The 57,297-nt window shown below is 73.6% G+C and carries 48 protein-coding genes (1 of these 48 only partly in view); 35 read left to right on the forward strand and 13 right to left on the reverse strand.

The genetic code is table 11. The features are described from left to right. Positions 1-525: 525 nt before the first annotated feature. Both rsgA and ABZ945_RS12470 read left to right on the forward strand, forming a co-directional pair. Positions 526-1,605: a ribosome small subunit-dependent GTPase A gene (gene rsgA, locus ABZ945_RS12465; protein WP_361267485.1), complete on the forward strand. Its 1,080-nt coding sequence runs from the start codon at positions 526-528 to the stop codon at positions 1,603-1,605. 231 nt (positions 1,606-1,836) lie between these two features. After that, positions 1,837-3,291 (forward strand): AlkA N-terminal domain-containing protein, encoded by a 1,455-nt coding sequence (locus tag ABZ945_RS12470; RefSeq protein WP_361267762.1) that lies wholly within the window; start codon positions 1,837-1,839, stop codon positions 3,289-3,291. A gap of 44 nt (positions 3,292-3,335) precedes the next feature. Here ABZ945_RS12470 and ABZ945_RS12475 read toward each other — a convergent pair whose 3' ends face one another. Beyond that, the gene (locus ABZ945_RS12475; RefSeq protein WP_361267487.1) at positions 3,336-3,818 is read right to left on the reverse strand and encodes a DUF456 domain-containing protein; all 483 of its coding nucleotides are present in this window, start codon (positions 3,816-3,818) and stop codon (positions 3,336-3,338) included. Positions 3,819-3,889: 71 nt separating this feature from the next. Beyond that, positions 3,890-4,942, reverse strand: coding sequence for a helix-turn-helix domain-containing protein (locus ABZ945_RS12480; RefSeq protein WP_361267489.1), 1,053 nt, complete (start codon positions 4,940-4,942; stop codon positions 3,890-3,892). 605 nt (positions 4,943-5,547) lie between these two features. Between ABZ945_RS12480 and ABZ945_RS12485 the strand changes: the two genes are divergently transcribed. The 3 genes from ABZ945_RS12485 to ABZ945_RS12495 all read left to right on the forward strand — a co-directional run bounded on the left by ABZ945_RS12485 (position 5,548) and on the right by ABZ945_RS12495 (position 9,447). Then, positions 5,548-6,816 (forward strand): protein phosphatase 2C domain-containing protein, encoded by a 1,269-nt coding sequence (locus ABZ945_RS12485; protein WP_361267491.1) that lies wholly within the window; start codon positions 5,548-5,550, stop codon positions 6,814-6,816. 55 nt (positions 6,817-6,871) lie between these two features. After that, on the forward strand, positions 6,872-8,617 hold the full coding sequence (locus tag ABZ945_RS12490) for a pyruvate dehydrogenase (protein WP_361267493.1): 1,746 nt from the start codon (positions 6,872-6,874) through the stop codon (positions 8,615-8,617). 275 nt (positions 8,618-8,892) lie between these two features. Then, positions 8,893-9,447 carry an ATP-binding protein gene (locus ABZ945_RS12495; RefSeq protein WP_361267495.1) on the forward strand — a complete coding sequence of 185 codons (555 nt, stop codon included), beginning with the start codon at positions 8,893-8,895 and terminating at the stop codon, positions 9,445-9,447. Positions 9,448-9,502: 55 nt separating this feature from the next. Here ABZ945_RS12495 and ABZ945_RS12500 read toward each other — a convergent pair whose 3' ends face one another. Further along, positions 9,503-10,627 (reverse strand): DUF2637 domain-containing protein, encoded by a 1,125-nt coding sequence (locus ABZ945_RS12500; protein ID WP_361267497.1) that lies wholly within the window; start codon positions 10,625-10,627, stop codon positions 9,503-9,505. A 266-nt stretch (positions 10,628-10,893) separates the two neighbouring features. Beyond that, positions 10,894-11,748, reverse strand: coding sequence for a (2Fe-2S)-binding protein (locus ABZ945_RS12505; protein WP_361267499.1), 855 nt, complete (start codon positions 11,746-11,748; stop codon positions 10,894-10,896). A gap of 149 nt (positions 11,749-11,897) precedes the next feature. On the opposite strand from ABZ945_RS12505, the gene ABZ945_RS12510 reads away from it, so the two are divergent. The 3 genes from ABZ945_RS12510 to ABZ945_RS12520 all read left to right on the forward strand — a co-directional run bounded on the left by ABZ945_RS12510 (position 11,898) and on the right by ABZ945_RS12520 (position 14,807). Beyond that, positions 11,898-12,596: a GntR family transcriptional regulator gene (locus tag ABZ945_RS12510; RefSeq protein ID WP_361267501.1), complete on the forward strand. Its 699-nt coding sequence runs from the start codon at positions 11,898-11,900 to the stop codon at positions 12,594-12,596. 70 nt (positions 12,597-12,666) lie between these two features. Continuing rightward, on the forward strand, positions 12,667-14,106 hold the full coding sequence (locus ABZ945_RS12515) for a hypothetical protein (protein WP_361267503.1): 1,440 nt from the start codon (positions 12,667-12,669) through the stop codon (positions 14,104-14,106). Between the two features lie 80 nt (positions 14,107-14,186). Beyond that, positions 14,187-14,807 (forward strand): hypothetical protein, encoded by a 621-nt coding sequence (locus ABZ945_RS12520; RefSeq protein ID WP_361267504.1) that lies wholly within the window; start codon positions 14,187-14,189, stop codon positions 14,805-14,807. A gap of 19 nt (positions 14,808-14,826) precedes the next feature. Here ABZ945_RS12520 and ABZ945_RS12525 read toward each other — a convergent pair whose 3' ends face one another. From ABZ945_RS12525 to ABZ945_RS12535, 3 genes are all read right to left on the reverse strand, one after another. After that, a complete protein-coding gene (locus ABZ945_RS12525) occupies positions 14,827-15,621 on the reverse strand; it encodes a hypothetical protein (protein WP_361267506.1) in 795 nt (264 codons plus the stop codon). A 259-nt stretch (positions 15,622-15,880) separates the two neighbouring features. After that, entirely contained in the window at positions 15,881-16,762 is an 882-nt protein-coding gene (locus ABZ945_RS12530) for a pentapeptide repeat-containing protein (RefSeq protein ID WP_361267764.1), read from the reverse strand. Between the two features lie 142 nt (positions 16,763-16,904). Beyond that, entirely contained in the window at positions 16,905-18,635 is a 1,731-nt protein-coding gene (locus ABZ945_RS12535; protein WP_361267508.1) for a PucR family transcriptional regulator ligand-binding domain-containing protein, read from the reverse strand. 471 nt (positions 18,636-19,106) lie between these two features. Here ABZ945_RS12535 and ABZ945_RS12540 point away from each other — a divergent pair, with 471 nt between their 5' ends. The 13 genes from ABZ945_RS12540 (at position 19,107) to ABZ945_RS12600 (ending at position 35,458) form a co-directional block, all read left to right on the forward strand. Then, entirely contained in the window at positions 19,107-19,997 is an 891-nt protein-coding gene (locus ABZ945_RS12540; RefSeq protein WP_361267510.1) for a xanthine dehydrogenase family protein subunit M, read from the forward strand. A gap of 2 nt (positions 19,998-19,999) precedes the next feature. Continuing rightward, entirely contained in the window at positions 20,000-20,611 is a 612-nt protein-coding gene (locus ABZ945_RS12545) for a (2Fe-2S)-binding protein (protein WP_361267512.1), read from the forward strand. A 5-nt stretch (positions 20,612-20,616) separates the two neighbouring features. Continuing rightward, complete coding sequence (locus ABZ945_RS12550) at positions 20,617-23,034, forward strand: molybdopterin cofactor-binding domain-containing protein (protein WP_361267514.1); 2,418 nt, start codon at positions 20,617-20,619, stop codon at positions 23,032-23,034. 359 nt (positions 23,035-23,393) lie between these two features. Further along, a complete protein-coding gene (locus ABZ945_RS12555; RefSeq protein ID WP_361267516.1) occupies positions 23,394-24,836 on the forward strand; it encodes an NCS2 family permease in 1,443 nt (480 codons plus the stop codon). 42 nt (positions 24,837-24,878) lie between these two features. Continuing rightward, positions 24,879-25,997 carry an XdhC/CoxI family protein gene (locus ABZ945_RS12560; RefSeq protein ID WP_361267518.1) on the forward strand — a complete coding sequence of 373 codons (1,119 nt, stop codon included), beginning with the start codon at positions 24,879-24,881 and terminating at the stop codon, positions 25,995-25,997. Between the two features lie 109 nt (positions 25,998-26,106). Beyond that, positions 26,107-26,244, forward strand: coding sequence for a hypothetical protein (locus ABZ945_RS12565; RefSeq protein WP_361267519.1), 138 nt, complete (start codon positions 26,107-26,109; stop codon positions 26,242-26,244). A gap of 182 nt (positions 26,245-26,426) precedes the next feature. After that, positions 26,427-26,912 carry a DUF5709 domain-containing protein gene (locus ABZ945_RS12570; protein WP_361267521.1) on the forward strand — a complete coding sequence of 162 codons (486 nt, stop codon included), beginning with the start codon at positions 26,427-26,429 and terminating at the stop codon, positions 26,910-26,912. Next, positions 26,909-27,448, forward strand: a complete 540-nt coding sequence (locus ABZ945_RS12575) for a 2Fe-2S iron-sulfur cluster-binding protein (protein ID WP_361267523.1) — start codon at positions 26,909-26,911, stop codon at positions 27,446-27,448. Before ABZ945_RS12570 ends, ABZ945_RS12575 begins: the two co-directional genes overlap by 4 nt. Beyond that, the gene (locus ABZ945_RS12580) at positions 27,445-28,449 is read left to right on the forward strand and encodes a xanthine dehydrogenase family protein subunit M (protein ID WP_361267525.1); all 1,005 of its coding nucleotides are present in this window, start codon (positions 27,445-27,447) and stop codon (positions 28,447-28,449) included. Before ABZ945_RS12575 ends, ABZ945_RS12580 begins: the two co-directional genes overlap by 4 nt. Before the next feature lie 32 nt (positions 28,450-28,481). After that, positions 28,482-30,614: a xanthine dehydrogenase family protein molybdopterin-binding subunit gene (locus ABZ945_RS12585; RefSeq protein ID WP_361267527.1), complete on the forward strand. Its 2,133-nt coding sequence runs from the start codon at positions 28,482-28,484 to the stop codon at positions 30,612-30,614. Positions 30,615-30,704: 90 nt separating this feature from the next. Next, positions 30,705-32,447, forward strand: coding sequence for a cytochrome c oxidase subunit I (gene ctaD, locus ABZ945_RS12590; RefSeq protein WP_361267529.1), 1,743 nt, complete (start codon positions 30,705-30,707; stop codon positions 32,445-32,447). Between the two features lie 75 nt (positions 32,448-32,522). After that, positions 32,523-33,641 (forward strand): winged helix DNA-binding domain-containing protein, encoded by a 1,119-nt coding sequence (locus ABZ945_RS12595; protein ID WP_361267531.1) that lies wholly within the window; start codon positions 32,523-32,525, stop codon positions 33,639-33,641. Positions 33,642-33,724: 83 nt separating this feature from the next. Further along, complete coding sequence (locus ABZ945_RS12600; RefSeq protein ID WP_361267533.1) at positions 33,725-35,458, forward strand: AMP-binding protein; 1,734 nt, start codon at positions 33,725-33,727, stop codon at positions 35,456-35,458. A 21-nt stretch (positions 35,459-35,479) separates the two neighbouring features. Here the strand turns inward: ABZ945_RS12600 and ABZ945_RS12605 are convergent, their stop codons facing one another. Next, the gene (locus tag ABZ945_RS12605) at positions 35,480-36,247 is read right to left on the reverse strand and encodes a hypothetical protein (protein WP_361267535.1); all 768 of its coding nucleotides are present in this window, start codon (positions 36,245-36,247) and stop codon (positions 35,480-35,482) included. A gap of 347 nt (positions 36,248-36,594) precedes the next feature. Between ABZ945_RS12605 and gcl the strand changes: the two genes are divergently transcribed. The 3 genes from gcl (at position 36,595) to ABZ945_RS12620 (ending at position 40,956) form a co-directional block, all read left to right on the forward strand. Continuing rightward, a complete protein-coding gene (gene gcl / locus ABZ945_RS12610; RefSeq protein ID WP_361267537.1) occupies positions 36,595-38,379 on the forward strand; it encodes a glyoxylate carboligase in 1,785 nt (594 codons plus the stop codon). Between the two features lie 107 nt (positions 38,380-38,486). Then, a complete protein-coding gene (locus ABZ945_RS12615) occupies positions 38,487-38,645 on the forward strand; it encodes a hypothetical protein (RefSeq protein WP_361267539.1) in 159 nt (52 codons plus the stop codon). A gap of 121 nt (positions 38,646-38,766) precedes the next feature. Further along, positions 38,767-40,956: a hypothetical protein gene (locus tag ABZ945_RS12620; RefSeq protein WP_361267541.1), complete on the forward strand. Its 2,190-nt coding sequence runs from the start codon at positions 38,767-38,769 to the stop codon at positions 40,954-40,956. A gap of 604 nt (positions 40,957-41,560) precedes the next feature. Here ABZ945_RS12620 and ABZ945_RS12625 read toward each other — a convergent pair. The 3 genes from ABZ945_RS12625 to ABZ945_RS12635 form a co-directional block, all read right to left on the reverse strand. Next, the gene (locus ABZ945_RS12625) at positions 41,561-43,018 is read right to left on the reverse strand and encodes a catalase (protein WP_361267543.1); all 1,458 of its coding nucleotides are present in this window, start codon (positions 43,016-43,018) and stop codon (positions 41,561-41,563) included. 280 nt (positions 43,019-43,298) lie between these two features. Beyond that, positions 43,299-44,189, reverse strand: coding sequence for a 2-hydroxy-3-oxopropionate reductase (locus tag ABZ945_RS12630; RefSeq protein WP_361267545.1), 891 nt, complete (start codon positions 44,187-44,189; stop codon positions 43,299-43,301). Between the two features lie 64 nt (positions 44,190-44,253). Continuing rightward, a complete protein-coding gene (locus ABZ945_RS12635; RefSeq protein ID WP_361267547.1) occupies positions 44,254-45,093 on the reverse strand; it encodes a TIM barrel protein in 840 nt (279 codons plus the stop codon). Positions 45,094-45,320: 227 nt separating this feature from the next. Here ABZ945_RS12635 and ABZ945_RS12640 point away from each other — a divergent pair, with 227 nt between their 5' ends. The 9 genes from ABZ945_RS12640 (at position 45,321) to ABZ945_RS12680 (ending at position 54,141) form a co-directional block, all read left to right on the forward strand. Next, entirely contained in the window at positions 45,321-45,575 is a 255-nt protein-coding gene (locus ABZ945_RS12640; RefSeq protein WP_248634335.1) for a thiamine-binding protein, read from the forward strand. After that, the gene (locus ABZ945_RS12645) at positions 45,572-45,949 is read left to right on the forward strand and encodes a helix-turn-helix domain-containing protein (RefSeq protein WP_361267549.1); all 378 of its coding nucleotides are present in this window, start codon (positions 45,572-45,574) and stop codon (positions 45,947-45,949) included. Before ABZ945_RS12640 ends, ABZ945_RS12645 begins: the two co-directional genes overlap by 4 nt. Positions 45,950-46,216: 267 nt before the next feature. Next, on the forward strand, positions 46,217-46,729 hold the full coding sequence (uraD, locus tag ABZ945_RS12650) for a 2-oxo-4-hydroxy-4-carboxy-5-ureidoimidazoline decarboxylase (RefSeq protein ID WP_361267551.1): 513 nt from the start codon (positions 46,217-46,219) through the stop codon (positions 46,727-46,729). Next, positions 46,726-47,115, forward strand: a complete 390-nt coding sequence (uraH, locus tag ABZ945_RS12655; RefSeq protein WP_248634338.1) for a hydroxyisourate hydrolase — start codon at positions 46,726-46,728, stop codon at positions 47,113-47,115. The genes uraD and uraH overlap by 4 nt, the downstream gene beginning before the upstream one ends. An 8-nt stretch (positions 47,116-47,123) precedes the next feature. Continuing rightward, entirely contained in the window at positions 47,124-48,047 is a 924-nt protein-coding gene (gene pucL, locus ABZ945_RS12660) for a factor-independent urate hydroxylase (RefSeq protein ID WP_248634339.1), read from the forward strand. 388 nt (positions 48,048-48,435) lie between these two features. Then, positions 48,436-49,734, forward strand: coding sequence for a nucleobase:cation symporter-2 family protein (locus ABZ945_RS12665; protein WP_361267766.1), 1,299 nt, complete (start codon positions 48,436-48,438; stop codon positions 49,732-49,734). A 48-nt stretch (positions 49,735-49,782) separates the two neighbouring features. After that, on the forward strand, positions 49,783-51,180 hold the full coding sequence (locus ABZ945_RS12670) for an 8-oxoguanine deaminase (protein ID WP_361267554.1): 1,398 nt from the start codon (positions 49,783-49,785) through the stop codon (positions 51,178-51,180). Between the two features lie 426 nt (positions 51,181-51,606). Further along, complete coding sequence (locus ABZ945_RS12675) at positions 51,607-52,956, forward strand: nucleobase:cation symporter-2 family protein (protein ID WP_361267768.1); 1,350 nt, start codon at positions 51,607-51,609, stop codon at positions 52,954-52,956. 288 nt (positions 52,957-53,244) lie between these two features. Then, a complete protein-coding gene (locus tag ABZ945_RS12680; protein ID WP_361267556.1) occupies positions 53,245-54,141 on the forward strand; it encodes a GNAT family N-acetyltransferase in 897 nt (298 codons plus the stop codon). A gap of 44 nt (positions 54,142-54,185) precedes the next feature. Here the strand turns inward: ABZ945_RS12680 and ABZ945_RS12685 are convergent, their stop codons facing one another. Together ABZ945_RS12685 and ABZ945_RS12690 are read right to left on the reverse strand one after the other, a co-directional pair. Next, positions 54,186-54,836, reverse strand: coding sequence for a TIGR03086 family metal-binding protein (locus ABZ945_RS12685; protein WP_361267558.1), 651 nt, complete (start codon positions 54,834-54,836; stop codon positions 54,186-54,188). 96 nt (positions 54,837-54,932) lie between these two features. Continuing rightward, on the reverse strand, positions 54,933-55,562 hold the full coding sequence (locus tag ABZ945_RS12690) for a hypothetical protein (protein WP_361267560.1): 630 nt from the start codon (positions 55,560-55,562) through the stop codon (positions 54,933-54,935). A 239-nt stretch (positions 55,563-55,801) separates the two neighbouring features. Between ABZ945_RS12690 and ABZ945_RS12695 the strand changes: the two genes are divergently transcribed. Together ABZ945_RS12695 and ABZ945_RS12700 are read left to right on the forward strand one after the other, a co-directional pair. Further along, complete coding sequence (locus tag ABZ945_RS12695; protein ID WP_361267770.1) at positions 55,802-56,734, forward strand: fibronectin type III domain-containing protein; 933 nt, start codon at positions 55,802-55,804, stop codon at positions 56,732-56,734. A 263-nt stretch (positions 56,735-56,997) separates the two neighbouring features. Beyond that, positions 56,998-57,297, forward strand: the start of a protein-coding gene (locus tag ABZ945_RS12700) for an ATP-binding protein (RefSeq protein WP_361267562.1). It continues 1,683 nt past the right edge of the window; only the first 300 of its 1,983 coding nucleotides appear in the window; its start codon is at positions 56,998-57,000; the stop codon falls past the right edge of the window.

A 57,297-nucleotide genomic window follows, 5' to 3' on the forward strand; every position in this document is an offset into this window, starting at 1 on the left:
GCATCTGCCGAGTGGCAGTGCCGCTATCCGGTCACCCCGGCCGGCGGCGGCTTCTCATGCTTCTTCCTCTCCCGCACGCCCCATGGGTGTCGCGGAGCGCATCCGTCCCAGACATCCCGTGCTGAGCGATTTCCCGGGCGGTAAACGAGGCGGAATGCGCCTCGCTCGAAATGACCGGGAGGCAGCCTGCAACGATCGTCCGCCTCCGGCACCCCCTGCCTCGACGTCCGATCAGGAGGGCCCGCGATTAATTCGGTGGCGCGGTGCTCCGGGAGGGGGCTACGGTTCTGCTCAGCCGCTCCCGAGTACGGGATGTCGGTACGTCGATGTGTCGAGAAGCAGCAGGAGGAGGGGACGTTGATGACTGTCACGGTGGCGGGCGCTGCCCGCGTTCAGAGGTCCGACTTCCCCACCCCCGTGGTCCCCGGCTGACACCCACTCGACTCGCGCGCCCGGAGCGCGCCGCCGGGGCCACCCTGTGAAGGGTTCCCCTTGAATCTCTCTTCTCCGTCGCGTCTCTCCGCCATGTCGTCGCACCCGCTCGCCCGTTACGGCTGGGACGACCGCTGGGAGGCCGAGTTCGCCCCCTACGCCGAGACCGGGCTGCTGCCCGGGCGGGTCGTTCGGGTGGACCGCGGCCGCTGCGACCTCATCACCGCCGACGGCACCGTGCACGCCGACACCGCCTTCGTCACCCCGCACGACCCGCTGCGGGTCATCTGCACCGGTGACTGGGCAGCCGTCGACCCGCACGGCAACCCCCGGTACGTACAGGCGTATCTGCCGCGCCGCACCTCCCTCGTACGCTCCACCGCCTCCACCCGCTCCGAGGGCCAGATCCTCGCGGCCAACGTGGACCACGCGATCATCGCGGTGCCGCTCTCGGCCGAACTGGACCTCGGCCGGCTGGAGCGCTTCCTCGCCCTGGTCTGGGAGTCGGGCGCGCAGCCGGTCGTGGTGCTCACCAAGGCGGACCTCGTCCCCGACCCGGTAGGACTGTCGTACCTGGTGCAGGACGTGGAGGCGGCCGCCCCCGGGGCGCGGGTGCTGGCGGTCAGCGCCACCGAGGACGACGGCGTGGAACCGCTCGCCGCACTGGTCAGCGGTGGCACCAGCGTGCTGCTCGGCACCTCGGGCGCCGGCAAGTCCACCCTCGCCAACGCCCTGCTCGGCGAGGAGGTGATGGACGTCCAGGCCATCCGCGATGTCGACGGCAAGGGCCGGCACACCACCACCACCCGCAACCTGCTGGTGCTGCCCGGCGGCGGGGTGCTGATCGACACCCCGGGCCTGCGGGGCGTCGGGATGTACGACGCGGGTAGCGGTGTCGACCAGACCTTCGCCGAGATCGCGGCGCTGGCCGGCGACTGCCGCTTCCACGACTGCGCCCATGAGACCGAGCCCGGCTGCGCGGTCCGGGCGGCCATCGAGGACGGCAGCCTGCCGCACCGGCGGCTGGAGAGCTACCGCAAGCTCCAGCGCGAGAACCAGTGGATCGTCGCCAAGACCGACGCGCGGCTGCGCGCCGAGATCCGCGACGACTACAAGCGCAAGCACGCCGCGGGCCGCGCCGCGCTGCGGGCCAAGCGCGGCCGGCAGGGCTGACCTGCCGGACGGGTCGGAGCAGGGGTCACGGCCGGACCGGGGCGCGGGTGCCATCCGCGCCCCGGCCCGGCCGTGTCCCGCACCGCGTAGCCCGCCCCGAGCGCCGTGTCCGAAAGCCGCCAGCCGGGCCCCGGGGGAGGGCGGACACTGGAGGGCGTGACGACGGAAGCGATGACGGACAGGGCGGCGGACGCGGCGGCGAATGTGCCGATGGGCGCCGCACCGGACGTGATGACCGAGGAGAGCAGGTACCAGGCGGTCAGCAGCCGGGACGCGCGCTTCGACGGGGAGTTCTTCTTCGCCGTGGCGACCACCGGTATCTACTGCCGCCCCAGCTGCCCGGCCGTCACCCCCAAGCGGGAGAACGTGGCCTTCTACCCCACCGCGGCCGCCGCCCAGGGCCACGGCTTCCGGGCCTGCCGGCGCTGCCGCCCCGACGCCGTGCCCGGCTCGGCCGCCTGGAACGTACGCGCCGATGTCGTCGGCCGGGCCATGCGCATGATCGGGGACGGCGTCGTGGACCGCGAGGGCGTCCCCGGCCTGGCCGGACGGCTCGGCTACAGCGCCCGGCAGATCCAGCGGCAGCTCAACGCGGAACTGGGCGCCGGCCCGCTGGCCCTGGCCCGCGCCCAGCGCGCCCACACCGCCCGCGTACTCCTCCAGACCACCGAACTGCCCGTCACCGACATCGCCTTCGCGGCCGGCTTCGCCAGCGTGCGGCAGTTCAACGACACCATCCGCCGGATCTACGCCCGCACCCCCAGCGGGCTGCGCGCCGAGTCCGCCACCCGCCGCCGGTCCCGCCCGACGGCCGCCACGGCCGGGGTGCCGCTGCGGCTCGCCCACCGCGGCCCCTACGCGGCCCGCGAGGTCTTCGACCTGCTGGCCGACGAGGCCGTCCCCGGCATCGAGGAGGTCACCGGGCCCCCCGGCGTCCGTGTCTACCGGCGCACCCTGCGCCTCCCGCACGGCCAGGGCATCGCCGCCGTGGCGGAGGCCGGCGAGGCCACCTGGGACGGGACCCGGGAGGGGAAAGGGGACGGAGGCAGGATCGGGAGCGGGAGGAGCGGCCGGTCGGGGCGCGGCTGGCTGGAGGCCCGTATCCACCTCACCGACCTGCGCGACCTCACCACCGCCGTACAGCGGCTGCGCCGGCTGTTCGACCTGGACGCCGACCCCTACGCGGTGGCCGAGCACCTGGGCGCCGACCCGCTGCTCGGCCCGCTGGTCGCCGCTCGCCCCGGGGTACGCGCGCCCGGCGCCGCCGACCCCGAGGAGTACGCCCTGCGGACGGTGCTCGGCCCCGAGGAGTCCCGGCGCGCGGTCGACGAGCACGGCACCCCGCTGGAGGTGCCCTGCTCCGGGATGACCCGGCTGTTCCCGGAGCCCGAGGCGCTGACCGGCCATCCCGTCGCCGGGCCGCTCGCCGAGGCGCTGGCCTCCGGGCGGCTTCGGCTGGACCCGGGGGCCGACCGGGAGGAGGCGGAACGGGCGCTGCGCGCGCTGCCCGGCGTCACCGCCGAGGCGGCCGCGCTCATCCGCACCCGGGCGCTCGGCGACCCGGACACCGCCCCGCACCCCTCGGCCGACCGCCCCGAGTGGCGGCCCTGGCGCAGCTACGCCACGCGCTATCTGGCCCTGATGCCGGGCGCCGACGGCATGGCCGCCCTCCGCCCCGCCGCCTGAGCCTCCGCCGCACCCCTCCCAGCCCCCCGTCGGCGACGGACGTCTCACCCGGCGAAGACGGCTCCCACCCAGGCGGCGACCACCAGCAGGCAGGCGGAGAGCTGCACCAGCACGCTCGTCCCGGCCGACCGCATCACCGCCCGGGTGGCCGCGGCCGCCTGCCCGTGCCCACCGAGCCGCAACCGCTCGCTCAGATAGATCCCGCCGACGAACCCCGGCACCACCCCGACCACCGGCAGCAGGACGAACCCGAGCAGCGCCCCAGTCCCCGCGTACGCCACCATCCGGCCGTTCACCCCGAGCGGCCGCACCCGGCGGGCCGGCAGCTGCCACACCACCACCTGGGTGACCAGCATCAACCCGGTCGCCCCCACCAGCAGCCACCAGGCGGGCCCGGTCCGGACATGGAGCGCCCACCACATCACCGCGGCCCACACCAGCCACGGGCCCGGCACCCCCGGCACCAGCACCCCGCACAGGCCGAGCAGCAGCACCAAACCGACCAGGAGGAGCTGCCACGCGCCCATGGGGACAGGGTGCAGGACCCTCCCGCCCCGCGCAGGTCGGCCACCCCAGCCACCCGGCCCGCCCCGGCCACTCACCTCGGCAGCGGTCCGCCCCCGACGTCACCGCCCCCGCCGCCCTCGCCCCCGGTACCGTCCACCGCCCCGTCCCGGGACATCCAGCCGCGCTCCCGGGCGTGCCAGCCCAGTTGCAGCCGGGTCGTCACCCCGGCCAGCTCCATCAGGTTCCGCACCCGGCGCTGCACCGTCCGCAGCCCCAGATCGAGCTGCTTGGCCACGCTGGCGTCGGTCAGCCCGGCCAGCAGCAGCGAGAGCACCTCCAGATCGGTGGCGTCCGGACCGCCCGGACCGTCCTCGCCCACCACGTCCCCGCCGCCCAGCCGCAGCGGCAGCGCCCCGCCCCACACCGCGTCGAACAGCGCCGTCAGCGACTCCAGCAGCCCACTGGCGTGTACCACCAGGGCAGCCGGCTCGGCTCCCCGCCCGCTCAGCGGGACCATCGCCAGCGCCCCGTCCGCGACCACCAGCTTCGTCGGCACCCGGTCCACCACCCGTACCCGCTCGCCCCGGCCCAGCGCCGCGGACAGCTCTCCGATGCTCCCGGGCAGCGCGAGCACCGACCGCTCCACCACGATCCGGTAGGCCACCCCGCGGGCCACCGCCGTCTCCTCGGCCTGGTTCTCCGGCCCCGTCACGGCCACCGGCTCACCGGTCACCAGCGCGCAGACCTCCCGCGCGGCGCCCAACTGGAGCTGGCGGAAGCGGTGCGCCACCGCGGCCGCGCCGGTCACCACCTCCACCAAGTCGTGCACGGCCGGCTCGGCGGCCTTGGCGCGGTACTCCTGCGCCAGCGCGGCCGCCGCCAGCTCCGCCTGCTCCAGATCGTGCCGCTGCTGCGTCAGCAGAGGTCCCAGCGCCACCGCGGGCGGCGCCGCCACCCACCGGCCGGTACGCGCCGAGGACTGGGCGGCCAGCCCCTGCGACTCCAGCCCCCGCAGCGCCCGCTCGGTCTCCGGCTCCGGCAGCGCCAGCCGGCGCGCCAGGTCCGGGACCTCGGCCGCTCCCAGCGCCACCAGCGCGCGGTACGCCGTCTCCTGGCGCTCGTCCAGCCCTATCGCCCCCAGCACAAGCCCCGCCCCACCTCTCCCGGCCCGCTCAGGCCCGTCCGGCCCGCCACCCGGTGCCGGGCACCACTGTGGCGGGAATCGGCCACGGCGTAAACCCGCCCGAGGCTTCGCCCCCGCACCCCGCGCGGCTCTGCCACGGTGACACCACCGCACCACCACCCCACCTGCGCGGCTCCTCCCGGCACGACATCCGGGGCCCCGAGGGCAGGCACGGCGACACCCCCGCATCCCGTACGGCGACGCCCCGCGACCCCGCCCGGCGCGACCGGTACGGATATCCCGCCCGGCTACCGGTACGGCAGCCCGTACGGCGACCGGTACAGGCATCCCGTACGGCGAACCGCTCGGCACCGGCGGCGCGTACGGCGTCGAGGGCAGCCACCCCAGTCCGTACCGATCGCCACCGGCCGGCGCACCTGCCGCGGAGGTCACCGCCACCCTCGCCGCTGTCACCGTGACCGGCCGACGGCCATGAGACCGGTCCGCCGGGCGTCCTTCCCGTGGGGGGTGGGGACGCCCGGCGGACCCCTTCCACCCCCCGGCCCGATGAGCACATTTCCCCGGCGGCCGTTTTCCCGGCCGCCCCGCGGTCGATGATGAGGGGTATGAGTCCCCAGGGGGAGCCCACCCATGCCCCGGACGACGACTGGTGGGACAAGCTGTACGGCGGCGATCCGGACCAGCCCGGCGACCGCGCCGACCCGGCCGAGCCGCACTCCGCGCCCTCCGCCGGGCCGTCCGGCGGTCCGCCGCGGCCCGAGCCGCGTCCCCCGGCGCCCTGGGAGGAGGCGGCGCACGAGCGGCGCACCCCGCGCACGTTCCCCGGCGCGCCGCCCGGCCCCGGTGTACCGCCCCCGCCCCCGCAGGCCCCGGCGGGGGTGCCCCGGCCCCGTACCGCGCATGTCGGGGACGGCCCGCCCACCTACGACCCGGAGCCCACCGCGCTGCCCGCGGCGCATCCGGAGGACCTGGACCAGCTCACCGCCGACACCGTGCTGGACGGCGCCCGCTACGGCCCCTGCACCCTGCGGGCCGCCTCGGTGCGCGGCGACTCCGCCCGCTACCGCGGCGAGCACCGGCGCGACGCCCTGCTCACCGCCCGGTTCGGCACCGGCGAGGGGGCGCTGCTGCTGGTCGCCGTCGCCACCGGCGGCCGTACCGCCACCGGCGCCCACCGGGCCGCCGCCGACGTCAGCCGCTGGATCGCGGAGGCCGTCGGCCGCAGCCATGCCCGGCTCTCCGAGGACATCCGCTCCGGCCGCCGACGGGACCTCAAGTCCGGGCTGCACCGCCTCACCGACCGTTCCTACGGCAGGCTCCGGGGCCGCGCCGCCGACCTCGGCGTCCCGCCCGAGGCGTACACCGCCGGGCTGCGCTGCCTGCTGCTGACCGCCGACCCGGCCTGCCGCACCCGGGTGTTCTTCGGCGTCGGCGACGGCGGGCTGTTCCGGCTGCGGGACGGCTTCTGGCAGGACATCGAGCCCCCGGTGCCTGCGCTGCCGCCGCTCGACAAGGACCGCGCGACCCCGCCGCCCGAGGCGGCGGACGTACCCGCCGAGACCGCCGAGGGGGAGCGGCTCACCCTGGACCTGGGCCTCACCCCGCCCCCGGCCGGCTATCTGCCGGGCCCGGTGGAGCCGCCGCCCGAACCGTTCCGCTTCCGCGCCTCGGTGGCCCGCCCCGGCGATGTGCTGCTGCTCGCCGGCCGGGGCCTCGCCGAGCCGGTACGCGGGGAGCCGGCGCTCGCGGACGAGCTGGCCGCCCGCTGGGGCGCGGGCCCGCCGCCCGGGCTGGCCGCCTTCCTCGCCGACACCCAGCTGCGGGTGAAGGGGTACGCCGACGACCGCACCTGCGCGGCCGTCTGGGAGGCGTAACCGGCCCGGCGGTGCGTGGGAGGCGCCATGGCCGCGGCCGTGCGTGGATGGAGCCATGGCCAAACAGAGCGTGGCAGAACAGTTCGTCGACATCCTCGCCCGCGCCGGGGTGCAACGGCTGTACGGCGTCGTCGGGGACAGCCTCAACCCCGTGGTCGACGCCATCCGCCGCACCCCGGGCATCGACTGGGTGCACGTCCGGCACGAGGAGGCCGCCGCGTTCGCGGCCGGCGCGGAGGCGCAGATCACCGGGCGGCTGGCGGCCTGCGCGGGCTCCTGCGGCCCGGGCAACCTCCATCTCATCAACGGGCTGTACGACGCCCACCGGTCGATGGCCCCGGTGCTGGCCCTCGCCTCTCAGATCCCGTCCGCCGAGATCGGCCTCGGCTACTTCCAGGAGACCCACCCCGACCGGCTGTTCACCGAGTGCAGCCACTACTGCGAGCTGATCTCCAGCCCGCAGCAGATGCCCCGGGTGCTCCAGACCGCCATCCAGCACGCGGTGGGGCGCGGCGGGGTCAGCGTGGTGGCGCTGCCCGGTGACATCGCCGCCGAGCCCGCCCCGGCCAAGGCCTACGAACACGCCCTGGTCACCTCCCGGCCCACCGTGCGCCCCGGCGACGAGGAGATCGACGCCCTGGTGAAGCTGGTGGACGAGGCCGACCGGGTCACCCTGTTCTGCGGCAGCGGCACCCGGGGGGCGCACGCCGAGGTGATGGCGTTCGCCGAACGGGTCAAGGCCCCGGTCGGCCACGCCCTGCGCGGCAAGGAATGGATTCAATACGACAACAAGTTCGACGTGGGGATGAGCGGGCTGCTGGGGTACGGCGCCGCCTACGAGGCCACCCACGAGTGCGATCTGCTGATCCTGCTCGGCACCGACTTCCCGTACCAGGCCTTCCTGCCCCAGGGCGGCGTCAAGATCGTCCAGGTGGATGTGCGCCCCGAGCACCTGGGCCGCCGCTCCAAGCTGGACCTCGCCGTCTGGGGCGACGTACGCGAGACGCTGCGCTGTCTGACCCCGCGGGTGCGCGTCAAGCACCAGCGGAAGTTCCTGGACCGGATGCTGAAGAAGCATGCCGAGGCCCTGGAGGGGGTCGTCAAGGCGTACACCCGCAAGGTGGACAAGCACACCCCCATCCACCCCGAGTACGTCGCCGCGGTGCTGGACGAACTCGCCGACGAGGACGCGGTCTTCACCATCGACACCGGGATGTGCAACGTCTGGGGCGCCCGCTACCTCTCACCCAACGGGCGGCGCCGGATCATCGGCTCGTTCAGCCACGGCTCCATGGCCAACGCCCTGCCCCAGGCCATCGGCGCCCAGCTCACCGACCGCAAACGGCAGGTGGTGTCGCTCTCCGGGGACGGCGGCTTCTCGATGCTGATGGGCGACTTCCTCACCCTCGTCCAGCACGACCTGCCGGTGAAGATCGTGCTCTTCGACAACTCCTCCCTCGGCATGGTCGAGCTGGAGATGATGGTGGCCGGGCTCCCCGCGTACGGCACGGACAACCGCAACCCCGACTTCGCCGCCATCGCCCGTGCCGCCGGGGCCTATGGGGTACGGGTGGAGAAGCCCAAGCAGCTGGCGGGCGCGCTGAAGGACGCCTTCCGGCACCCGGGGCCGGCCCTGGTCGACGTGGTCACCGACCCCAACGCGCTCTCCATCCCGCCGAAGATCAAGGCCGAGATGGTGACCGGCTTCGCCCTCTCGGCGAGCAAGGTGGTGCTGGACGGCGGGGTCGGCCGAATGGTCCAGCTGGCCCGCTCCAACCTCCGCAACATCCCACGCCCTTGAGACCCCACACGGCGCGGCGCCGGGAGCGCCTTCGGTACGGGGCGCGCGGGTCCGGCGCCGGGAGCGTCCGCGGTACGGGGCGCGCGCGGACCCGCGCACGGCACCGGCGCCGCACCCCGCCCCGTACCCCGGCCGGGAGCCCCTGTTGGAGCAGTGCGCCCCCCGGACGCCTCTTGGCGGGGGGCCGCCGAAGGCGTGACGCTGCGCAGGCGCGGGCATGCATCCCGTGAACCTGTTCGAGCAGAAGGGCAGTCGACGTGCGGGTGGGGGAGACGATGGGGCGTCAGAGCGGGGCCGGAGCGGCGTCCGAGGGGTGCGCCCGCGGCGCAGGTCGGCCGGGCGTCCGCCGGCCGGACCGATGGCGCCGGCACGTCGCGAGTGCCGAACTGACCGCCGTACCGGAGGTCCGGCGGGCCGTACGGGAGCTGCTGCGGCACCACTGGACGGAGGGGGACGACGCCGCCTCGGCCGAGCTGTGCGCCACCGAACTGGTCACCAACGCGCTGGTGCACACCGACCGGGGAGCCGTGGTCACCGCCACCGTCGGCCCCGCGCCGCGTGCCGCGCTGCGGGTGGAGGTACGGGACTTCACCGGCGTACTGCCCACACCCCGCGAGCCGACCGTCCAGGACGGCACCCACGGGCGGGGGCTGATGCTGGTGCAGACCCTCGCCGACTCCTGGGGCGTCTCGGCGGACGGGGTGGGCAAGGTGGTCTGGTTCGAACTGGCCACCGGCCGCGGCCCGTCCCAGGACACCCCCTCCGCGGAGGCGGCGAGGCCCGGCATGCCGCACATCCCCGGACAGGCGAGCGCCCCCGGCGCCGCCTGACGGGCGGAGCCGGGGGCGGTCCGGGGCAGCGGGCCGGCCGACCGGAGCGGACCGCTCAGCCGAACTGCTGCTCAAGGTGCTTGAGCTTCTGCTCCAGCGAGTCCAGCCGGGGTAGCGCCTGGGTGTCGTCCTCGGCGGTCAGGTCGACGGTCCGCGGCGGCTCCGCCCCGGCGGGCTTCACCGCCTGGAGAGACGGCCGCTGGCGAAGCGGCAGCTGCTCCGCGCCGGATATGGCGGGCTCCGCGGCGGATCCGCCGCCCAGGCCCCCCGCACCCGGCCCCTCCAGCGCCCCGGCCCTCGGCGCCGCGCCCATCTCCAGCGGCCCCGGACCGGCGCCCATGGCGGCGGCCGCCCGGACATCGACCTGCCGGCCGCCGCGGCCCAGACCGAAGGCCCGGTGCTGCCGGTTGAAGGCCTTCAACCGGGCCCGCTCCAGCTTCCGCTCCTCCCGCTGCCGCTGCCGGGCGCGCTCCCGCTCCCGCCGGTCCTCGCGGACCTCGTCGACCGCCTCGTCCAGGGTGCGTACGCCTTCCAGGAGCATCAGCGACCAGGCGCCGAAGGTCTCCCGGGGCGCCCGCAGCCAGCGGACGATCCGGATCTGCGGCAGCGGACGGGGCACCAGGCCCTGCTCGCGCAGCGCCGCCCGCCGGGTCTGCTTCAGCGCCCGGTCGAACAGCACCGCCGCCGACAGCGACATCCCCGCGAAGAAGTGCGGCGCCCCGGCATGCCCCAGCCCCCTGGGTGCGTGCACCCAGTTGAACCAGGCCGCCGCCCCGGCGAAGGTCCACACCAGCAGCCGCGAGCCGAGCGCCGCGTCACCGTGGCTGGCCTCCCGCACGGCGAGCACCGAGCAGAACATCGCCGCCCCGTCCAGGCCGAACGGGACCAGGTACTCCCAGCCGCCGGAGAGGCTGAGGTTCTGCCGGCCGAAGCCGACCAGCCCGTGGAAGGAGAGCGCGGCCGCGACCGCGGCGCAGCAGAACAGCAGCAGATACGAGGCGGTGCCGTAGACCGCCTCCTTGCGGCGCCGGCGCTCCTCGGTACGCTCCCAGGAGTCGTCCGCCGGTGCCTTCTCCCCGGCCTTGCGGGCCCGGGTCAGGACCGCCACCGCCGCCACGACACCCACCAGCATCACAGCGCCCGGAAGCAGCCAGTCCAGCGATATGTCGGTCAGTCTCATGCGCCAGTCCCTTGCATCACTCGCGGTGGGGGAGTTCCGGCGGTCATCCTGGCCCACGGTCGAAGGGCCCGGCGCGGTTTCGGGACAAGAGCACGCCAACGGGGCCGTCCGGCCCGGCCACGGGGCCGCAATCATCGAACTCCCGCACGGAAGCGCCCGTTGGTGTTCGCATCACGCCACTCGAACGGGTGGCATGGACGGCGGGCAGGGCGAAGCGGGCCGATCCGAACGCGAGGCTCGGGCGGCAGGAGTCGGCGGCGGCGGTCTCAGGCGGCAGGAGCCGTCAGCCGGCGGATCCGCTCCTCGTCACAGGTGCGCGGACAGGTGACACAGGTGTCCTCGGGCCGCAGCGTGTAGAAGAAGCAGCAGCTCGCCCGGTCCCGGGTCGGCAGGGTCTCGCCCGACGGGCCGCTCAGCTCGCGGAAGCCCGCGGAGCCCACGTACGGCTTGGTGGCCGCCGCCCCCGGCAGCAGCAGCGCCAGCGCCTCCATGGCGCGCCGCTCCTCGCCCAGCAGATGCCCCACGTACCACAGGCCCTCGACGATCTCGTCGGTCGCCATCCCCCACAGGGCGCGCCGCCCGCGCCGCATCCGGGGCGCGAAGCCCTCCAGCACCGGCCCGACATGGTCGGCCACGGCCGACCGCACCTCGGCCCGCAGCGCCTCCTCGTCGGGCACCACCCGGGCGCCGGGCAGCACGGCCGCCGGGTCGTCCGGCAGACAGGCGAACTCGCGCACCCGCACCGTCATCCGGCCCAGGGCCCGCTGGAAGGCGACGTCCTCCACCGGCACCCGGGGCACCCGACGGTGCAGGAACCACGGCACGGTCACCAGCAGGCAGGCCGGCCAGACGTACCGGTGGAGCCCGAAGCTCGCCACCACGTCGGGACGCGCCTGCTGCCCGTAGTCCCGCAGCACCTGCGCGTCGTCCCAGGCCAGGAACTCGTCCACCGCGGCGCCACCCGCCGCCAGCTCCCAGGCCCCCACCCAGCCCGACTCCCGCGGCGGTTCCTCGCCGTGCGCCAGCTCCCGCACGGTCAGACCGGGGAACACCTCGGCCAGGCGCGCATAGGCGTCCGCGACGGGGGACGCCTGGGCGGGCAGCAGAGCGGAGACGGACATCGGGGGACCACCGCATCAGATCGTTGGTAGGTAAGGCTTACCTTACAGGATCTCGCGAAGGTGTGAACGACGGCCCCGTCCACCTATCGTGCACACCGGCCCCTCGCACCGCGAGTCGGGCCAAGGTACCGGCAGCCAGGAGGCCCCGAGTGGAGTACGGCGGAGGACACGGAAGCGCGTCCGCGCGCCCGCACACGGCCGTACCCGCGGCCCACGCCCCGGCGCCGGTGCACCGGCACTCGGTACGCGCCCAGGTGCTGGAGCTGCTGCGTATCGCACTGGTCAGCGGCGAACTGGCACCCGGCGAGGTGTACTCGGCCCCGGTCCTCGGCGAGCGGCTCGGCGTCTCCGCCACCCCGGTCCGCGAGGCCATGCAGCGGCTGGCCGTCGAGGGCGCCGTCGAGGTGGTGCCCAACCGCGGCTTCCGGGTCGTCCGCCGCACCGCCCGCGAGCTGGCCGAGCTCGCCGAGGTACGGGCGCTCATCGAGGTGCCGGTGATGCTGCGACTCGCCCGCACCGTCCCGGCCGCCCGCTGGGACGGGCTCCGCCCGCTGGCCGAGGCCACCGCCACCGCCGCCGCCCGCGGCGACCGCGCCCACTACGCTGACTCCGACCGGGCCTTCCACCGCGCGGTGCTCGCCCTGGACGGGAACGAGCAGCTGGTCGCCGTCGCCGAGGACCTGCACCGCCGCTCCCAGTGGCCCCTGGTCTCCGGACCGGCCCCCCGCCAGGCCGACCTGCTGGCCGACGCCGCCGAGCACACCGCCCTGCTGGACGCCCTGGCCGCCCAGGACTTCACCGTCGTCCAGGCCCTGGTGCGGGAGCACTTCACCGGTGCCCAGCCCTGACCGCCGCCCCGCCGGCCGGGACCGGTGGGGTATACCTGATGGCCCTTCGCGCCGCCTCACGGGAGCCCCAGTGACCGAGACCTCGTCCGCCGAGACGCGGACCGCGGACCTCGCACTGGCGGGGCAGAGCGTGCTCGGGGTGGTGTGGACGCTCGCCGGACGGCTCGGCGTGGTCGCCCGCACCCCCGCCGAACTGGTCGCCGCGCTCGCCGCCGACCCCCGGCGGCGGGTGCTCGCACTGCGCGGGGTCGACGCCGCCCGCGAACCGCACGCGGTCTGCGAGCTGATCGAGTGGCTGGCGGAGCTGGGCACGGTACGGCTACGGGTCACCGCCCGCCCCGGCAGCCCCGCCCACACCCGGCTGGCCGCCGTCCGCCGCGGCACCCTGGAGCTGTCCCCCGAGCCGCCCGCCCCCTCCGAGACCGCCGGCGGCCCGAGGCGACCGGACGCCGCTCGTGGTCGCCCTTCCTGGCTCGGCCGGCTGGACGACCCCCATGCCGTGTGCGCCGCCGATCCGCTGGCGGTCACCGCGGCCTATGCCGCCGACGAGGACGCCCACGGCGGACTGCGCCCGGCCTGGCTACGGGCCGGGCAGGCGCTCTGCGCCGAACCCGATCCCGCCCGGCGGGCGCTGATACTGCTGGCCGCGCTGTCCGACGCCGCCGACCCGCGGCTGCGCCCCGCCCTCGCCGCACAGGCGGCGACCGCGCCCTGGCGGGTGGTCTGGAACCGGGTCCAGGGTGACATCCGCCCGCCGTGGCCCGGCCCGGTCGGCGCGCTGGCCACCGCGCCCGGCCGACTGCTCGCCGCCGACCCGGCGGGCCGGCTGCACTTCGTCCACCCCGAGGACGGCACCCCGGCCGGGCCGCCCCGGGACACCGGCCGGCGGATCCGGGCCCTGGCACCGCTGGCCGACGGGCGGGTGCTGCGGCTGGACGAACGCGGCCGACTGGCCACCGACCGCCCCTCTGGCGCTGATCGCCCCTCTGGCGCCGACCGTCTCGACCCGCTCACCGACGCCGTCGCCGCCGTGCTCACCGCCCACCCCGGCAGCGCGCTCACCGCCGCCGGCGGCACCCTCGTCGTGGGGGACCGGGTGGGCTCACTGCACGCCTTCGAAGCGACCGGTATCCACCAGACGGCCGCGCACCGGGGCCGGGTCACCGCGACGAGCGCCCTGGCCGGACCCGGCGGCCGGTCCGGGATCACGGTGTACAGCGGCGGCGCGGACGGCACCGTACGGGTCTGGCGCCCCGGCCGAGGGGCTTCGGCCACCCCGCTGCTCCGGCGGGACTGCCCGGTCGCCGCCGTGCACGCCGCCCGGACCGGCACCGGGACGCTGCTCGCCGCCGCCTGGACGGACGGCCTGGTACGGCTCCACCGGCCGGGCGGCGCCGGGCCGCTCGACTTCCGCCCCGGCCCACCGGTCCGCGCGGTCGCCGTCACCGGCGCGGGCACCCTGGTCGTCGGCATGGACGAGGCGCTGCTCTGCCTGGCCCCGGCCGCCTGACCCGGTGCGGCCGGGGCCAGGCAGTGCTGCCGGCTCAGCGCCCGGAGGTACTGTCAGTGCCATCCCCTACCTTCATCCACATGAGTTCCTCCCTGAGTGTGTATCTGCTCGACACCGCCGCCACCCGTGCCCTGGTCGGGTCCCGCGACGAGCAACTGCTGAAGGTGGTCCGCACCGACTTCGCGGACTCGCTGGCCCGCGACGACGACTACTTCGCCGACGCGATCGACGACGGCGCCCCGACCGCGTACGACGCCCTGCGCGCGGTCGTCCACGGCGGGCCGTTCAGCGACAACCGCGACCACGCCTTCCAGTACGGCTACGCCTACCAGCGCCTCTGCTCGCTCACCGGCTCGTTCCTGGACAACGACTGCTTCACCCCGCACCGGGGCGCCTGGCTGTCCGAGGTCGACGAGGGCCTGAAGGCCGTGGGCGTGACCGCGGTGTCCGTCGAGGACTTCGGCTACAGCGGCCTGCCCGCACCGCTGCCGTCCACCTGGGAGCTCGGCTGCGGAGAGTGGACGCCCGATCGGATAGCCACGGCACTGGAGCAGTTCGAGACCGCCCGGCGAGCGGAGGGCGAGTCCGGCCGGGCACCGTCCCTGGAGCCCGAGGTCGAGGAGGCCGTCTCGCAGTGCCTCGGCTGGATGGGCCACGCGGCCAGGCGCCCGGGCTTCGGCGTCATCGGCTTCCGCTTCTGACCGACCGGACAGCCCGGCCTCAGGCCGCCGGCGCGGCCGCCAGTTTCGCCGCCAGCCAGGTCGGCACCCCGCCGAGCAGCTGGAACAGCCGACGCGCCTCCGAGAGCAGCCGGGCGGCCTCCGGCCCGGTCTCCGCGTCCGCGAGGGACGCCAGCGCCGGTGCCGTGCCGACCAGATAGCCCAGCTCCTCGCGCAGCCGCAGCGACTCCGCGAAGCCATGCCGGGCTTCCGCCAACTCGCCCTCACGCAGGGCCAGTCCGGCGAGGTGGCGCCAGGTGAAGGAGAGCAGTAAGTCGTCGCACCGGGCGGCGGCGGCCGCATGGGCGCGGCGGTAGGCGGCCCGGGCCGCCTGCGGGGAGTCCGCCAGGTTCTGGGCGACCAGGCCGCGCCGGAAGTCCAGCAGTGCCCGGCCCGGTGCGGCGGGGGCGTAGAGCGCGGCGGCCCGGCCCAGCGCCGCGCGGGCCTCGTCCGCCCGGTCGCGCACCCCGAGCAGGGTCGAGGCGTACGCCAGATAGCCCCGCTCACAGGCGGCCGCGCCCCGTTCGTCGTCGTCCCGGGCGACGGCCTCCGCGGCGCGCAGCGCGTCCTCAGCCTCCGCCCAGCCCCGCTCGGTGTAGAGGCACCGCTCGATCAGCAGCGCCGCCCGCTGGACGGCCACCGGCGGAGCGCCCGCCGTGGGGGCCAGCAGTTCGGCCGCGTCGTTCCAGCAGCCGCGCGAACGCAGCCGCCACACGGCGGTCTGGAGGGGATCGTCGCTCTCGGCCGTTCCGGATCCGGACACGACGGTATCCGCCACATCGCCCTCCCCGAGCACACCATTGAGCTGTTGGGTCCGGAGAATCTCAGCATGGATCGGGGGGCCCGCCAAGAGGGATGAGTGAAATGATTCACAATCCCGGGAGAGCGGACCGCCCTTCCACCCGCCCTCCAAGGCCCCGCCCCTTCGTGCCGGCGCTCCCACCGGCCCTCACCCGATTCCCCCGAATTGGTGAACGCGCCTGCGCCCCGCGCCCGTTGGCGCCCCGGCCGGGGCCCCCGTTCCCAGCCACCCGTGCTCCGGGCCCCGGTGCCGGTCAGGGGCGGCGGGGCCGGCCGCGGCGGGGCCGGCCGGAGTCGCGCGGGCGGTCGCGGCGGGGCTTGGGGGAGGAGGGCGGGAGGCTCTGGGTGTCCGGCCAGTGGGAGGGGCGGGGCAGGTCGGTGGGCAGCCTGGTGGCGGAGTCGCCGTGTGCGGCGGTGACCTGGGGCTCCGTCAGGAAGAGCGCGCCGGTGAGGTCCGCGCCGTGCAGCCGGGCGTCGCGCAGGTCGGCGCCGAGGAGGTCGGCCTGGCGCAGGTCGGCACCGCGCAGGTCGGCGGCGATCAGATACGCCCCGCGCAGCAGTGCGCCGCGCAGGTCGGCGCCGCGCAGCCGGGCGCCCATCAGGTCGGCGCCGCGGTGGTCGCGCGTGCGGCCGGGCACGGTGGCGCGGGCCAGTTCCCCGGCGCGCAGCAGCAGGGCGCCGACGCGGGCGCGGTGGGCGGCGACGTCCAGGGCGGCCAGTTCGGCCGGGGCGAGCAGGGTCATCCGCTCGGTCTCGGCCAGCACCTCCCGTACCTCCGCATGCAGGGCACGGGCGGGCGCCAGCCGCAGCACCTCGGTCAGATGGCGCAGCAGTTCGTGCAGTTGGCGTACGACGGGGAAGGCGGCGAACATCTCCCGGGCGGCGGCCGGGTCGCGCCGCCAGTCGCGGCCACCGAAGGTGACCTGGGAGACCTTCTGGCCGGCGCCGAAGCAGTCGTAGACGGTGCAGCCGGTGTAGCCGGAGTCGCGCAGCCGGTCGTGGATGCCGCAGCGGGAGTCCTCGCGCAGATGGCCGCAGGGCGTACCGGCGGGCTTGTCGGCGGCGAAGTCCGCGGAGGCGGTGAAGGGCAGCGCGACGCAGCACAGCCCGAAGCAGTTGGCGCAGTCGCCGCGCAGGGGATCGGGAGCGGCGAGGGGGAGCGGTTGCCCGGCCCCGGCCGGGCGGGCGCCGGGGCGGGCGGGGTGCGGGGAGGGGTCGTTCACGTGGTCCTCGTGGGGCGGCGGGGCAGCTGGCAGCCCGTCAGGGCAGGGCAGTATTTCAGGACATCCGGAGGGCCAGGAAGAAGTCCAGCTTGTCCTCCAGCCGGGACAGGTCGCGCCCGGTGAGCTGCTCGATGCGGCCGATCCGGTAGCGCAGGGTGTTGACGTGCAGATGGAGCCGGGAGGCGCACCGGGTCCAGGAGCCGTCGCTGTCCAGGAAGGCCTCCAGCGTGGGGATGAGCTCGGCGCGGTGGCGGCGGTCGTAGTCGCGCAGCGGGTCCAGCAGCCGGGCGGTGAAGGCACGGCGCACGTCGTCGGGGACGAACGGCAGCAGCAGGACGTGCGAGGCGAGTTCGTGGTGGCCGGCCGCGCAGACCCGGCCGGGGCGGGCGGCGGCCACCCGGCGGGCGTGCCGGGCCTCCTCCAGGGCGCCGCGCAGCCCTTCGGCGGAGTGCACCGGGGCGCTCACCCCGAGGGTGAGCCGGCCGTCGTCGGCGAGGCCTGCGGACAGCGGGTTCTGCACGGCGGTCAGCAGCACCTCGGCGTGCAGCCCCGGGCCGGTGGCGCCGTCCTCGGCCGGATCCTCGTCGGTGCCCTCGGCGGGGGCGCCGTCCAGGTCGGCCGCGGCGGGCAGCGGGACCAGGGCGATGGCCTCGTCCCCGGTGTGGGCCACCGCGATCCGGTCGGCCGTGTCGGGGCCGGAGGCCGCCGGGTCGACCAGGATCTCCTCCAGCAGGGACTGGGCGACCGGTCCGGCGTCCAGCCCGGCCGCGCCGCTCTCCCCCCACTCGACCCGGGCCACCACGACCTGCCAGTGCGGGGCGGAGCCGAGTCCGGGCAGTAGCACCGGGGCGGCCACCCGCAGCCGGGCGGCGATCTCGGCGGGCGGGGCGCCGGTCTGCACCAGCTCCAGCACCTCCTGGGCCAGCCGGCGCCGTACCGTACGGGCCGCGTCCCGGCGGTCCCGTTCCACCGCGATCAGCTGGGTGACGCCCTGGAGCAGATCCAGCCGGGCGGCCGGCCAGTCGCCGGCGTCCGCCTCGACGGCCAGCAGCCAGTCGGAGAGCACCGTCTCGCGGACGTCCCGGGTGTCCCGGGCGGTGGCGGGGGCGGTGGTACGGCCGGTGTTCCGGATCGGGAAGAGGGAGTAGGTGGTTCCGCCGATGACCGCGCGGTACGGGCCGCGGCGGCCGGTGCGGGTGGCGGCCAGGTGCTCCCCGGCCAGCAGGGCGCCCCGGTCGCCCGGCAGCGGCGCCCCGGCCCCGGCGATCCGGCGGCCCGTGGGGGAGAGCACCCAGGCGTGAAGGTCCAGGTCGGAGCCGAGCAGGTCGAGCACGACCTCCGGGCCGCCGCCGGTCGGTCCGGAGGTCATCAGCCGCCGGTGGCGGTCCACCACGGCCGCCAGGTCGCCGGCCCGCTCGCCGGAGACCTGTCGAACGACATGCTCAGTGATCGTTGCGAACGCAACGGATTCATGGACGGCGAAGAGCGGCAGGTGGTGGCGTGAACACGCCTCCACCAGATCGTCCGGGATCGCCCCCAGCTCCGCCTCGCCGGCGGCCAGCCCGGCGACGCCCGCGCCGGCCAGGATGCGGACGAACCGCTCGCAGTCCGCCGCGTCCCGGCGCCAGGCCAGCCCGGTCAGCACCAGTTCGCCGCCGGACAGGTAGCGGCTGGGGTCCCGCAGGTCGGTGGTCATCACCCCACGCACCGTGCGGTCCAGCTCGTCCTCGCCGCCGAGGAGCCTGAGGCCCAGCGCGTCGGTCTCCAGCAGTGCGCGCAGCCGCATGTCGTCGTCCGCCGATCTGTTCTCGTGAAAGTCGTGAGGGTGGGGAGGGGTGGGCAGAGGGTGGCGGGCCGGGTCACGAGGTGTCTCGATGTCGCCGGTGAGCTGTGGCCACCGTTTCCAGGGGGAAACGGAGAGGTTACCGCTCCGCGCCTTTCGTTCGAATCTACAAGACCGAGGGGGTACCCAGCCAACTCCTTCATGGTTTCGGTGACTGCACCGGGTGGAGCACCGCTGGGTGTACTGGGCCCACGACGCGTGAACAGCACATGAACAGACACCCGAACGACCACATGTGCCAGCACATGGACACGAGCCCGCCGGGCCGGCCGACCCCCACCCCCCTGAGCAGTCCCCAGAGAAGCCGGCCTTACGAGTAACCGACCACCCGCCACCGGGAGCCCCGCCATCGCGACGGATCGCGCGGACCCCCGGCCACCCCGTGGTCCCCCCGATCCGAAGAAGAGAGCCGCTATGGACTTCCTTCGCCCCGCAAGCTGGGAGGAGGCGCTCGCCGCGAAGGCCGAGCATCCCTCGGCCGTCCCCCTCGCGGGTGGCACCGATGTCATGGTCGAGATCAACTTCGACCACCGGCGGCCCGAGTACCTCCTGGACCTGAGCCGCGTCGAGCCGCTCCACGACTGGGAGGTCGGCGAGGAGAACGTCCGCCTGGGCGCCTCCGTCCCGTACACGCGGATCATGGAGAACCTGCGCACCGAACTGCCCGGCCTCGCCCTCGCCTCCCACACGGTCGCCTCCCCGCAGATCCGCAACCGCGGCGGCGTCGGCGGCAACCTCGGCACCGCGTCCCCGGCCGGCGACGCCCACCCCGCCCTGCTCGCCGCCGGCGCCGAGGTCGAGGTGGAGTCGGTCCGCGGCTCCCGCTTCATCCCGATCGACGCCTTCTACACCGGCGTCAAGCGCAACGCGATGGAGCCGGACGAGCTGATCAGATCCATCCACATCAAGAAGGCCGCGGGCCCCCAGCAGTTCTCCAAGGTCGGCACCCGCAACGCCATGGTCATCGCGGTCTGCGCCTTCGGCCTCGCCCTGCACCCCGACTCCCGCACCGTGCGCACCGGCATCGGCTCCGCCGCGCCCACCCCGGTCCGCGCCAAGGATGCCGAGGCCTTTCTGAACGCCGCGCTCGACGAGGGCGGCTTCTGGGACAGCGGCGCCGAGCTCACGCCCGCCATCGCCCGGCAGTTCGCCACCCTCGCCGCCGGCGCCTGCAACCCCATCGACGACGTCCGCGGTACCGCCGCGTACCGCCGTCACGCCGTCGGTGTCATGGCCCGCCGCACCCTCGGCTGGACCTGGGAGCAGTACCGCTCGACCGGACACGCCCTGGAAGGAGCCGCCTGACCATGCGTGTGAACCTCACCGTCAACGGACGCCCCCAGCAGGCCGACGACGTCTGGGAGGGCGAGTCCCTGCTGTACGTCCTGCGGGAGCGGCTGGGCCTGCCCGGCTCCAAGAACGCCTGCGAGCAGGGCGAGTGCGGCTCCTGCACGGTCCGCCTGGACGGCGTGCCGGTCTGCTCCTGCCTGGTCGCCGCCGGCCAGGTCGAGGGCCGCGACGTGGTCACCGTCGAGGGCCTCGCCGACTACGCCCGGCAGCGCGAGCGGCACGGCCACGGCGGAGTCTGCGCCACCGGCGCCTGCGCCGCGCCCGGCACCGGCCTCCAGGAGGCCCGGGGCTGGTCCGCCACCGGAACGGACTCCCAGACCGGCGAGGGCACCGCGCTCGCCCCCGTCCAGCAGGCCTTCATCGACGCCGGCGCCGTCCAGTGCGGCTTCTGCACCCCCGGTCTGCTCGTCGCCGCCGACGAGATGCTGGAGCGCAACCCCTCACCCTCCGACGAGGACATCCGCGAGGCCCTTTCCGGCAACCTCTGCCGCTGCACCGGCTACGAGAAGATCCTCGACGCCGTCCGCCTGGCGGCCGCCCGCCAGGAACGCCAGGGAGAGGCGGTCTGATCCCCATGCCCACCCCCACCGGTCATCCGGCCGCCACCACCCCCGCCGGCACCCCGACCCAGGTCACCCAGGGCTCGCAGACCCGGGGCGGCATCGGCGAGTCCACGCTCCGCCCCGACGGCACCCTCAAGGTCACCGGCGAGTTCGCCTACTCGTCCGACATGTGGCACGAGGACATGCTCTGGGGCCAGATCCTGCGCTCCACCACCGCGCACGCCGAGATCGTCTCCATCGACGTGTCCGAGGCGCTCGCCCAGGCCGGGGTGTACGCCGTGCTCACCCATGACGACCTGCCCACCGACGTCACCCGGTACGGGCTGGAGTACCAGGACACCCCGGTCCTCGCCGACGGCGTGGTCCGCCACCACGGCGAACCGGTCGCCCTGGTCGCCGCCGACCACCCGGAGACCGCCCGGCGCGCCGCCGCCAAGATCAGGGTCGAGTACCGGGAGCTGCCGGTGGTCACCGACGAGGCCTCCGCCCTCGCCGACGGCGCCCCGATCCTCCATCCGCACCGCGACGACCACCACGCCGGCCATGTCGCCCACCCCAACATCGTCCACCGCCAGCCGGTGATCCGCGGCGACGCCGCCGCGGCCGCCGCGCGCGCCGATGTCATCGTCACCGGCGAGTACGTCTTCGGCATGCAGGACCAGGCCTTCCTCGGCCCCGAGTCCGGTCTCGCCGTCCCCGCCGAGGACGGCGGCGTCGACCTCTATGTGGCCACCCAGTGGCTCCACTCCGACCTGCGCCAGATCGCGCCCGTGCTCGGTCTGCCTGAGGAGAAGGTCCGGATGACGCTCTCCGGCGTCGGCGGCGCCTTCGGCGGCCGTGAGGACCTGTCCATGCAGATCCACGCCTGCCTGCTGGCACTGCGCACCGGCAAGCCGGTCAAGATCGTCTACAACCGGTTCGAGTCCTTCTTCGGGCACGTCCACCGCCACCCGGCCAGGCTCCGCTACGAGCACGGGGCCACCCGCGACGGCAGGCTCACCCACATCAGCTGCCGGATCGTGCTGGACGGCGGCGCCTACGCCTCCGCCTCCCCGGCCGTGGTCGGCAACGCCGCCTCCCTCGCCGTCGGCCCGTACGCCGTCGAGGACGTGGACATCGAGGCCGTCGCCCTCTACACCAACAACCCGCCCTGCGGCGCCATGCGCGGCTTCGGCGCGGTCCAGGCCTGCTTCGCCTACGAGGCGCAGATGGACAAGCTCGCCCAGGCCCTCGCCATGGACCCGGTCGAGCTGCGGCAGCTCAACGCCATGGAGCAGGGCACCCTGATGCCCACCGGCCAGCGGGTCGACTCCCCGGCCCCGGTCGCCGAGCTGCTGCGCCGGGTCAAGGCCCGCCCGCTGCCGCCCGAGCGCCAGTGGGAGACCACCGCCGGCGCCGACATCCGGGCCCTGCCCGGTGGCCTGTCCAACACCACCCACGGCGAGGGCGTCGTCCGCGGCGTCGGCTACGCGGTCGGCATCAAGAACGTCGGCTTCTCCGAGGGCTTCGACGACTACTCCACCGCCAAGGTGCGCATGGAGGTCGTCGGCGGCCAGGCCGTCGCCACCGTGCACACCGCGATGGCCGAGGTCGGGCAGGGCGGCATCACCGTGCACGCCCAGATCGCCCGCACCGAACTGGGTGTCACCCAGGTGGTCATCAACCCCGCCGACACCCGGGTCGGCTCGGCCGGCTCCACCTCCGCCTCCCGCCAGACGTACGTCACCGGCGGCGCGGTCAAGAACAGCTGCGAGCTGGTCCGCGAGAAGGTCCTGGCGATCGGCCGCCGCAGGTTCGGCACCCACCACCCCGCCTGGGCCACCGCCGAACTGCTGCTCGAAGGCGGCAAGGTCGTCACCGACGGCGGCGAGGTCCTCGCCGACCTGGCCGAGGTCCTGGCCGACGAGGCGGTGGAGATCGAGGCCGAGTGGCGCCACCGCCCCACCCAGGCGTTCGACCTGGTCACCGGCCAGGGCGACGGCCATGTCCAGTACTCCTTCGCCGCCCACCGCGCGGTCGTGGAGGTGGACACCGAGCTCGGCCTGGTCAAGGTCATCGAACTGGCCTGCGCCCAGGACGTCGGCAAGGCGCTCAACCCGCTCTCCGCCATCGGCCAGATCCAGGGCGGCACCACCCAGGGCCTGGGCATCGCCGTCATGGAGGAGATCGTCGTCGACCCGAAGACCGCGAAGGTGCGCAACCCCTCCTTCACGGACTATCTGATCCCCACCATCCTCGACACCCCGACCATCCCGGTCGACATCCTCGAACTCGCCGACGACCACGCGCCCTACGGCCTGCGCGGCATCGGCGAGGCCCCGACCCTGTCGTCCACCCCGGCCGTCCTCGCGGCGATCCGGAACGCGACGGGCCTGGACCTCACCAAGGCGCCGGTACGACCCGAACACCTCACCACCGGCACCTTCTGAAAGCCCCTCCGGATCCCCGCCCGGCCCACCACACACCGGGCGAGGACACACCCCGGAGACCTGCCGGCCCCGCACCCGGGGCCCGTCAGACCTCCGGGCGGTGCGTGCCTCCCGGGAACGTCACACTTCCACCCGCCCGCACCGCCCGGAGAACCCCCACGCGGGACGACCCCGCACCCGCCGCCCGCGTACCACGTACGCGCCGGCACCCCCGCCCAGCGGCCCCCACGCCGTGCGGCGCGCAACCCCGTTCGTCTCGGGCCGTCCCCCGGGTCGTGCAGCCAACGCACCATCCCAAATCCCGCACAAGCGCCCCTATGCGCGCGGGTGCCCCTTTGAACCTTGGGAGAACAGGCACCATGACCCAGTCGTCCGTGGAGCCCAGGACCGCAGCGGAGGAAGCCGGCAACGGCTCCAGAGTCCCCGCCGGCCGATCCTGGCTCGACCGCTATTTCCACATCACCCACCGAGGGTCCACCGTCGCCAAGGAAGTGCGCGGCGGCATCACGACCTTCATGGCGATGGCCTACATCCTGCTCCTCAACCCCCTGCTGCTCGGCGGCGGGGATGTGAACGGGGACAAGCTCAGCCAGCCCGCCCTGATCACCGCCACCGCGCTGGCCGCCGCGGTGACCACCCTGGCGATGGGCTTCATCGGCAAGGTCCCGCTGGCCCTCGCGGCCGGCCTCAGCGTCGCCGGCGTGATCGCCACCCAGGTCGCGCCCGAGATGACCTGGCCGCAGGCCATGGGCATGTGCGCGATCTACGGCGCGGTGATCTGCCTTCTGGTGGTCACCGGCGTCCGCGAAGTGATCATGAACGCGATACCGCTCGCCCTCAAGCACGGCATCACCATGGGCATCGGGCTCTTCATCGCGATCATCGGCTTCGTCAAGGCCGGCTTCGTCGGCCCCGGCACCGCCGGCGGCCCGGTCACCCTCGGCGTCGGCGGCTCGCTCACCGGCTGGCCCGTCGCCCTCTTCAGCCTCACCCTGCTGCTGATCTTCATGCTCCAGGCGCGCAAGATCCCCGGCGCCATCCTGATCGGCATCGTGGTCGGCACCGTCATCTCCGTCACCGCCACCGCCACCGGCCTCATCGACGAGAAGGCCTGGGGCGGCACCGCCCCCGTCCTGCACGGCAGCGTCGTCTCCATGCCGGACTTCTCCCTGCTCGGCGCGATCGAGTTCGGCGGCTGGGACAAGGTCGGCTACGCCGCCGTCTCGATGATCGTCTTCACCCTGGTCCTGGCCGGCTTCTTCGACGCCATGGCCACGATCATCGCGGTCGGCCAGGAGGCCAAGCTCGCCGACGCCCAGGGCCGGATGCCCGGCCTCAGCAAGGCCCTGTTCATCGACGGCGCGGGCGGCGTGGTGGGCGGCGCGGCCGGCGCCTCCGGCCAGACCGTCTTCATCGAGTCCGCCACCGGAGTCGGCGAAGGCGCCCGTACCGGCCTCTCGGCCACCGTCACCGGCCTGTTCTTCGCCGCGTGCCTCTTCTTCACCCCGCTCACCCAGCTGGTGCCCGGCCAGGTCGCATCCGCGGCCCTGGTCGTCATCGGCGCGATGATGCTCCAGAACGCCCGCCACGTCGACTGGACCGACTGGTCCATCGCGGTCCCCGTCTTCCTGACGGTCGTCCTGATGCCGTTCACCTACACCATCACCACCGGTGTCGGCGCCGGCGTCATCGCCTACTGCGCGATCAAGGCCGCCCAGGGCAAGTGGCGCGAGCCCAGCGCCCTGATGTGGGTCCTCTCGGCGGTGTTCGTCTTCTACTTCGCCATGGGTAACGGGCACTGACCCGGGAACCCCTCACACAGCCGTAGCCGCAAGGAGGCCGACATGCTGGACATCGCCGAGGAGCTCCACCGGTGGGTCGAGCAGGGACGCGACTTCGCCGTGGCCACCGTGGTGGCCGTCACCGGCAGCGCGCCCCGGCAACCGGGCGCCGCCCTCGCCGTCGACAGCGAGGGCACCGCGATCGGGTCGGTCTCCGGCGGCTGCGTCGAAGGAGCCGTATACGAACTCTGCCAGCAGTCGCTGGCCGACGGCACACCCGTCCGCGAACGCTTCGGCTACAGCGACGAGGACGCCTTCGCCGTGGGTCTGACCTGCGGCGGCGTCATCGACATCCTCGTCACCCCGGTACGCGGCGGGGTCCTCCCCGCCGCCCTCAGGGCCGCCGCCGAAAACCAGGCGGCGGCCCTCGCCCGGATCGCCGAGGGCCCCGCCGACCTCCTCGGCCGCGCCCTCCTCGTCCACCCCGACGGCTCGTACGAGGGCCGCCTCGGCGGCCACCCCGAGCTGGACCGCACCGCCGCGGCGGAGGCCCGCGCCCTGCTGGACGCCGGCCGCACCGGCACCCTCACCCTCGGCGAGGAGGGCTCCCACTGCGGCCGGCCCCTCACCCTCCTGGTCGAGTCCAGCGTGCCCGCCCCCCGCATGATCGTCTTCGGCGCCATCGACTTCGCCGCGGCCCTGGCCCGGGTCGGCAGGTTCCTCGGCTACCACGTCACCGTCTGCGACGCCCGCCCGGTCTTCGCCACCGCCACCCGCTTCCCCGACGCGGACGAGATCGTCGTCGCCTGGCCCCACGAGTACCTCGCCGCCACCACCACCGACTCCCGCACCGTCCTGTGCGTCCTCACCCATGACGCCAAGTTCGACGTCCCCCTCCTCGAACTCGCCCTCACCCTCCCCGTCGCCTACGTCGGCGCGATGGGCTCCCGCCGTACCCACCTCGACCGCGAGCGGCGCCTGCGCGAGGTCGGCGTCGGCGAACCCGCCCTGGCCCGCCTGCGCAGCCCCATCGGCCTCGACCTCGGCGCCCGCACCCCCGAGGAGACGGCCCTCTCCATCGGCGCGGAGATCGTCGCCACCCGCCGCGGCGGCAGCGGCGCCTCCCTCACCGGGGCGCACACCCCCATCCACCACGACACCCGCCTGAACCCGGTGGCCTGACGTGTCCTACGCCACGTTCCGGCATGCCCCCGCCGCCCCTGGGCAGGCGAGCTGCGCGCCGGGGACGCCCCCGCCGCGAGTGCCCCTGCCCCGCAAGGAGACCCCCCACATGGCCGCCCAGCCCACCAGCCCGATCTACGACCAGCTCGTCGAGGAGCAGGGCGACGTCCTCACCGAGACCCGCGAGCTCGCCGAACAGACCCAGGAGCAGGCCTCCCAGGTCCTCGACTGGACGGTGGACGCCTGACGCGCCGCCGGTGACCGGGCAGCGGGCAGGCCCGGACACCGGCGGCGCAAGCCGCCCCGCCCCCCGCCCGGCCCACCCCGGCGTGCCGGGATGTGTGACCTGTACCAGGCTGGATACGCGATCAGGCGAGCCGGACACGGCCGTGGGCCGTGGGCCTGAACGTACGCACCAGAGGAGGCCGCATGGACAGCGACGAGAGCATGGGCGACGAGGTCTACCAGCCCGACGACGCGGACGAGCGGGAGGACACCGGCATCCTCGACCCGGAGGACACGCTCTCGGAGCGGGACGCGGACCCGTACGAGGAGGGGTACTCCCCGCCGGAGCGCCCGTACGCCGTGGAGGACCACGGGACGACCGCGCGGGAGCAGCGGGAGGGCGAGTCGCTGGACCAGCGGCTGGCCGAGGAGGTGCCGGACCCGACGCTGGACGACGTCGCGCCCGGGGACGGCATCGGCGACCTGCCCGGCGGTGACGGCGAGGTCGTCGGCGGCGACCAGGTGGGCCGGGAGCGGTCCGGGCGGCTGGTGGCGCCCGACGAGGGGGCGCACGGCGACGACGAGAAGGACGTGGTGGCCACCGACGTCGGTATCGACGGGGCCGCCGCCTCGGCGGAGGAGGCGGCGATGCACACGGTGCCGGACGACGAGGACGAGATCCCGCGATGAGCACGGGCACCGGTCCGGGGACGTCCTCGCGGGTGACTGTGACGGTCAACGGGGTGGAACACACCAGGGAGCTGGACAACCGGACCACGGTGCTGGACCTGCTGCGGGAGCACCTGGGGCTGACCGGGGCGAAGAAGGGCTGCGACCACGGGCAGTGCGGGGCGTGCACGGTGCTGGTGGACGGGCGGCGGGCCAACAGCTGCCTGCTGCCCGCCGTGGCGCAGGACGGCGCTGAGGTGACGACGGTGGAGGGGCTGGCGGCAGGGGACGAGCTGCACCCGGTGCAGCAAGCGTTCCTGGGCCGGGACGCCTTCCAGTGCGGCTACTGCACCCCCGGTCAGCTCTGCTCGGCCGTCGGGGTGTTCGCGGAGGCCGCCGCCGGGCACCCCTCGCATGTCACCGACCCGGGATGGGCCTCGGGCCAGGGCCCCGTGGAGCTGAGCCGCGCCGAGATCCGGGAGCGGATGAGCGGCAACCTGTGCCGCTGCGGTGCGTATCCCCACATCGTCGCCGCCATCGAGGACGTGACCCGGTGAAGCCGTTCGGATACCAGCGACCGGCGACGGTCGACGCGGCCGTCGAGGCGTTCGCGGCCACGCCCGGGGCGCGGTACCTCGCGGGCGGGACCAATCTGATGGATCTGATGAAGCACGGGGTGGAGACCCCGGCCGTGCTGGTGGATGTCAGCCGGCTGCCGCTGGACGGGGTGGAGGAGCTGCCGGATGGCGGGCTGCGGGTGGGGGCCACGGTGCGCAACAGCGACCTGGCCGCGCACCCGCTGGTGCACGACCGCTTCCCGGTGCTGTCGCAGGCGCTGCTCGCGGGCGCCTCGGGCCAGTTGCGGAACATGGCGACCACCGGCGGCAACCTGCTCCAGCGCACCCGGTGCTCGTACTTCCAGGACACCTCCGCCGCCTGCAACAAGCGCGAGCCGGGCAGCGGCTGCGCGGCGAGGGAGGGGGTGCACCGGGACCACGCGGTGCTCGGGCACTCGGAGCGGTGCGTCGCGACGCATCCGTCCGACATGGCGGTGGCGCTGGCGGCGCTGGACGCCACCGTGGAGCTGTACGGGCCGGAGGGCGCCCGCGCGGTGCCGGCGGCGGAGTTCCACCGGCTGCCGGGGGAGCACCCGGAGCGGGACACCGTGATCCGGCCGGGAGAGCTGGTCACCGCGGTCACCGTGCCGGGGACGACGGCGGGCCGGCCCTCCGCGTACCGCAAGGCGCGCGACCGGGCGAGCTACGCCTTCGCGCTGGCCTCGGTCGCGGCCGTGCTGGACACCGACGAGGACGGCACGGTACGGGCCGTGGGGCTGGCGTTCGGCGGACTGGCGCACCGCCCCTGGCGGGCCCGGCTCGCCGAGACCGCGCTGCTGGGGCACCGGCTCACCGAGGAGGCCGTCGCCCACGCGGTGGACGCCGAACTGGCGCTCGCCGAACCGCTGCGGGACAACGGCTTCAAGGTGCCGCTGGCCCGCAACCTGGCCGTGCACACGCTCACCGGGCTCGCCTCGGCCCGCAGCCCCCAACGCCTCTGACCTCGGAGACACCGGACCTCAGGAGAGTCGCCATGCGTCCCACCGCCACGTCCACCGCCGCCGGGGCCGTAGGGCGAAAGCCCGCCCTGGGGGCGGGCGCCGAGCGACTGGAGGGCCGCGACAAGGTCACCGGTACGGCCCGGTACGCCACCGAGCAGCCGCACACCGCCCCGGACTGCGCCTACGCCTGGCCGGTGCCGGCGACCGTGGCGGCAGGGCGGGTCACGGAGGTGGACGCCTCGGCGGCCCTCGCGCTGCCCGGGACGCTCGCCGTGCTCACCCCGGACAACGCCCCGCGTGTAGGGGAGAGCGACGACCCGATCCTCAAGGTGCTCCAGGACCACGAGGTCCCGCACCGCGGCTGGTTCGTCGCCCTGGCGGTGGCGGACAGCCTGGAGAACGCCCGGGCGGCGGCCGCGGCGGTAAAGGTGTCGTACGAGGTCCGGCCCCATGACGCGGTGCTACGGGAGGACCACCCGGACGCGTACGTCCCGGAGAGCGCCAACGGGCATCCGGGGCGCCGGGAGCGGGGGGACGCCCGGGAGGCGTTCGCCGCGGCCCCGGTGCGGGTGGAGGCCTCGTACACCATTCCACCGCTGCACAACCACCCGATGGAGCCGCACGCCTCCTACGCACGCTGGGACGGCGACCATCTGACGGTGTACGACTCCAGCCAGGGCGCCCACCCGGTGCGGACCGCGCTCGCCGGGCTGTTCGGGCTGGAGCCCGGGCGGATCACCGTGGTCTCCGAGCACGTCGGCGGCGGCTTCGGCGCCAAGGGCACGCCCCGCCCGCATGTGGTCCTGGCCGCGATGGCCGCCCGGCACACCGGACGCCCCGTCAAGCTGGCGCTGCCGAGGGGGCAGCTGGCGCATGTGGTGGGCTACCGCTCACCCACCCTGCACCGGCTGCGGCTCGGCGCCGACCGCGACGGCACCCTGCTGTCGGTCGAGCACGAGATGACCGCGCAGACCTCCCGGATCAAGGAGTTCATCGAGCACGGCGCGGTGGCGGCGCGGGTGATGTACGCCGTACCGCACAGCCTCACCACCCATCGGGCGGTCCGGCTGGACGTGCCCAGCCCGTCGTGGATGCGCGCGCCCGGCGAGGCGCCCAGCATGTACGCGCTGGAGTCGGCCATGGACGAGCTCGCCACCGAGCTGGGCATGGACCCGATCGAGCTGCGGCTGCGCAACGAGCCGGCGACCGAGCCGGACAGCGGGCTGCCGTTCAGCAGCCGCCATCTGGCCGAGTGCCTGCGCGAGGGCGCCCGCCGGTTCGGCTGGCACCACCGCGACCCGCGGCCGGGGGTGCGACGGGAGGGCGATCTGCTGACCGGGACCGGGGTGGCCGCGGCCACCTATCCGGTGCTCTGCGACCCGTCCTCGGCGAGCGCCACCGCGCGGCCCGACGGCACCTTCCTGGTGCGGATCGACGCCACCGACATCGGCACCGGCGCCCGTACCGTGCTGGCGCAGATCGCCGCGGACGCGCTCGCGGTGCCGCTGGACTCGGTGGCCATCGAGATCGGCTCGACCCGGCTGCCGTACGGCCCGCTGGCCGGCGGCTCCGCCGGTACCGCCTCCTGGGGCTGGGCGGTGCACGAGGCCTGCACCGCGCTGATCCGGCGGCTGGCGGACCACCGAGGTGACCTGCCGGGGGAGGGGCTGACCGCGGAGAGCGACACCACCGAGGCGGCGGAGGCCACGCCGCCGTTCGCCCGGCACGCCTTCGGCGCCTCCTTCGCGGAGGTGCAGGTGGACACGGTCAGCGGCGAGGTGCGGGTGCGCCGGATGCTCGGGGTGTACGCGGCCGGGCGGATCCTCAACGCCCGCACCGCACGCTCGCAGTTCATCGGCGGGATGACCATGGGCCTGGGCATGGCGCTCACCGAGCACTCCACCGCGGACGCGGCGCACGGGGGCTTCGCCGAGCGGGACCTCGCCTCGTACCACGTCCCGGTCAACGCCGACGTACCCGAGATCGACGCCCACTGGGTGGACGAGGTCGACACCCACCTCAACCCGATGGGCTCCAAGGGCATCGGCGAGATCGGCATCGTCGGCACCCCGGCCGCCATCGGCAACGCCGTCCACCACGCCATCGGGGTACGGCTGCGCGAACTGCCGCTCACCCCGGACAAGGTGCTCGCGGCCCTGCGCTGAGCGGCTCGCCGGTCGGCGTTCGGGTGACGTACGCGGACCGGCCGCCGGGAAACCCGTGCCCGGACCGGGGGAAACCCTAGGTTCCGGAGGATGGAGCGAGTGAGCGAGCAGGGGCGGACGGCGGCAGCGGAGTCCCCGGGCACCAACGAGGCGGGCCGGCGGCGGGGCAGGGCGGTGGTGGACTGGCTGACGACGACCGACCACAAGAAGATCGGCCAGCTGTATCTGATCACCTCGTTCGTCCTCTTCCTGGCCGCCGGGGTGCTGGCGCTGCTGATGCGCGCCGAACTGGCCCGGCCGGGGCTGCAGATCATCTCCGCCGAGCAGTACAACCAGGCGTTCACCCTGCACGGCACCGTGATGCTGCTGCTGTTCGCCACCCCGACCTTCGCCGGGTTCGCCAACGCGGTGATGCCGTTGCAGATCGGCGCCCCGGACGTGGCCTTCCCCCGGCTGAACATGTTCGCCTACTGGCTGTTCGCCTTCGGCGGGCTGATCGTGCTGGGCTCGCTGCTGACACCGGACGGGACGGCGGACTTCGGCTGGACCGCGTACGCCCCGCTCAACAGCACCGAACGCACCCCCAGCACCGGCGGCGACCTGTGGATCATGGGTCTGGCGCTCTCCGGGTTCGGCACCATCCTCGGCGCGGTCAACTTCATCACCACCATCATCTGCATGCGCGCCCCCGGGATGACGATGTTCCGGATGCCGATCTTCTGCTGGAACACCCTGCTCACCTCGGTGCTGGTGCTGCTGGCCTTCCCGGTGCTGGCCGCCGCGCTGCTGGCGCTGGAGGCCGACCGCCGGTTCGGGGCGCAGATCTTCGAGGCGGCGAACGGCGGGGCGCTGCTGTGGCAGCACCTGTTCTGGTTCTTCGGCCACCCGGAGGTGTACATCATCGCGCTGCCGTTCTTCGGCATCGTGACCGAGGTGCTGCCGGTGTTCTGCCGCAAGCCGCTGTTCGGCTATATCGGGCTGGTCGCGGCGACCATCGCCATCACCGGGCTGTCGGTGGTGGTCTGGGCGCACCATATGTTCGCCACCGGGGCGGTGCTGCTGCCGTTCTTCTCCTTCATGAGCTTTCTGATCGCGGTGCCGACCGGAGTGAAGTTCTTCAACTGGATCGGCACCATGTGGAAGGCCTCCCTCTCCTTCGAGACGCCGATGCTCTGGGCGCTGGGCTTCCTGGTGACCTTCCTGTTCGGCGGGCTGACCGGGGTGATCCTGGCCTCGCCGCCGATGGACTTCCATGTCACCGACTCGTACTTCGTGGTGGCCCACTTCCACTATGTGGTGTTCGGCACCGTGGTCTTCGCGACCTTCGCCGGCTTCCACTTCTGGTGGCCCAAGATGACCGGGAAGATGCTGGACGAGCGACTGGGCCGCATCCACTTCTGGACCCTGTTCACCGGCTTCCATCTGACCTTCCTGGTGCAGCACTGGCTGGGCGCCGAGGGCATGCCCCGCCGGTACGCGGACTATCTGGCCGCCGACGGCTTCACCGCGCTCAACACCCTGTCCTCCATCGGCGCCTTTCTGCTGGGCGCGTCCACCCTGCCGTTCCTCTACAACGTCTGGCGGACGGCGAAGTACGGGCGGCGGATCGCCGTGGACGACCCCTGGGGGTACGGCCGGTCGCTGGAGTGGGCGACCTCCTGCCCGCCGCCCCGGCACAACTTCCACGCCCTGCCCCGGATCCGCTCCGAGTCGCCCGCCTTCGACCTGCACCATCCGGAGATCGCCGTCCTGGAGACGGGCCACAGCACGGGCCGCCGGGACGTGGTCGAGCCAGGGCACGCGGCCCGTGAGCCGCGCGATCTGACGGAGTGAGGGCGGGGCGGTACGCGATCGTGGTGCCCGCCTTGCGGACGGGAGCTGTCCGCGAGGCGGCGTACGGTGCGGAGCATGACCACCCGGACGACGCCCGCCGCGCCCCTGCTCGACGACCGCGCGCTGAACAGGGCCACCCTCGCCCGCCAACTGCTGCTGCGGCGGGCCCCGATGGGCGCCGAGGAGGCGGTGGCCCATCTGGTCGGCCTCCAGGCGCAGAACACCCGGCCGCCGTATCTCGCGCTGGCCGCCCGGCTGGAGGGGTTCCGGCCCGAGGAGCTGTCCGGGCTGATGGAGCGGCGGGCGGTGGCCCGTACCGTCACCTTGCGCTCCACCCTGCACACCCACACCGCCGAGGACGTCCTCGCTCTGCGTGCCTTGGTGCAGCCCGCCCGGGAACGGGAGCTGACCATCTTCCGCCGGCGGCTGACCGGGGTTGACCTGGAGCGGCTGGCCGGTCTCGCCCGGGAGCTGGTGGAGGAGCGGCCCCGTACGCCGAAGGAGCTGCGCGAGGAGCTGGCACCGCTCTGGCCGGACGCCGACCCGCCCGCCCTCTCGGTCGCCGCCCGCTGTCTGCTGCCGCTGGTGCAGGTCACCCCGCGCGGGCTGTGGGGAAGGAGTGGGCAGGTCGCGCTGACCACCGCCGAGAAGTGGCTGGGCCGGGAGGCCGCCGAGCCGGCCGGGCTGGATGCCACCGTGCGCCGCTACCTCGCCGCCTTCGGCCCGGCGTCGGTGAAGGACATGCAGCTGTGGGCCGGACTGACCCGGCTGCATCCGGCGTTCGAACGGCTCCGGCCGGAGCTGGTGGTCTTCCGGGACGAGCGCGGCACCGAGCTGTTCGACCTGCCGGACGCCCCGCGCCCGGACGGAGCCGAACAGGCCCCGCCGCGGCTGCTGCCCGAGTTCGACAACCTGCTGTTGTCGCATGCCGACCGGCTGCGGCTGGTGCCGCTCGCGTTCAAGGACCGCACCTGGAAGGGGAACCAGGCGTTCCCGGTCTTCCTGGTGGACGGTCTGGTGGCCGGGGTGTGGCGGCTGGAGGAGGGCGCCGGGCGGGCGGTGGTGGTGCTGGAGCCGTTCGGCAGGCTGAGCCGGGACGAGCGGACCGCCCTGGTCGAGGAGGCCGGGCGGATGGCGGGGGTGCTGAGCGGGGCGGAGGACCGGGAGGTGCGGTTCGGCACCGTGATCGACTGAGGCGGGCGCCGGGGTGGCCCCGGGCCCGGCGGGGGTTGGACGATGGGCTCCCGCCCGCCGGCGGGTCACCACCAGGAGGACGTATGGCGCAGCACGACGGCGACCGGGCCGCGGCGTTCCGGGAGGCCCGGGACTTCCTGCTGAAGCACCGGGAGGACTACCCCGCGGCGTACGAGGGGTTCCGCTGGCCCCGGCCGGAGCGGTTCAACTGGGCGCTGGACTGGTTCGACCCGATCGCCGAGCGCGACCTCGCCGGGGGCGGCGAGCGGACCGCGCTGCATCTGGTGGAGGAGGACGGCCGGGACACCCGGCTGAGCTTCGCCGCGCTGCGTGAGCGCTCCGACCGGGTGGCCAACTGGCTGCGCGGGCAGGGGGTACGGGCCGGGGACCGGGTCCTGGTGATGCTCGGCAACCAAGTGGAGCTGTGGGAGACGGCGCTCGCCGCGATGAAGTTGCGGGCGGTGGTCATCCCGGCCACCCCGCTGCTCGGTCCGGTCGACCTGACCGACCGGGTGGAGCGCGGCCGGGCCCGGCATGTGGTGGTCCGCGCCGAGGACACCGCCAAGTTCGACCAGGTCCCGGGGGCGTACACCCGGATCGCGGTCGGGCGGGGGACGGACGGCGGTCCGGTGCCGGGCTGGCTGGCGTACGAGGAGGCGGCCGGCGCCCCGGCCGCCTTCGCGCCGGACGGGGAGACCCTGGCCGGCGATCCCCTGATGCTCTACTTCACCTCCGGCACCACCGCCCGCCCCAAACTGGTCGAGCACACCCATGTCTCGTATCCGGTGGGCCATCTGGCCACCATGTACTGGATCGGGCTGAAGCCGGGCGATGTCCACCTGAACATCTCCTCGCCCGGCTGGGCCAAGCACGCCTGGTCCAATCTGTTCGCCCCGTGGAACGCCGAGGCGACCGTCTTCCTCTTCAACTACACCCGCTTCGACGCGGCCCGGCTGATGGCCGAGATGGACCGGCACGGCGTCACCAGCCTGTGCGCCCCGCCGACCGTCTGGCGGATGCTCATCCAGGCCGACCTCTCGGCGCTGCGCACCCCGCCGAGGGAGGCGCTGGCCGCGGGCGAGCCGCTGAACCCGGAGGTCATCGAGGCGGTACGGCGGGCGTGGGGTGTCACCATCCGGGACGGCTTCGGCCAGACCGAGACCGCGGTGCAGGTGGCCAACACCCCGGGCCAGCCGCTCAAGCCCGGCTCCATGGGCCGCCCCAGCCCCGGCTACCGGGTGGAACTGCTCGACCCGGTGACCGGTGAGCCCGGCGCGGAGGAGGGGGAGATCGCGCTGGACCTGGCGGCCGCGCCGGTGGGCCTGATGACCGGCTACCACGGCGACCCGGAACGTACCGCCGAGGCGATGGCCGGCGGCTACTACCGCACCGGCGACATCGCCGCCCGGGACGAGGACGGATACCTGTTCTATACGGGCCGGGACGACGACGTCTTCAAGAGCAGCGATTACAAGATCAGTCCCTTCGAGCTGGAGAGCGCGCTGCTGGAGCACGAGGCGGTGGCGGAGGCGGCGGTCGTCCCGGCGCCCGACCCGGTGCGGCTGGCGGTGCCCAAGGCGTATGTGGTGCTCGCCGAGGGCTGGGAGCCGGGCGCGGAGACGGCCAGGGTGCTGTTCGCGCACTCACGGGCGGTCCTCGCCCCGTACAAGCGGCTGCGCCGCATCGAGTTCGCCGAGCTGCCCAAGACCGTCTCCGGCAAGATCCGCCGGGTGGAGCTGCGTGAGCGCACCGCCGCGGGCTCGGCGGGATCCGTGGGGTCGGCGGTGGAGTACGACGAGCGGGAGCTGTCCGACTGAGCCGCCCCGCTCCCGTACGTCTTACGCGCCGCCGGCGAGGAGTTCGTCGGCGGCGCCGCCCAGCGGCTGCGGGATGCCGGTCAGGTCCATCACGAACAGCGGCAGACCGACCCCCTCCGCCCGGGCCCGGGCCTCCGGCGTGAACCCGGCCAGGGAGAAGGCGACACCGCGGGCCTCGGTCGCCAGCCCGGTGAGCCAGAGGCACTCCACGGCCCGCAGTGAGGTGGGCCGGGTCGTCGGATCCACCCGCGCCACCAGCCCGTCGCCGCGCAGATCCACCCCGGTGACGGGCCCGGTGGGGCGCTCCTCGGGCTGGACCACGTCCCGGAAGCCCAGCCAGCGCAGATAGCGGGCGGCGGTGGAGACCGCGTCCCGGGCGGTGCGGATGGTCACCGGCCGGAAGGCCGGGCGCGGCGGTGCCGCGGTGCGCGGCAGCGGGATATGAGCGGGGGCGGTGGACAGGCCGGTCGCCGAGGAGGTGGGGCCCGAGCCGCCCCCCTGGGTCTCGCGCTGCGGCGCGGGGCTGGCCACCGGCCGTACCGGCAGCCGCAGCACCGTTCCGCAGGGGCAGCCCAGCTCCGGCTGCGGCCACTGGTCCTGGCGTCCGCAGGCCGCGCAGCGCGCGGTGATCCAGGCGTCGGTCCAGGTGCGGTGGGTGATCGGCTCGGCGGGAGCGCCCCGCAGCACCGGCGGCACCACGGGCGTTCCGCAGGGGCAGGGATAGGACGGCGGGGTGTAGCCGTGCGTACGGCGGCAGGCCGGGCAGCGCACCGGCACGTTCTCGGTCACGACGGCCCCTCGGCCGGTCCCCGCCCCGTACGGCCGCTCGGCCCGTTCCCCGCCACGACGCCCCTCTCGTCCCCGGCCCCGGGCCCGCCACCCCGCGTCCCGGCCACCACCGGTCCATGGTCCACCACGGAGGGCTCCTTGGGGAGCGGTTCGGCCATGTCCGATTCCGGGCGGTGCGGCGCGGGCCTGCCGGTACAAGCCCGGCCGCCTCGGGCTCCCTTGACGGCGCGAAGCGAGCCGGATTACTGTGCTTCCACATAACAGAAACAAACTTCCGCATTACGGAATCGAAGCTCTCAGGTGGCGCGACAGAGCCCGAATCCGCCCGGCCCCAGCAGGAGCACCCCATGCCTCGTATGACCGCCGCCCGTGCGGCCGTTGAGATCCTCAAGCGCGAGGGCGTCACCACCGCGTTCGGTGTGCCCGGAGCGGCGATCAACCCCTTCTACCGGGCGCTCAAGGAGGGCGGTGGCATCGACCACACGCTCGCGCGCCATGTCGAGGGCGCCTCGCACATGGCCGAGGGCTACACCCGCGCCAAGGCCGGCAACATCGGCGTCTGCATCGGCACCTCGGGCCCGGCCGGCACCGATATGATCACCGGGCTGTACTCGGCGATCGCGGACTCCATCCCGATCCTGTGCATCACCGGCCAGGCCCCGGTCGCCAAGCTCCACAAGGAGGACTTCCAGGCCGTCGACATCGCCTCGATCGCCAAGCCGGTCACCAAGGCGGCGACCACGGTCCTGGAGGCCGCGCAGGTCCCCGGCGTCTTCCAGCAGGCCTTCCATCTGATGCGCTCCGGCCGTCCCGGTCCGGTCCTCATCGACCTGCCGATCGACGTCCAGCAGACCGAGATCGAGTTCGACCCGGAGACGTACGAGCCGCTGCCGGTCTACAAGCCGGCCGCCACCCGCGCCCAGATCGAGAAGGCGCTGGGCTTCCTGCTGGAGTCCGAGCGCCCGCTGATCGTCGCGGGCGGCGGGGTCATCAACGCCGACGCCTCCGCGCTGCTGGTCGAGTTCGCCGAGCTGACCGGCGTCCCGGTCATCTCCACCCTGATGGGCTGGGGCACCATCCCGGACGACCACGAGCTGAGCGCCGGCATGGTCGGTGTGCAGACCGCGCACCGCTACGGCAACGCGACCTTCCTGGAGTCCGACTTCGTCCTCGGCATCGGCAACCGCTGGGCCAACCGCCACACCGGCTACAACCTGGACGCGTACACCAAGGGCCGGAAGTTCGTCCACATCGACATCGAGCCGACCCAGATCGGCAAGATCTTCGCCCCGGACTACGGCATCGCCTCCGACGCCAAGGCCGCGCTGGAGCTGCTGATCGAGGTCGCGCGCGAGCTGAAGGCCGCGGGCCGGCTGCCGGACTTCGCCGCCTGGGCCGCCTCCGGCCAGGAGCGCAAGGGCACCCTGCTGCGCCGTACGCATTTCGACGACATCCCGATGAAGCCGCAGCGGGTGTACGAGGAGATGAACCGGGCGTTCGGGCCGGAGACCCGCTATGTCACCACCATCGGCCTCTCCCAGATCGCCGGCGCGCAGATGCTGCACGTCTTCAAGCCGCGCCACTGGATCAACTGCGGCCAGGCCGGCCCGCTCGGCTGGACCATCCCGGCCGCCATCGGCGCCGCCACCGCCGACCCGGACACCCCGATCGTGGCGCTCTCCGGCGACTACGACTTCCAGTTCATGATCGAGGAACTGGCGGTCGCCGCCCAGCACAAGGTCCCCTACGTCCACGTCCTGGTGAACAACGCCTACCTCGGCCTGATCCGCCAGGCCCAGATCGGCCTGGACATCAACTTCCAGGTCAACCTGGAGTTCGAGAACATCAACACCCCGGAGATCGGCGTCTACGGCGTGGACCACGTCAAGGTCGCCGAGGGCCTGGGCTGCAAGGCCATCCGGGTCACCGACCCGGGCGAGCTGGGCGCCGCCTTCGAGGAGGCCAAGAAGCTCGCCGCGCAGTACCGGGTCCCGGTCGTGGTCGAGGCCATCCTGGAGCGGATCACCAACATCTCCATGAGCAAGACGGTCGACGTCAGCGATGTCACCGAGTTCGAGGAGCTGGCCACCGAGCCGGGCCACGCCCCCACGGCGATCCGCAACCTCGTCTGACGCGCTCGCCCAGGCGATCTTCGGCCACGCGGCCCCCACCCCGGAGACTCCACGCCCCGGGGCGGGGGCCGCGTTCCGTTCCCCGCCGGACCGGGTATCCGTACACCATGGCTGACGTCGTGGACGCGGACGAACTGCTCCGCCGTATCAGGGTCGCCCGGGACTGGGCACGCGAGGAGGAAGAGCGCGCCCCGGAGGGCGCCGGAGCGGCGTACACCGCGGTCAGAAGGGCGCTGGACAAGATCATCGACCCGCACGCGGAGTGAGCGCCGGGGCTTTCGGCTGACGGTCGGCTACCGGCGGTGAGGGCGCGGACCGGCTCGCCGTGCAGCGCGGCCGGGGGAAACTCCGGTGCGGTGGGGCGGGGGGCTCTGGGATCATGCGGGGATGTCCCAGCGTCTCGTATCCCTGGTCATCCGGCACACCCATCGCATACCCGTCCTCACCGCCTCCGCGGGCTCCGCCGAGTCCGGCGGGCGAGGGGGCGTGGTGGCGCGGCAGCTCGACGCCGCGCTGATGACCGCGGGCTTCAAGCTGGCGGCGCCGCTGCTGGAGCGGCTGTCGGGGATGTCCGAGGCGGCGGCCGGCCTGACCGCCCGGTGGACCCTGGACACCGTGCGCCGGCTGGTCGGCGACCATGTCCGGCACAACGCCTACTTCATCGACTTCCCGGCCGGTGTGCCGGACACCTTCGCGTTCTGGACGGAGTGCGTCCGGGAGGCCCTTGCCGACGAGGGCGCCCGCGAGAAGGTGCTCGACCAGCTGGGCGCCGGAGTGGTCGATCTGCTGACCCTCCCCTCATACGGCCACTACCGGCACGCTTACGAGGAGTTGCTGGCCGCCCATGACGAGCTGATCGCCGCCGCCGGGGACCGGCTGACGGTGCTGCATCCGGGCGCCGCCCTGGAAGAGGAAGTCACCGCCCTGTACCTGGCGCTGGCCGGGCGCACCACACCGCTGGGGGAGGAGGGGCTGAGCGACCTCGCGGTGCTGGCCCGGCACTGTGCCGACGGTCCCCAGCCCGAGGCCATCCCGGTCCGGGAGAACCGCGCCGTGGTCAACCTCGCCCGCCTGGAGGCCGGCGCCGAGCCGCTGCTGGACACCGTCACCGATGTGCTGCGGCTGGCCTGCGCCTGGTCCCAGGGCGATGTGACGCTGGCGGAGCCGACCCGCTTCCGGTCGATGCCCCGGCGGATCCGCCGCGCGCTGCTCGCCGGGCTGGACGCGGTGGTCGCGGCCGCCCCGGCCAAGCTCGCCGATGTCACCACGTACCGTGAGGAGTTCAAGCGGCTCGGCGAGCGGCTCCACCCGCATGAGCACCCCCGTTGGCCGCACGCCGCCGAGGTGTTCGCCGTCGCCCGGGGTGAGCAGCAGGCACGGTCGCTGGACAGCCGGGTCGAGGAGCGGCTGGAGGAGCGCGATGTGATCGGCGCCGCGCGGCTGCTGGCGGCCGCCCCGGGCAAGCTGTTCCGCTCGGTGGACCGGCTGCTGCGGCTCTGCTCCACCCAGGAGGAGCGGGACGCCGTGCTGGCGGCCGCCGAGCAGGCCGCCCCGAAGGCGTCCGGCCGGGTGCTGCTGTCGGTGCGCGAGCATCTGGTCAACCGGGTCAGGGAGACCGGTGAGCGCCGGGTCTTCATCAACCGCTCCGGCCGCACCTGGACCGTCGAGGACGAGCGCCCGCCGGTGCCGCCGTCCGTCCGGGCGCGCCTCGCCGCCGCCCTGGACGCCGAGACCCGCCGACGGCTGCCCGAGCCGGCCCAGCTGCTGGTCGACCCGGGCGTCCTGGACGTGGCGCTGCCGCTCAGCGGCAAGGCGAGCGCCGCCGGGCTCGGGGTGCTGCCCCGGGGCTCCCGCTCCCCGGTCGACGGCGAGCTGCTGCGGTTCTTCACGTACTGGAAGCAGTCGGAGCGCACCACGGACTACGACCTGTCCGCGCTGCTGCTGGACGCCCGCTACGAGACCATCGGCTGGCTCTCGTACACCGCCCTCAAGCAGGCGGAGGGCGTGCACTCGGGGGACATCACCGACGCACCCGACGGGGCCTCGGAGTTCATCGACCTGCGGCTGGCCGCGGCCCGCGGCGACGTCATCGTCCCCCAGGTCAACATCTTCGCGGGGGAGGGCTTCGAGGAGGTCGAGGAGTCCTTCTTCGGCTTCATGCTGCGCGACGCCGAGCAGCAGGGCCGCCCCTTCGAGCCGCGCACCGTGCGGATGAAGTCGGAGCTGCGCGGCCCGGGCCGGGTGGCGCTGCCGCTGGTGTTCGTCCGCGGCGGTGACGGCGGCTGGCACGCCACGTGGCTGCATGTGTATCTGCGCGGCACCCCGAGCGCCAACCGGGTGGAGGGCAACCGCGTCACGGTCGCCACGCTGCTGCGGGCCTTCGCCGAGCGCGACTACCTGACGGTCCGCCACCTGGTGGAGCTGATGGCCGACCGGGCCGGCACCACCACCCTCTGGGACGGCGGCCCGGTCCCGGACGGCCCGGTCACCTTCATCGGCCTGGAGCGGCCCGAGGGCCTGCACCCGGATTCGGTGGTGGTCACCCCGGAGAATCTGTCCTCGCTGATTCCGGGGTGAGGGCCGGGAGCCGGCCCGGAAAACCTGTTTCGCCTGCTCATGACCGGCTGCTAGCGTGAGCGTGCGAGGCCATGGAGGGGCTTCCTTCTCATCACTTACTGAAACCAGTTCCTCCGCTTTCCTCGCCGACGACGATGCCGGGGCTCCGTACGGGGACCCCGGCATCGTCGTGTGCCTGGCCGGCCGGACATGGACGGACAGGGAGAAGGGCGCGGAGCAGGGGGACCGTAAACCCCTGCTCCGCGCTCTGGTCTGGGAGGGTCTGGAGGACATCGGGTGCGGCGGACCCGGATGTGGAGCCGTCCGGCGGTGCGAGGCTGGCGCGACAGGACGTTCGCGCCGCCGGACGGAGTCTCGAACGGCCCTCGGGAGAGGGATGGTGGGACCGCGGCGGCGGCGACGGAGTGGTCCGGCGGGTCCCTTCCTTCAGGTCAGGAAGGGGAGCCGGGCTCCTTGCCACCGCACTGGCACGCTCGCCGCCGCGGTCCTCACATCGTCCGCACCGCCGGCCACCCCTCATCCGGGCCGTGGTACGGACTGCGTACGGCAACCGACCTCCCGTCGGGAGCCGTACGCGGTCTGGTGGAGCAGAGGGCTTTGGGGGTCAGTCCTCGCGCAGGGCGCTGACGGCCTCGGCGACGCGCTTGCCGTAGTCCGGGTCGGCGGCGGCGAAGTGCGTGAGGATCTTGTCGATGACGTCCTCGCGGGAGACCTGGGACAGGCCGCCGGCGATGTTGGCGACGAGGCGCTTCTTCTCCTCCTCCGACATCAGCCGGTACAGCTCGCCCGCCTGGAAGAAGTCGTCGTCCTTGACGTGCTGCGGCGCGGCGTGGGTGCCGGTGTGGCCGTGGACGGCGAAGGGTGCGGAGAGCGGTACACCGGTCTGTGCGGGGCCGGAGTACGAGTTGGGCTCGTAGTTCTTGTCGTGGCGCGAGCCGTGGCGGGTGGCCATCAGCCCGTCGCGGCCGTAGTTGTCGACCACCGCGTTCTTCGGGGTGTTGACCGGCAGCTGGGTGTGGTTGACGCCCAGGCGGTAGCGGTGCGCGTCGGCGTAGGCGAACAGCCGGCCCTGGAGCATCTTGTCCGGGGAGGGGCCGATGCCGGGCACGAAGTTGTTCGGGGAGAACGCGGCCTGCTCGACCTCGGCGAAGATGTTGTCCGGGTTGCGGTCCAGCACCATCCGGCCGACCCGCTGCACGGGGTAGTCGGCGTGCGGCCACACCTTGGTGAGGTCGAAGGGGTTGAAGCGGTAGTCGGCCGCCTCGGCCGCCGGCATGATCTGCACGTAGAGGGTCCAGGAGGGGTTCACTCCGCGCTCGATGGCCTGGAGCAGGTCCGTCTGGTGCGAGGTGGCGTCCGCGCCGACCGTCTCGGCGGCCTGCTCGGCGGAGAGGCAGCGGATGCCCTGGTTGGTCTTGAAGTGGTACTTGACGAAGAAGGCCTCGCCCTCCGCGTTGGTCCACTGGTAGGTGTGCGAGCCGAAGCCGTCCATGTGGCGGTACGAGGCGGGGATGCCGCGGTCGCCGAACAGCCAGGTCACCTGGTGGGTGGCCTCGGGGGAGTGGGCCCAGAAGTCCCAGACGTTGTCCGGCTCCTGGCGGCCGGTGAACGGGTCGCGCTTCTGGGAGTGGATGAAGTCGGGGAACTTCACCGGGTCCTTGATGAAGAACACCGGGGTGTTGTTGCCGACCAGGTCGTAGTTGCCCTGCTCGGTGTAGAACTTCACCGCGAAGCCGCGCGGGTCGCGCACCGCGTCCGAGCCGCCGAGCGAGTCGGCGACGGTGGAGAAGCGGATGAACAGGTCCGTGCGCTTGCCGACGGCGGAGAGGAAGTCGGCCGAGGTGAAGCCGGTGACGTCGTCGGTGACCTCGAAGTAGCCGTACGCACCGGAACCGCGGGCGTGCACCACACGCTCCGGGATGCGCTCACGGTTGAAGCGGGCGAGCTTCTCCAGCAGGTGCTGGTCCTGGAGGAGGAGCGGGCCACCGACGCCGGCGGTGGCGGAGTTCTGGTTGTCGGCGACGGGGGCGCCGGACTCGGTCGTAAGCACGCGCTTCGACATCGTGACCTTCCGATACGTACGGGGCTGCTGGCGGTGCGAGGAGCGTATGGAGGCCCTTCAGCTCACGTCAACAGTTTGTTGAATTGACTTCAACGGTTGATTGAAGCGGTTGGTTGGGGCGGTTGGTCGGCGGCGGTTGATCGGCCGTCTGCCTGCGGGGGAGCGGTCCGAATGCCGCGGAGGAGGTGGTCCGGGCGGCGCCGTCGCCTGGGCGCGACAGGACAGGTGTCGGCGCCGGCGCCGCCCGGAGTTCAGGGGGAGTCCCGGGGTGGTGCGGGACTCAGAGCCGCGCGCCGGAGAGGCGCTCGACGGCACGCAGCAGGGCGGAGTGGTCCAGGCCGCCGTCGCCCTGGGCGCGCAGCGAGGCGACCAGCTGGGCGACCACGGCGCCGACCGGCAGCGCGGCGCCGACGTTGCGCGCGGCGTCGGTGACGATGCCCATGTCCTTGTGGTGCAGGTCGATGCGGAAGCCGGGGGCGAACTCGCGGTTGAGGAAGTTGTCCTTCTTGCGGGTCAGCACCGTGGAGCCGGCCAGTCCGCCGTTGAGGACGTCCAGGGCGGCCTTGAGATCCACGCCCGACTTCTCCAGGAAGACCACGGCCTCGGCGCAGGCCTGGATGTTGACCGCCACGATCAGCTGGTTGGCGGCCTTCACCGTCTGGCCGGAGCCGTGCGGACCGCACAGCACGATGGTCTTGCCCAGCGCGTCCAGCAGCGGCTTGGCGGTGTCGAAGTCGGCCTGCCCGCCGCCGACCATGATGGAGAGCACGGCCTCGATGGCGCCGGCCTCGCCGCCGGACACCGGGGCGTCCAGCACCCGGATGCCCTTGTCCGCGGCGGCCTTGGCCAGGTCCACCGAGGTCTGCGGGGTGATCGAGGACATGTCGATCAGCAGCGCGCCGCGCTTGGCGTTCTCCAGGATGCCGTCCGGACCGTAGGCGATCGCCTCGACCTGCGGGGAGGCCGGGACCATGGTGACGATGACGTCGGCGTCGGCGACGGCCTCGGCGATGGAGGCCGCGGCGGTGCCGCCGGCCGCGGCCAGCCGGTCCAGCTTGTCCTGCTCCAGGGTGTAGCCGGTGACCGCGTAGCCGGCCTTCAGCAGGTTCTCCGACATGGGCGAGCCCATGATGCCGAGACCGATCCACGCGACCTTGGGAAGCGTGCTCATACGGGGTACCTCTTTCCAGCGGTGGTGCGGGGGTGACGTGTGGGGGCGGCGGCGCGGACGGGCGTCAGCGGGCCGCGCGCTCGGCGCGGGGCAGCCAGTCGAAGGCGTCGGCGCTCGGGCGGTCGCCGGGCTTGTACTCCAGGCCGACATAGCCCTCGTAGCCGGCCTTGCGCAGCCGGTCGAGGAGTCCGGCGAGGTCCAGGTCGCCGGTGCCCGGCGCGCCGCGGCCCGGGTTGTCGGCGATCTGGACGTGGCCCGTCTTGGCGGTGTACGCGTCGATGACCTCGGTCAGGTCCTCGCCGTTCATGGAGAGGTGGTAGAGGTCCATCAGGAACTTGGCGTTGCCGAGTCCGGTGGCCTCGTTGACCTTGTCCACGACCTCGATCGCGGCCGGGGCGCTGACCAGCGGGTAGAGCGGGGACTCCGGCTTGTTGAGGGCCTCGATGAGGAGGACGGCCCCGATCCGGTCGGCCGCGCGGGCGGCCAGTACCAGGTTCTCCAGGGCCAGCGCGTCCTGCTCGGCCGGGTCCACGCCCTCGACGCGGTTGCCGTACAGGGCGTTGAGCGCCGTGCAGCCGACCGAGGCCGCGAAGTCGGCGGCCACCGCGATGTTGGCGCGGAAGCGGTCCGACTCCTCGCCGGGCACCGAGAGAGCGCCGCGGTCGGGGCCGGGCAGCTGTCCGGCGTAGAAGTTCAGACCGGTCAGCTGGGTGCCGGCGTCCTCCAGGGCCTTCCTCAGCGCGTCGAGTTCGCTCGCCTCGGGCGTCGGCGTCTCGATCCAGGGCCACCAGAGTTCGACCGCGGTGAAGCCGGCCGCGCCGGCGGCCGCGGGGCGCTCCAGAAGCGGGAGCTCGGTGAAGAGGATCGACAGGTTCACATTGAAGCGCTGGTCCGGGTATCCCATGAGGGGTCGGCGCTCCTTCCGTATTGCGGAAGTTCGTTTCTGCTTAACGGAAGATTGCCTGGGTGTGTCAAAGGCTGTCAACCCCGGATGGGGAAAAACCGGCCATGAGGGGTTGTGCGTTCCTCCAAGGACGGTGGGTGGGTGGTTCCGTGGCGCCGGGTGCCGGAGGCCTTGTCCGGTACGGGCTCGGCGGCCGGAAACCGATGCCCCGGCCTTACTGTGAGTCCATGCAGCGACTGAGAGTGGAGTTCACGACCGAGCCCTTCGACCTGGACGAGGCCCCCGCGCACGCGCTGGTGGCCCGCGAGGTCATCGAGGGGGCGGACCTCGACGCCGTGGACGTGGGGCCGTTCGGCAACACCGCGGAGGGCGGGGCCGACGCGGTGCTCACGGCGGTGGACTCGCTGCTGCGCCGGACGCTGGACGCCGGCGCCACCCGCGTCTCGCTCCAGGTCAACGTGGTGGGGGAGGGGGAGCAGTGACCGAGTCGGCCGACCACCCCTTGGTCACCGCGGTCAAGCCGCTGGTGGACGCCATGGGCGGAATGATCCTCGGGCCCGACCAGGCGATCGGTGACGATGTGGTCCTCGCCTGGGAGGGCGAGGACGTCCTCGCCGTCCGGCTGCCGCAGCTCGCCGACTCCCTGGACCACATCCTCGCCGCGATGGAGCGCCGGCACGGCATGCCGCTCGCCGAGCTGGACCGCAAGACCAAGCAGGCGGTCGTCCGGGCACTGGAGGCGCGGGGCGCCTTCTCGGTGCGGCACGGGGTGGAGACGGTGGCGGGCGCCCTGGGGGTCAGCCGGTTCACCGTCTACAACTATCTGAACAGGGAGAACGCCGCCAAGGGGGAGTGAGGGCGAGGGCTCCCGCGGAGCCCGGGCCGGGTCGGCCCACCCGTCGAGCGCGCCGCCGTCCGGATGCCGGGACGGCGGCGTCTTCGTGTCAGGGGGCGGTCGTCGCGCCGCCGGAAGCGGCCGGAAGGCACTGTGGAGCCTCGGTGCACGACCGTCACCCAGATTTGACAGCGAAGTTTCAACAAAGTGTTGACGGGGCGTTCATCCAAGGCGTTAGCTATCCGCAGCCCGACCACAGCACAGCGAAAAGCAGCCACGGAGGCTCCCGTGACTTCGAGTACGACGCCGGGCCTCGCCCGGTTCAACACCTCCGCGGACGGCGACGCACGCGACACCCTGCACGAGGTGTGCGCCAGTTCGGCGTGGGGGAGCCGACTGCTCGCCCAGCGCCCCTACGCCACCGTCGAGGACCTGCTGGGCGCCAGCGACGCCGCCATGGCCGAGCTGACCGCCGAGGACCTCGGGGAGGCGATGGCGGGGCACCCGCCGATCGGCCGCCCGAAGCCCGGCGACCCGACCTCCTCCCGCGAGCAGAGCGGAATGGCCGGCGCGTCCGAGGAACTCAAGGCGGAGATGCTCGAACTGAACCTGGCCTACCAGGACCGGTTCGGCCATGTCTTCCTGATCTGCGCCACCGGCCGGACCGGTGAGCAGATGCGCGACGCGGTCAAGGAGCGGATCGGCCACTCGCCCGAGCAGGAGCGGGAGATCGTCCGCGCCGAACTGGGCAAGATCAACCGCATCCGGCTCAACCGCCTCGTGGAGGAAGCGACCGCATGAGCACTGCCACCACCGCCTCCGTGTCCACGCACATCCTGGACACCAGCGTGGGCCGCCCCGCCGAGGGCGTCCCCGTCACCCTCGCCGCCCGCCCGGGCGCCGAGGGGGAGTGGACCGCGCTCGGCGGATCCGCCACCGACGCGGACGGCCGCTGCAAGGACCTGCCGGCGCTGCCGGAGGGCACCACCCATGTACGCCTCGACTTCGACACCGAGGCGTACTTCTCCAAGAAGCAAGCCGAGGCGCAGCAGGACGCCCCCCGCGTAAGGGACAGCGGTGCGTTCTTCCCCGAGGTGGCGATCACCTTCGCCGTCGTACCGGGCGAGCACTACCACGTACCGCTGCTGCTCAACCCGTTCGGCTACTCCGTTTACCGAGGGAGCTAGCAGACACCATGCCCACGATTCTCGGCCAGAACCAGTACGGCAAAGCAGAGAACCGCGTCGTCAAGATCACGCGGGACGGCGACACCCACCACATCAAGGACCTCAATGTCTCGGTCGCCCTCTCCGGCGACATGAGCGATGTCCACCTCTCCGGCTCCAACGCCAACTGCCTGCCGACCGACACCACCAAGAACACGGTGTACGCGTTCGCCAAGGAGTACGGCATCGAGTCCGCCGAGCAGTTCGGCATCCACCTCGCCCGCCACTTCGTCACCTCGCAGGAGCCGATCCACCGGGCCCGGATCCGGATCGAGGAGTACGCCTGGGAGCGGATCGAGACCTCCGAGGCCAACTCCAAGTTCATCGGCTCCGACGAGGTCAAGCACTCCTTCGTCCGCAAGGGCCAGGAGACCCGGGTCAGCGAGATCACCTACGACGGCGAGAGCTGGCAGGTCATATCCGGCCTGAAGGACCTGGTCGTCATGAACTCCACCAACTCGGAGTTCTGGGGCTATGTGAAGGACAAGTACACCACCCTGCAGGAGGCGTACGACCGGATCCTCGCCACCCAGGTCTCCGGCCGCTGGCGGTTCAACTGGACCGACGACGAGCAGAAGATGCCCCACTGGGAGCGGTCCTACGAGCAGGTCAGGAAGCACATGCTGCAGGCCTTCGCCGAGACCTACTCGCTCTCGCTCCAGCAGACGCTGTACCAGATGGGCTCGCGGATCATCAACAGCCGCTCCGAGATCGACGAGGTGCGGTTCTCGCTGCCCAACAAGCACCACTTCCTGGTCGACCTGGAGCCGTTCGGCCTCAAGAACGACAACGAGGTCTACTTCGCCGCGGACCGCCCCTACGGCCTGATCGAGGCCACCATCCTGCGGGACGGCGTCGAGCCGAAGATCCCGGTCGACATGACCAACCTCTGACCCGCGCGGCGGACCGGCCGCGCCGGTCCTCCGCCCCGGGCGGCACCGCGCCCGACAGCCAGGTCCCGCCGACCGCCGCCCGCCCGCAGCCGGGCCGGCGGCCGGCGGACCGGAGGGAACAGCAATGGCACAGCCAGCAGAGGGGCCGGCTCCCGACGGCCCGTGTTCCACCCCCGCCCCGCCCGCTTCCCCCGCCGCCGCGGCCCCCGCGGAGCCGCACCACCCGGCCGACCGCGCCCCTGCGGACCGCGACGGCCTCCCTGTCCGGCCGGACACCGCCCCGGCGCCGGACCGCCACCGCTTTCGCCCCGACGCCCCGGCCGACTGCCAGCCGGTGGACACCCCCGCCGACTGCCATCCGGTGGACGAGAAGCTGCCGCCCGCCCGCATGATCCCGGCCGCGCTCCAGCACATCGCCGCCATGTACGCGGGCGTGGTCACCCCGCCGCTGATCATCGGGCAGGCCGCCGGGCTGGACACCGCCGGGATGACCCGGCTCATCGCCGCCAGCCTGCTGATCGCCGGGCTCGCCACCATCCTGCAGACCCTCGGGCTCTCCCGGTTCGCCGGGAACCGGTTGCCGTTCGTCAACGCCGCCTCCTCGGCCGGTATCGCGCCCATGCTCGCCATCGCCGAGACCAGTGCCCCGGGGCACCAACTGCCCGCCATCTACGGCGCGGTGATGGTCGCCGGACTCTTCTGCCTCGCCGTCGGCCCGTTCTTCGGGCGGCTGCTGCGCTTCTTCCCGCCCCTGGTCACCGGCGTGGTGATCACCCTCATCGGGGTGACGCTGATGCCCGTACCGGTCACCTGGGCCCAGGGCGGTGACAAGACCGCCGCCGACTTCGGCGCCATGAGGTATCTGGCGCTGGCCGGCTTCACCCTGGTGGTCATCCTGCTCTTCCAGCGCTTCGGCCGCGGCTTCGTCAAGCAGGTGGCGCTGCTGCTGGGACTGTTCACCGGCACCCTGGCCGCGATCCCGTTCGGCATGGCCGACTTCACCGCCCTGCGCGAGGCACCGCTCGCCGCGCTGCCCGCCCCCTTCGCCTTCGGCGCCCCCGAGTTCCAGCCGGCCGCGATCCTCTCCCTGTGCATCGTGATGCTGGTGCTGATGACCGAGTCCAGCGCCGGGATGCTCGCCCTCGGTGAGATCTGCGAACGCCGGACCGACGGCCGCACCCTCACCCGGGGCCTGCGGACCGACGGCATCGCCACCCTGGTCGGGCCCGTCTTCGGTGGTTTCCCCACCTCCGCCTTCGCCCAGAACGTCGGTGTCGTCTCGCTCACCCGGGTCCGCAGCCGCTATGTGGTGGCCGTCGCCGGTGGCGCCCTGCTGGTGCTCGGCGCCTTCCCCGTCCTCGGCGCGGTCGTCTCCCTGGTGCCGATGCCCGTCCTCGGCGGCGCCGGGATCGTGCTCTTCGGCTCGATCGCGGTCAGCGGCATCCGTACCCTGTCCGAAGCCGGACTCGACGACAGCTCCAACATCATCCTGGTCGCCGTCGCCCTGGGCGCGGGCATCATCCCGCTCGCCGCCCCCACCTTCTACGCCGGCTTCCCCGCCTGGGCGCAGACCGTGCTGGGCTCGGGAATCAGCGCCGGGGCGCTCGCCGCGGTCCTGCTGAACCTGTTCTTCCACCATCTCGGCACCCGGAGCAGCACCACCGCTCCGGCACTCAAATCCTCCTAGGGCCCTGCCGTGCCCACGCTGTTGCCACCCACTGAAGAAGGACGCACCATGGCACACCCGGCAGCCCCCGGCGCTTCCGAGCGCATCGTCATCGAGCACTGCGCCATCGCGACCGTCGACGCCGAGGACACCGAGTACGCGGACGGCCATCTCGTCATCGCCGGCAACCGCATCGAGTCGCTGGGCGCGGGCCGGGCCCCGGAGGGCTTGGACAACGTGGTCCGGCGGATCGACGCCACCGGCCATCTGGCCACCCCGGGCCTGGTCAACACCCACCACCACTTCTACCAGTGGATCACCCGGGGCCTGGCCACCGACCACAACCTCTTCAACTGGCTGGTCGCCCTCTACCCCACCTGGTCGCGGATCGACGAGCAGATGGCGCACGCGGCCGCCCAGGGCTCGCTGGCGATGATGGCCCGCGGCGGCGTCACCACCGCCATGGACCACCACTACGTCTACCCGAAGGGCGCCGGCGACCTCTCCGGCACCATCATCCGGGCCGCCGCCGACATGGGCGTCCGCTTCACCCTGGCCCGAGGTTCGATGGACCGCAGCGAGAAGGACGGCGGACTGCCCCCGGACTTCGCCGTGGAGACCCTCGAAGGCGCCCTGGCCGCCACCGAGGAGACCGTCAACCAGCACCACGACGCCGGCTTCGACGCCATGACCCAGGTCGCCGTCGCCCCCTGCTCGCCCTTCTCCATCTCCACCGAACTGCTGCGCCAGGGCGCCGAACTCGCCCGCCGGCTCGGCGTACGCCTCCACACCCACGGCTCGGAGACCGTGGAGGAGGAGCAGTGGTGCAAGGAGCTGTTCGGCATGGGGCCGACCGACTACTTCGAGTCCACCGGCTGGCTCGGCGAGGACGTCTGGATGGCGCACTGCGTCCATATGAACGACGCCGACATCGCCGCCTTCGCCCGGACCAGGACCGGCGTGGCCCACTGCCCCTCGTCCAACGCCCGGCTGGCCGCCGGGATCGCCCGCGTCCCCGACATGCTCGCCGCCGGCGTCCCGGTCGGCCTCGGCGTGGACGGCACCGCCTCCAACGAGTCCGGCGAACTCCACACCGAGCTGCGCAACGCGCTGCTGATCAACCGGCTCGGCGCCCACCGTGAGGCCGCGCTCAACGCCCGCCAGGCACTGCGGCTCGGCACCCACGGCGGCGCCCAAGTCCTCGGCCGCGCCGAGCAGATCGGCTCCCTGGAGGCAGGCAAGCTCGCCGACCTGGTCCTCTGGAAGATCGACGGCATCGGGCACTCCACCATCGCCGACCCGGTCACCGCCCTGGTCTTCGGCGCGGCGGCCCCGGTCACCGCGTCCTTCGTCAACGGCCGGCAGATCGTCGAGGACAGCCGGCTGATCACCGTGGACGAGGACGCCATCGCGCGCTCCACCCGGGACGAGGCCCGGCGCCTCGCCCGTATCGCCGCCGAGAGCTGACCGCACGGTCGGCCCGCCCGGGCCCGGCCACCGGCCGGCCCGCCAGGCGAGCGATCCCCAGAGTCCGGTCGGGGGGGACGGCCCCCGACCGGTCGCCGCGGATTCCCAGCGGGATCCGCGGCAGCCGCACCGGGGGGTGCGGCAGCAGGGCCCGGACACCCGGGCCCGCCGCACCCCCCGGCACGGTGAACCGTGTCGGCCCCCCACCGCGACACAACCGGGCGCACCACCAGCACCACCTCCCTGAAAGCCACGTCCGCCGCGACGTGAAAATCGACCGGAGGAGCCGACATGGCCCCTGAGCCCAGGTTTCCCAACGACGCCGAGTCCACCGCCGACCCGGCACGCCCCGACATCGACGCGGCCGATCCGGGCCCCGGCACCGGCCGCAAGCACCCGGTGGACGAGGTCCTCCCGCCCCTGAAGATGGCCACCAGCGGATTGCAACACGTGGCCGCCATGTACGCGGGGGTAGTCGCCCCGCCGCTGATCGTCGGCGCCGCGGCCGGACTGTCCGGCACCGAACTCACCTTCCTCACCGGCGCCAGCCTCTTCACCGCGGGCCTCGCCACCTTCCTGCAGACCCTCGGCGTCTGGAAGATCGGCGCCCGGCTGCCCTTCGTCAACGGCGTCACCTTCGCCGGTGTCGCCCCGATGCTGGCCATCGTCGACACCACCGACAACAAGGCCGACGCCATCCCGGTCATCTTCGGCGCGGTCATCGTCGCCGGACTCCTCGGTTTCCTGGCCGCGCCCTACTTCAGCAAGCTCGTCCGGTTCTTCCCGCCGGTGGTCACCGGCACCGTCATCACCCTGATCGGTGTCTCGCTGCTGCCCGTCGCCTTCGGCTGGGCCCAGGGCCCCAACCCCGCGGCCGACGACTACGGTTCCACCGACTACCTGACCCTCGCCGGGATCACCCTCCTGGTGGTGCTGCTGCTGCGCCGCTTCACCCGGGGCTTCGTCAAGCAGATCGCCGTACTGATCGGCCTGGTGATCGGCACCCTGGTCGCCATACCCTTCGGCGTCACCGACTTCAGCCCGGTCACCGAGGCCGATATCGTCGGCTTCCCCACCCCCTTCCACTTCGGCGCCCCGCAGTTCGCCGTCGCCGCCATCGTCTCCATGTGCGTGGTGATGCTGGTGTCGATGACCGAGTCCACCGCCGACATGCTCGCCCTCGGCGAGATCGTCAAGCGCCCCGCCGACGAGAAGACCATCGCCGCCGGACTGCGCGCCGACACCCTCGGCTCGGCGATCAGCCCGCTGTTCAACGGCTTCATGTGCAGCGCCTTCGCCCAGAACATCGGCCTGGTCGCGATGACCCGGATCCGCAGCCGCTTCGTGGTCGCCTGCGGCGGCGGCTTCCTGGTGCTGATGGGCCTCTCCCCGGTGGCCGCCTCGCTGATATCCGTCGTCCCCCGGCCGGTGCTCGGCGGCGCCGGTGTGGTGCTCTTCGGCTCGGTGGCCGCCAGCGGAATCCAGACCCTGGTCCGGGCCGGGCTGGAGAAGGACAACAACGTCCTGATCGTGGCCGTCTCGCTTGCCGTCGGGATCATCCCGATCACGGCGCCGGAGTTCTACCACGCCTTCCCGGAGACCGCGAAGATCATCCTGGACTCCGGTATCTCCACCGGCTGTGTGATGGCCGTGCTGCTCAACCTCGTCTTCAACCACCTCGGCCGGCGCCGGGACGACGACGAGGTCACCGCGCCGATGGAGCCCGGGGAGGAGATCGGCGAGACCCGCGGCCACACCGCCGCGCCCGTGCACTGAGCGGGGATCGCCCCCTGGGGGTGGGCACGCCGGGCCACCGGCGCACCCACCCTCTCGGCATGCCCCGGGGCGGGCGGGCCCGGAAACCCATGGATGATGATCACCCCGTACGACTAACGTGTCCCTCACGCCCGCACGGACCGGAAGGAGGCGAGCCGACATGTCCACCTCTGTCATCACGCGCTCCCTCTTCCACTCCCCGGCGTAACCGGTCTGACGGACCGACACGGGCCGACAGGGCCCGATCCGGGAGCGCGCCTCGCATACCGTCCCGGAGGACACCCACCCATGACCCAGCTGGTCATCCGCACGCTCGACGCGAGCGACGCCCATCTCTTCGACACCCTGCCCGACCCCCTCGGCGCCCGCCGCGCCCACGCCCGCACCGTCCACCGCCCCGACTGGAAGCGGATCGCCCTGCGCGACGGCCGGGTCGTCGCCCGCGGCGCCTGGTGGGGCGGCCCCGAGGACGAAGCGCCGGTCAACATCAACTGGTTCGACGTCGCCGAGGGCGAGGAGGAGGCGGGCGCCCTGCTGCTGAAGACCGCCCCGCACCAGGTCGAGCTGGAGCTCAACCTGCCCTCCGGCTGGCGGGACGACCCGGAGACCCTCGCCGCCGGCGAGGCCCGGCTGCGCGCCGCCCGCGACGCCGGATACCAGATCCTGGTCGAGCGGCTGATGTACGACTGGACCCCCGCCGCGGGCCTGCCCGAGCGACCTGGCCGGCTCCGCTTCGCCCCCGAACCGGACGACGAGGTCTTCCTCGACGCCCTGCGCCGCATCCACTCCGCCACCCTCGACGCCCACGCCCTGCGGGCCATCGCCGAGGGCGGCCTCGACCAGGCCGCCCGCGAGGAGCTGGACTTCTTCCACTGGTGCCCCTCCCCGCGCGAGTGGTGGCAGGTCGCCCACGCCCCGGACGGCACCCTCGCGGGCATCCACATCCCCGCGCACAACCCGTCCGGGCCCTGCGTCGGTTTCATCGGGGTCGTCCCCGAGCACCGCGGCCGCGGCTACGCCTACGACCTGCTCGCCGAGTGCACCCACTACCTGGTCGAGCGGGGCGCCGAGCGGGTGGCGGCCGCCACCGACCAGGGCAACACCCCGATGGCCGCGACCTTCGCCACGGCGGGCTACCCCGTGGTCAGGAGCCGGATCAACCTGGTGCCGGGCGAGCCCGTCTGACAGCCCCTCCGGGCGCGGGGCCATCTCCTCGCGCCCGGGCGGGCTCAGTCGCCCGGGGTCCAGTCCGGGTGGCGTCCGCTGCGGCCGATGACCCGGTCCAGCAGCGGGGCGCCGTCCGGCACCGGGACCGGCGGGCCGAACAGCCCCGCCCCGTCGTCCGAGGGCTCCAGCAGCGCGTACGAGCTCTTCAGCGCCGCCTCGTCCACGGTGTACGGCTGCCCGGTCGCCCGGGCCAGGTCCCAGCCGTGCACCACCACCTCGTTCCACGCGACCATGCCAGCCACCTCGCCCGGCAGCGTGATCCCACCGGCCCGGGTGGTGCCCTGCCAGGCCTCCGGCGCCCGCCAGGCCTCCGCCAGCTCGCCGAGGAGTCGCGGCAGCGCCGTACGCCAGTCGGCACTCAGCACCGGGCGCTCCGCACCCGGGTCGGTGTCCGTCATGGGGCCGAGCTCCTTGCGCGCGGCGTCCCGGAGGGCGGCGGACAGCCCCTCCAGATGGGCCAGCAGCTCCCGTACCGCGTACTCCGGGCAGGGCGTCGGCCCGTCCAGCCGCTCGTCGGAGACCCCGTCCAGCAGCGCCGCCACCCGGTCGGTCGCGGGGCCCAGATCGGGCACCGGCCCCGCACCCGATCCCCGGCCCGTACCCGTCCCGGTGCCGTTGTCGATGTCCACACCCGTGTCCCTGCCCGTGTCCATACCTGTGTCCATACCTGTGTCCATGCCAGTGTCCATACCAGGGCAGACCGGTCCCGGGGCCCGAACTCATCGGTGCCGCGTCCCCCGCTTCCCGCCTCACCGCAGCCGCCGCCGGCACTCGGCCGCCAGATGCGGGTAGGCCCCGGCGACGGCCTCCAGGATCCGGCGGCGCAGCAGCCGCTCGGCCTCCGCGCGGCCCACCGTGCCGAAGAGCCCGTCGAGCAGGGCGTCGTACCGGCCCAGTGCGTGCTGGAGGTAGTCGACCTGCCAGCGCACCAGCGCACCGGGCGGTCCCGCCAGGCCTACCGGCCGGGAAGAGGTCGCCGCCGAGACGTCCGGTGGCTCGGCACTCGGTGCCGACCGGGACGCACCCGCCAGGAGCCGCCGGTGCCGGGCGGAACGGCGCTCCAGCTCGGGCACCGGCAGCAGCGGGACCCGGATCGGCTCGGCGGCGACCGCCGCCAGCACCGCTCGGCGGCGACGCTCCGCGGCCGCGCGGGCCGCTGCCCCGCCCCGCCCGGCCGCCTCCGCGCAGCCGGCGAACTCCGGGCTCCGCTCCACCGCCTCCACCCGGGCCAGCAGATAGAGCCGCACCGGCGCCACCGTCCGGCGCCGGGGATCACGCCCCTGCACATCCGGCCAGCCCAGCAGCTCACCGACCATCCCGTCCGTCCAGCCGCGTCCACGCAGCCCGTCGGCGGTCAGATATGTCATCCGGTCAGCCATCGGATCCCCCGATCCTCGCACTCCGTCCGTCACGGAGAGTGACGAAATCCAGTGAAGCACCCCCCACTGACAACCGCCCGGAACCGCACGCGATCCACCCGTGACAGGGTCTTGAATCCCCGGCTCCGGATGTGGCATATAGGTCTGGACCAATACCCCGATCCCCCGCCGGACCAGGAGGCGCCGCCGTGCGACATACCCCCGCCCTGCTCGCCGTCCCGGTCTGCGCGGCGGTGCTGCTGCTCGGCGGCTGCTCCGGCGGTGGCGGGGCAGCCGCGGCGCCGAAGGACACCGTGCCGCCCGCGGTGCCCGCCGGGGTCACCGTCCAGGCGAGCAGCGCCACCTCGGTGCATGTGATGTGGGAGCGGGCGGCGGAGGCCGAAGGGGTGGCCGGCTACGAGGTGTTCCAGCGCGGCACCCGGGTCAAGGCGCTGCCGGCCGCCAAGACGATGGTGGACGTGGAGAGCCTGGAGCCCGGGACCGCCTATGACTTCACCGTGCGGGCCAAGGACGCGGCGGGGAACCTCTCGGCACCCAGCAAGGCGGTCTCCGTCACCACTCCGCGGCCGAAGCGGGACGATCGTCAGCCGCCGACGGCCCCGGCCTCGGTGCGCGGGAAGGTCGAGTCCGCGCGGGTGGTGGTCCTCGACTGGCGGCCCGCGAAGGACGACACCGGGGTGACGGCGTACGACGTCTACCAGGAGGACTCCCGTATCCACAGCGTGCCGGGCTCCGCCGCCTCCGCCCGGGTGGAGGGGCTGCGGCCCGGCACCGTCTACAGCTTCACCGTCCGCGCCCGCGACGCCGCCGACAACTCCTCGCCGGACAGTGCCCCGGTGGATCTGACCACCCGCTCCGGCCCCGGCGGCGACGAGCCGACCGCGCCCACCGGGCTCACCGCCACCGCGGGCAAGGGGGAGGTGGTGCTGCGCTGGACGCCGCCGGAGACCGGTGCCCCGGTCAGGGAGCACCAGCTGTATCTGAACGGGAAGTTCGCCACCACCATCGTCTGGGGCGGCGAGCCGCCGGCCGGGCAGGCCGCGTACACCTTCGCCGTCACCGACCCGCCGGGCACCCGCTACAGCGTCAAGCTGCGGGCCAAGCTGCCCGACGGCACCTGGGGCGACTTCTCCGCCCAGCGCACGGTCGTCGTCCCGCCTGGGGCCGGATAGGCCCGATAGACCGGACGCCCCGCATCCGGATAGGCGCCGGAGGCCCCGCGGCCGGGCAGGCAGGAGTCCCGGCATCCGGAGAGGCTGGGCAGGCCGGAGGCCCCGCATCCGGAGAGGCCGGACAGGCCGGAGGCCCCGCATCCGGTTTCCGGACACCTGGGGGTTTTGCGCCATGCGGGTTGCCAGTCCACGGCGGAGGGCCAGTATGGTCCCTCGACCACGGATCCGCGTCGGCGCGGGTCCCTCCGGGGGGAGGTCGGCCCATGCCCAGAAGCTGGCCGGGGCAGTCCGCGCGCGATCGGGCCGTCGAGGCGCATATGGAGTCCCTGTTACTGCCCGGGCCGGGCGGAACCCCGCAGCGGCCGATCACCCTGCTGCTCGGGCCCCGCGGCAGCGGCAAGACGACCCTGCTGGAGCACCTGTACGGCTGGGCGCACGGCGTCCCGCGCGCCTGGCTCGATGTCGCCGAGCGGGCCGGGAGGGACGAGCAGCCCGTCGATGTGCTCGCCGCCATCGCCGCCGGGCTGCCCCAGCACGAACCCCAGGTGAAGAAGGTGCAGTTC

It is taken from the genome of Streptomyces sp. NPDC046887 (assembly GCF_040644755.1).
GTDB classification, from domain to species: domain Bacteria; phylum Actinomycetota; class Actinomycetes; order Streptomycetales; family Streptomycetaceae; genus Streptomyces; species Streptomyces lichenis.

What these genes read in the sequence shown, in the direction of transcription:
- ABZ945_RS12535 (WP_361267508.1), bottom strand. Translation starts at nt 18,635, where the DNA reads ATGCGGCTGCGCGCACTGCTGGAGACCGACGCGCTGGGCCTCAGGCTC.
- uraH (WP_248634338.1), top strand. Translation starts at nt 46,726, where the DNA reads ATGAGCACTGCCACCACCGCCTCCGTGTCCACGCACATCCTGGACACC.
- pucL (WP_248634339.1), top strand. Translation starts at nt 47,124, where the DNA reads ATGCCCACGATTCTCGGCCAGAACCAGTACGGCAAAGCAGAGAACCGC.
- ABZ945_RS12495 (WP_361267495.1), top strand. Translation starts at nt 8,893, where the DNA reads ATGGGGCGTCAGAGCGGGGCCGGAGCGGCGTCCGAGGGGTGCGCCCGC.
- ABZ945_RS12490 (WP_361267493.1), top strand. Translation starts at nt 6,872, where the DNA reads ATGGCCAAACAGAGCGTGGCAGAACAGTTCGTCGACATCCTCGCCCGC.
- ABZ945_RS12570 (WP_361267521.1), top strand. Translation starts at nt 26,427, where the DNA reads ATGGACAGCGACGAGAGCATGGGCGACGAGGTCTACCAGCCCGACGAC.
- ABZ945_RS12685 (WP_361267558.1), bottom strand. Translation starts at nt 54,836, where the DNA reads ATGGACACGGGCAGGGACACGGGTGTGGACATCGACAACGGCACCGGG.
- ABZ945_RS12670 (WP_361267554.1), top strand. Translation starts at nt 49,783, where the DNA reads ATGGCACACCCGGCAGCCCCCGGCGCTTCCGAGCGCATCGTCATCGAG.
- ABZ945_RS12625 (WP_361267543.1), bottom strand. Translation starts at nt 43,018, where the DNA reads ATGTCGAAGCGCGTGCTTACGACCGAGTCCGGCGCCCCCGTCGCCGAC.
- ABZ945_RS12675 (WP_361267768.1), top strand. Translation starts at nt 51,607, where the DNA reads ATGGCCACCAGCGGATTGCAACACGTGGCCGCCATGTACGCGGGGGTA.
- ABZ945_RS12475 (WP_361267487.1), bottom strand. Translation starts at nt 3,818, where the DNA reads ATGGGCGCGTGGCAGCTCCTCCTGGTCGGTTTGGTGCTGCTGCTCGGC.
- ABZ945_RS12500 (WP_361267497.1), bottom strand. Translation starts at nt 10,627, where the DNA reads ATGAGACTGACCGACATATCGCTGGACTGGCTGCTTCCGGGCGCTGTG.
- ABZ945_RS12550 (WP_361267514.1), top strand. Translation starts at nt 20,617, where the DNA reads ATGCCCACCCCCACCGGTCATCCGGCCGCCACCACCCCCGCCGGCACC.
- ABZ945_RS12680 (WP_361267556.1), top strand. Translation starts at nt 53,245, where the DNA reads ATGACCCAGCTGGTCATCCGCACGCTCGACGCGAGCGACGCCCATCTC.
- ABZ945_RS12630 (WP_361267545.1), bottom strand. Translation starts at nt 44,189, where the DNA reads ATGAGCACGCTTCCCAAGGTCGCGTGGATCGGTCTCGGCATCATGGGC.
- ABZ945_RS12640 (WP_248634335.1), top strand. Translation starts at nt 45,321, where the DNA reads ATGCAGCGACTGAGAGTGGAGTTCACGACCGAGCCCTTCGACCTGGAC.
- ABZ945_RS12470 (WP_361267762.1), top strand. Translation starts at nt 1,837, where the DNA reads ATGACCGAGGAGAGCAGGTACCAGGCGGTCAGCAGCCGGGACGCGCGC.
- ABZ945_RS12615 (WP_361267539.1), top strand. Translation starts at nt 38,487, where the DNA reads ATGGCTGACGTCGTGGACGCGGACGAACTGCTCCGCCGTATCAGGGTC.
- rsgA (WP_361267485.1), top strand. Translation starts at nt 526, where the DNA reads ATGTCGTCGCACCCGCTCGCCCGTTACGGCTGGGACGACCGCTGGGAG.
- ABZ945_RS12565 (WP_361267519.1), top strand. Translation starts at nt 26,107, where the DNA reads ATGGCCGCCCAGCCCACCAGCCCGATCTACGACCAGCTCGTCGAGGAG.
- ABZ945_RS12545 (WP_361267512.1), top strand. Translation starts at nt 20,000, where the DNA reads ATGCGTGTGAACCTCACCGTCAACGGACGCCCCCAGCAGGCCGACGAC.
- ABZ945_RS12540 (WP_361267510.1), top strand. Translation starts at nt 19,107, where the DNA reads ATGGACTTCCTTCGCCCCGCAAGCTGGGAGGAGGCGCTCGCCGCGAAG.
- ABZ945_RS12690 (WP_361267560.1), bottom strand. Translation starts at nt 55,562, where the DNA reads ATGGCTGACCGGATGACATATCTGACCGCCGACGGGCTGCGTGGACGC.
- ABZ945_RS12635 (WP_361267547.1), bottom strand. Translation starts at nt 45,093, where the DNA reads ATGGGATACCCGGACCAGCGCTTCAATGTGAACCTGTCGATCCTCTTC.
- ABZ945_RS12585 (WP_361267527.1), top strand. Translation starts at nt 28,482, where the DNA reads ATGCGTCCCACCGCCACGTCCACCGCCGCCGGGGCCGTAGGGCGAAAG.
- ABZ945_RS12485 (WP_361267491.1), top strand. Translation starts at nt 5,548, where the DNA reads ATGAGTCCCCAGGGGGAGCCCACCCATGCCCCGGACGACGACTGGTGG.
- ABZ945_RS12560 (WP_361267518.1), top strand. Translation starts at nt 24,879, where the DNA reads ATGCTGGACATCGCCGAGGAGCTCCACCGGTGGGTCGAGCAGGGACGC.
- ABZ945_RS12520 (WP_361267504.1), top strand. Translation starts at nt 14,187, where the DNA reads ATGAGTTCCTCCCTGAGTGTGTATCTGCTCGACACCGCCGCCACCCGT.
- ABZ945_RS12600 (WP_361267533.1), top strand. Translation starts at nt 33,725, where the DNA reads ATGGCGCAGCACGACGGCGACCGGGCCGCGGCGTTCCGGGAGGCCCGG.
- ABZ945_RS12575 (WP_361267523.1), top strand. Translation starts at nt 26,909, where the DNA reads ATGAGCACGGGCACCGGTCCGGGGACGTCCTCGCGGGTGACTGTGACG.
- gcl (WP_361267537.1), top strand. Translation starts at nt 36,595, where the DNA reads ATGCCTCGTATGACCGCCGCCCGTGCGGCCGTTGAGATCCTCAAGCGC.
- ABZ945_RS12665 (WP_361267766.1), top strand. Translation starts at nt 48,436, where the DNA reads ATGATCCCGGCCGCGCTCCAGCACATCGCCGCCATGTACGCGGGCGTG.
- ABZ945_RS12555 (WP_361267516.1), top strand. Translation starts at nt 23,394, where the DNA reads ATGACCCAGTCGTCCGTGGAGCCCAGGACCGCAGCGGAGGAAGCCGGC.
- ABZ945_RS12595 (WP_361267531.1), top strand. Translation starts at nt 32,523, where the DNA reads ATGACCACCCGGACGACGCCCGCCGCGCCCCTGCTCGACGACCGCGCG.
- ctaD (WP_361267529.1), top strand. Translation starts at nt 30,705, where the DNA reads ATGGAGCGAGTGAGCGAGCAGGGGCGGACGGCGGCAGCGGAGTCCCCG.
- ABZ945_RS12505 (WP_361267499.1), bottom strand. Translation starts at nt 11,748, where the DNA reads ATGTCCGTCTCCGCTCTGCTGCCCGCCCAGGCGTCCCCCGTCGCGGAC.
- ABZ945_RS12620 (WP_361267541.1), top strand. Translation starts at nt 38,767, where the DNA reads ATGTCCCAGCGTCTCGTATCCCTGGTCATCCGGCACACCCATCGCATA.